The sequence below is a fragment of the Streptomyces sp. NPDC054834 genome, assembly GCF_053611185.1.
In genome coordinates this window covers 10,368-56,012 of sequence record NZ_JBSGZV010000057.1, presented here as the reverse complement: position 1 = coordinate 56,012, position 45,645 = coordinate 10,368, and the positions used below count along the sequence as shown (strand labels likewise).

Sequence of the window (45,645 nt, the reverse complement as noted above, 5' to 3'; positions counted from 1 at the left end):
CCCGCCAAGCTGCACGCGGACAAGGGCTACGACTACGACCACCTGCGCCGATGGCTACGCAAGCGCGGCATCCGGCACCGCATCGCCCGCAAGGGAATCGAGTCATCCACACGGCTTGGCCGGCACCGCTGGACCATCGAGCGCACGATGTCCTGGCTGGCCGGCTGCCGCCGCCTGCACCGCCGCTACGAACGAAAGGCCGAACACTTCCTGGCCTTCACAGCCATCGCCTGCAGCCTCATCTGCTACCGCAGACTCACCAAATGAGACCACGTCTTAGGAGCTAAATCGCCTCGTCGTCACGGCGGCGACGTGCCCGGCCAGCTCCGGGGGGATGGCCGCCCACCTATTCCGCAGCGTCGCGCCGGCGGCCGAGAGCTCCCAGGCCCGCTCGGTGACCAGCGCGCCGATCGCGGAACTAAGGCCCATCGGCTCGCGCCCGTCACGCCGCACCGTCTTGACGGCCTGCGGCTTCTGCTTCGCCTTCTGGCCGCTGCCGTTCTTGCGTGCCGCCTCCATCGCGGCCCGCAGCGCGACCCGGGCCAGGTCGACCCCGGACACCTCGCTGCCGCTCATGCCTGCCCCCAGGTGGTGTAGCCGAGGTCCAGATGCCCGAGGCCGGCCAGGCGCTGCACCTGGGCGACGAACGCCCGGGTGAACAAGCGCTGAGCCGACCTCTCGCCGTATCGGTCGATGTGGTCGAACACCAGCTGGTGGTCGGCGGCGGCGCGGTTGCGCCAGTCCAGGACCTGCTCCCGGGTGAGCTCCTCGAGGACCAGCTCCTGGTAGTCGTCGACGTCGGCGCGCTCCGGTTCCGGGGCGGGGACGACGGCGGCCGGGCGCGGCGCGGGCAGCGGGGCCACCGGCGCGGCCGCGACGTCGTCGGCCGGCTGCGCGGCCGTGGCTTCGGCGGCGCGGGCCTTGGCGGCGGCCTGCCGGGCGCGGACCTGCTCCCACTTGTGCTCGCGGGCCCATGCCTGGGCGGTCACCTGCTCGTGCAGCTGCCGGTCGGCGGCCGCGCGGCGCTCCGCCTCGGAGGCGCCGGGCATCGCGGCGTCCACGGCGGCCGCGACCGCGCTGCGCTGGGCACGGCGGTCGGCCTGCTTCTCCTCGCAGCGCGAGCAGTCCCGGCCGGAGTCGAGCAGCATCCGGTCGTCGCACAAGGCGTCGCCGCACTGCTGGCGCTGCGGCAGTCCCCGGGCCAGCAGCCAGCCCACCGGGTCGGTGATCGGCCCGTACAGCCGCATCTGTTCGGCCAGGCGGCGGGCGAGCCGGTCGGCGAGGACCTGCGGCCCGTCGGTGCGACCGGCGAAGCCGATCACCCGCTTCAGCTCGCTGCGGGCGGCGGCCTCCACCAGCTTCCGGGCGGCCGCACGGTCCAGGCGCACCCACACCAGGTCGACCGGGGCCAGGACGATCCGCAGATCCTCCGGCGGCAGGGGCACCCTCCCCCGCTGCTGCCTGCCCTGACCCGCACCGTCCACCACCCGCACCGGAGCATCGGCCACCGGCCCGCGGCCGGGCTTCTCGCTGCTGATCGACGGGGACTTCTTCGGCTGTTCCCCGCGCAGCGGGCCGCCGTCCTCGCTCACGCACGCGCGGTCCGGCAGACCACGGTTCCCACCACGGCCTTCGCCGGAAAAACCACCAGAGAGCGAGAGCGGAGAGAGGGGAGTAACCACAGAAGAGTGAGAGGCGTGAAGGTATGCAGCAACGGCGAGGTCTGCCGAACCGGCCTCCTGCCCCTGCTCAGCGCCCTCCACCCCAGTAACCACAGGGGTCACAGCCTCTCCGGCCGTCTCATGATCTCCGGATGCACTATCGGCGAGGTCTGAAAACACCGAGGCGGCGGCCTCGCGGGCCTCCCGGACGAGCACGCCGTGGGCCTGGGCGACCGGCAGCAACCGCACCCGGCTGCGGGCGTTCAGCCCGGACGCCGTCTCGCGGCGGTCCACCGTCAGCACGCCCCGCTCCTGCAGCCGCGCCAGGACCTTCGCCCCGGCCGCCGGCGAGCAGCCCAGCAGCCGCGCAGCCGTCGCCGCCGGACGTCCCCGGGAGGTGTCCACGCTGCCGCAGCACAGCTGCAGCCAGCCACGCGAGTTCGAGGACAGCACCATCAGCAGCAGCCCGAGCCGGTCGGTCGCCGTCCCGCGCCCCGTACGGTCCGCGAGCATCCCGGCCGGAGTCGTCCGGCCGTCCTTGTGCACCCAGCCCGGCGCGAACAGCACCTCGATCAGCTTCAGCAGCACGATCAGCTCCACCCGCGACAGCGCCAGGGCGTGCCGCCGGTTCCCGCCGTGCTGCGCCCGGTACATCGGGATCACCCAGCACTCCAGGCCCGTCACCCGCCCGGCCGCGCTGGTCGTCTCGTTCGAGCCCAGCACGCCGCGCTCACGCAGCTCCGGCAGAACCTGGTGGGCGATCCGGGACGGCTTGAGGCCCACCCACCGGCCAAGCTCCCTGGCGGTGATCGTGGTGCGGTAGTTCGTTGCGACCTTCGCCTTCGCCATCAGCACCACCGCCGCAAGGCGCGCGGGGTCGCCCGCCCCCTTCAGGGCCGGGTCCGACACCAGGGCGCGTACCGCGGCGAGCAGCCGGGTGCGCATCGTCTCCGTCAGCTGGAGCGGGTTGCCCAGCTCCAGCGCGACGGCCGGGCCGGCCTGCGCCGGGACCGACCGCAGCCAACGGGGCGAGGCCCCGCCGACGGAGCTGTCCACGCACTCAGAACGGGGGCGTGCGAACACGGCCGGCGCCGCCACGGCGCTCATCGGCCCACCGCCCCGACAGCAGCGGCGGACACCGCAAGAGCCGGACATCCCAACATCGCCTGTGTCGCCATCGGGCCGGTGTACACGCCAAAGCGGACACCCCCCTCAGCAGGCAGAACTCGCGTTTCTTGATCCACCCGCCGACCCTGCACGAGACGGCCTGTGGACAGAGGACGCTCAGCCCCAATCACCCCCGGCGCTCCCGCACGGCGGGCAACAATCTTGGAACCCGTCCCGCCACACGGGACGCCGCCCTCACGGGCGCTGCCGTCGACGGAGTTGTCGACGACCTCCGAGAGCGGGTGCATGAGCGGGGTGGCCGACGCCGCTACCGCGCTCATCGAGCCCACCCCGAACTCGCTGCTCTTGTAGCTTCCTACCGGAAATCCAATCTCCGGTACAAACCGTGTATACCGGCATGAACAGGACGTCGATCCCGTCACACGGGAAGCCTGCAGAGTCCGAATCGGGGTGAAACGGACATGGTCAGGCTGACAAGGGGACACCAGGTCGTGCACTATGAAGACGACCGCCTCTCCATGTGGTGTATCGCCCGGCGTATCGCTGGACGTATCTCTCGGGAATGGGCGGGACGCCCCCTCCGCGAGGAGCGGGCGACCGGACGAAGAGCTAGAGGCACCTCCTGTTCTGGATGTGCTGATGGGGACTCGGACGGCTGGTCCCAGCGGCCTGCGAAACCGTTGGAACCGGGCTGCAAGGCCCCCTGCGAAAGGGGCTCTGCAGTGGTGTTGCTGGCCCTGATGAGGGGCCGATGGGAAACAGCGGCTTGATAAGCCGCAGCTCAGAACCGGGTGCGAACCGAGAACTGAGCAGCCGCGCTGGGTGCGAAGTCCAGGCGGTTGAAGGGCCGCGCGGCCACAGTGGATTGCGAGTCCACCGTCGTGGCGCGCGGCCGGTGGCGGCTACGTCACCCCGACCCCCTCGATTCCGAAGGTGGAGTCGGCGTGCCTGAAAACAGGTACGAGATCAGTCCTCACTTGGCGCCTCCTGGGCGGCGTCCGGGTACTTCTCGGTCAGCCGACGGAGGAAGTGTGCGTACTTCAGTCGATTGCTGCGGTGGGGCTTGGTAAGTCCTGCCTCCCATCGCGCGACGGCGACGCGCTGGACGCCGATGGCGTGGGCGACTTCCGCCTGGGTGAGGCCGGCGGCGACGCGCAGCTGCTGCCGAACGCGAGGCGAAGGGAGGGTGCCGGCATCCACCAGAGCATCGACGCGACGCAGCGGATCCGACATCGGAGCCTCCATCCTAGGAAACAGTTCCTGAAAAGATACACGAAGTGATCTCTGTGAGTGCACCCCATTCGATGCCCGGTAGTGTCCGTGCCTGTGTCCCGCCCCGCGTTCTTCGATCTCGACGGCACACTGGTCGACCGGCAGTCGGCATACAACGATGCCGTGACCGACTTGTGCCGCAGGCACCGCTTCACACAGGACATCGAGCACTGGCTGCTCACCGAGCTCGCTGACCGAGCCAACGCCGCTGACTTCACGCGGATGCACGACAACTTCGGCCTGGCGGTGCCCGGCGCTCAGCTGTGGCGGGAGTACGTGGACCTCATGGCGGCTGCCGTCACCTGTCGGCCCGAGGTTCTCGAGGGCCTGGCGCGCCTGCGCGCGGCCGCGTGGACGATAGGGATCGTCACCAACGGCGCCAGCGACATCCAACGGGCCAAGCTCTCTGCGACCGGCCTCGCCGACCTGGTCGATGGTGTCGCCGTATCGGGTGACCTGGAGATCCGCAAGCCAGACCGGCGCCTCTTCGAACTCGCGGCTTCGCGCTGTGAAGTGAGGCTCGCCGACGGCGGCTGGATGGTCGGCGACAACCCGACCGGGGACATCGGCGGCGGCCACCAGGTTGGTTTGCGCACCGTCTGGCTGCGCGGCCGGCCCTGGCCCGACGGCCTTCGCGCCGCGCACCATGTCGTCGACGACGTCACCGACGCCATCACCATCCTGCTCAACGAGACGGAGTAGCACCGTGGACCAGCCGACTGTTGGCATCCTCCACCCCGGCAGCATGGGCGCCTCCGTCGCCGCCTGCGCGGCGACTAACGCGGCCGAGGTCCTGTGGTGTGAAGCCGGGCGCAGCGAGGCATCTGCGGCGCGCGCCGCCCAGTTCGGCCTGACAGCAGTGGCCAGCCTGCCGGAGCTGCTGGAGCGCAGCGACGTCGTCATCAGCCTCTGCCCGCCGGCCGCTGCCGAGGACCTGGCCCGCGACGTCGCCGCGCACGAGTTCGCCGGGGTGTACGTGGAGGCAAACGCCATCAACCCCACACGCGTGCAGCGGATCGCCACGCTGCTCGAACCGGACGCGACCGTCGTGGACGGTGGTGTCGTCGGCTCCCCGCCGGTCGGAGGCAAGTCACCGACCTTGTACCTGTCCGGAGGGGGCGACGCGACCGCGCGCATCGAGGCACTCTTCGCGGGCACCGCCGTCCAGACGGCAGTGCTGGGTACCGAAGTGGGGAAGGCATCCGCGCTGAAGCTGTCGTACGCCTCGTTCCAGAAGACCAGCCGGGTGCTGGTGGCGCTAGCGGTCGGCATGGCGCGCGAGCACGGCGTCGACCAGGAGCTCCTCGAGGTGGCCTCGAAGCGCACCGACTCATACCTCGCGGAACCGGCGTACGTCGCCAAGACCGCCGCGCGCGCCTGGCGATGGGGCCCGGAGCTGGAGGAAGCCGCCGAGACCCTCGCGGCCGCCGGCCTTCCGCCAGAGATGTTGCGCGCGGCCGCGTCCACGCTGGCACGGTGGGACGATGCCAAGGACAGCAAGCTCACGCTCACTGACGCCTTGGACCGCCTCGCCCAGCCGTAGCCCGCGCTCATGCCGTCGCCGTTCCCGCCGCTCGCTGCGCCAGCAGCTGGTCGATGAGCCGCGCCGTGTCCTGCGGCGACGCCGCCGTGGTGTCCACGGTCAGGTCCCAAACTGCGCTCGGGTGGGCGTCCAAGTCCTCGAGGGTCGCATCCCACGCCGCCAGCCGCGCCACGGTGTCGCTGTCGCCTCGGCCTACCGACCGCTCCGCAGTCGTCTCGCGAGGGCACCACAGCAGCACCACAGCCCAGCTCGCCGGGTAGCCGTCGACCAGGGCACGGACACCGTCGACCTGCCCGAGATGGACCACCGGCACTCCAGCCGTGAATGCCGCGTCGAGGCCGGGCCGGTCGATGACGTACGTGTTGTCGTACCTGGTGTTGGCGTAGACGACGTCGCCCGCGGTCTCCAACGCGTGCAGCTGCTCGGCAGTGCCCATCCGGTAGCCGGAACTCTTGCCCGAACCGACCTTGAGCCGCGCGAACTGCGTGTACTGCGAGTTCAGTTCGGTCAGCGCTTGGGTGACGGTGTCCTTGCCTGCTGCTGGCGGGCCGTACAGCACCACTCCGTGCTTGCCGTTCACGAGTACATCGCCCCCATGGCCTGCCGGGCCTGGTCCGCGAGTGAGACCGCGGCCCCGAGACGGTTGTCGACGACCAGGTGCGGTACCGCTGGCCGCAGGTCCAGGTCGATCGTCGCCATGTACTCATCCCACCGTTGCAGCTTCCAGGCATCCCGGGCCGCGCCACGGAAGCCGATGTATTCGCGCATCGACTCCTCGTCACAGCGGACCCAGACCGGATAGACGTCGACGCCCATGGACGCCGCGCGGTTGGTCAGGCGCTGCATCCACGCCTGGTCCGTCATCTCCGCGATGAACGGCGCTGTGAGCACCGTGCTGATCCCGCACTTGATGTTGGCCATCGCGGACTGCATCAGGCAGTCGTACTCCACCGGCCGGACCTGGGTGCGATACAGGTCGGTGTGCCGGTCATTCGAGTCACCACCCAACGCGACCAGCAGCTTCTCCACCAGCGGGCGGGTCAGAGGATCCTTGTCGAGCAGCGGCCAGCCCGTGAGCTGAACGAAGAACCTCGCCAGCTCGGTCTTCCCGCTGCCCGCGTACCCGCCGACCAGGATCAGGACCGGCCGGTGCGGGTCACCACCGGTGTGCCGACGCTTCCACGCGTCAATGATCCGCTGCTGCAGCCCGAAGTGATCGGCATCGTCACTGCCAGGCGCAATTCGGTGAACTGCACGCTCGACTGCGAGGACATGCGCGCCATTGAGTCGATCATCCATCGGCGTGAGCTTGAAGGAGGTCTCCTCCCCCGGCAGAGCAGCGCGGAACCCAAGGTCCGGCTCCGTCGCCCTGTACAAGAGACAGTAGGCGCGACGGTAATGCGGGCCTGGGTAGACCTCCCCCTGCTCGTGCTGCCACAGGGTCTGGGGATTCGCGGCCGGGATGCCCTTGAGCTTGGCCTGTTCAGCAACCTCACGGAGGCGCTCGCCGGCCTTCTCCAAAGTCAGCCCGTGAGCCTCACGCTGCTCACGCAGCCGGTCCGGCCGCCACCCTGTCCGGTGCTTCCCCACCCTGTTCCCCTCCGTCGTCGTCATGGCCGCGAGCCTAGAGCGCAGCCCCGAAATCCCATGTGTACGCGGATGTTGAAAACTCGTGAACGCCGGTGCGCACGAGCTTCGACAAGGCGCTGTGATGTTGCGTTTCGGCTCTGGCGAGTGTGATGGCCCCCACACGACGAGCAGTCATGAGGGGGTTTGAGGTGACGGAGTTGGGACGCTTAGGCATCGAAGGCGTACTCCAGCACGTATGCCGCGCTGTCCATGGTCATCTCGTTCACTTCGACAGCTCGAAGCTCAGCGTCGAAGGCCGTGCGGCACAGCTTGATGACCGGGCGCTCCAGGGGCATGGCCAGTTCTTCGGCCTCTGCAGCTACAGGGAGTCGGCACCGAAGTTCCTCGCGGAAGTGTGCGGGCGCGTGACCGATCTCAGCGAGCCGGGCGTACGTGCCGCCGTCCCCGGTGTCGACGCGCATGATCGCCGTGCCTTCAACCAGCCCGAGGGGCAGGTAGGAGGTTGCGATCATGACTGGCCTGTCGTCCAGCACGAAGCGCCGGGATCGAGCGCAGACAAGTTCGTTCTCGTCCACGCTCAGCATCCGGGCGATGTGTACGGGAGCCGCCACGGTGTCGACGCGGACGTCGATGGTGACTGGACGCTCTTCGTCGGCGGACCAGATGGATTTGCCCGCGCCCCACTGCTCACGTGCCAGTCGCTGAATGCCGTGGCGCCGGATCGGGCGGAACTCGATGACTCGGGCGCCAGCGCCCTTCTTCGTTTCCACCAGGCCTTCGATCCTCAAGATCTTGAGCGCCTGGCGGGCGGTAAGCACGGCAACGCCGTACCGGGCGGCGAGCGCGCTCTCACCCGGCAGCCGATCACCGGGGCCGTACTCGCCAGACTCGATCGCCGCCTTCAGGTCGTCGGCAATCCGCTGGTACTTCGGCCTCTGCGGGCTCGTCTCACTTGCCATGCCTCTCCCTACCTCGTTAGCGATCCTAGGGCCGCTGACTATCGAGCCGCCGGAGGGGCGCCGCCTTGACCCGCAGACAAGTTAGGCGGCGAGGTACCTCGTTAACGAGTTTTCTTGACAACGCTAACGAGGATACGTCTACTCTATAACGTACCTCGTTAACGAGGTCGCGAATGCCACTGCAAAACAGCAGGAGTCACTGCTCTTCGGAGCGGCGGCAGTGGGGTGAGCCGAGCTCCCCCGGCCTAGGCGCCTGTACCGAATAGCTCCACCTGATCCACCTCGAACGGCGCTGCTGCGCTGTCTGTCCGCCAAGACCCACCTGCCGAAAGGCCGGCCTGGCGCGGCAGAGAAGGCAGCACCCGCACCCGATCCCACATCAGGAGGATTCGATGCCCCGCAAGCGTCCCGGCCGCGTCCGGAGCAAGAACACGAACCGCCGTGAGGCGCTCAAGCTCAGCAGCATGGCCCCGGAGGACTTCAACGTTCGACCCGGCGAGACGAAGTCGATCGCCTGCCCCGACTGCCGCACCTGGCGCCGGATCATGGGCGACAAGGTCCTCAAGATCCGCGAGCACTGCATCAGCGACAAGGTCGCGGAGGGCGAGAAGCACACTGCCTGCCCCGGCAGCGACCAGCTCGTGGTCGTGGACATCGACGTCCGGCGCTGGCAGGCCAAGCAGGACCGCCTGCTGCGGGACGCGATCCCGCAGGACAACCGGCGCGCCGCCCGGCAGTTCTACAAGCCGCTCCCGGCCCCGGCCGCTCCGGTCTCCCGGATCAAGGCGGAGGTCACGCTGGAGACGACCCGCCAGTCCTACCTGGCCCACCGCAAGGGCTGCACGCGCTGCGTCGGCGGCCAGCACTGCACGGACGGCGGCATTCTCGCCCGCCGCTACGTCCTTGCCCTCCAGTTGGAACCCACCCGCCGCGAGGCCCGCGAGCAGATGGAACGCCAGGAGCACAGCACTGCAAGGGAGTTGGCGAAGCAGTGGCCGGCCGGGCGCCGACAGCAGTGGGCCAAGCACGGCGGCGAGGCGATCGAGAAGGCGAACAACCAGTGCGCGGAGCGACTCCCGGGATCGCTCTCCGAGTTCCGCGGCCCCCAGGTCCCGCTGGCGCCGAAGGACGTGAAGGCGCACGAACGGCGTCAGGCCGAACTGGGCAAGCGGTACGCGCGGAAGAACCCGGCCACGTCAGCAGCCTGACCTGCACACCGAGACGAACGACCACGGCCCCGGCCGTCCCGCATCAAAGGGGGCGGCCGGGGCCGTGGCTGCTCGTACAAGCAGTCAACTCCCCAACTGGGGAGTGATCGCGACAGCCCTTGGGATTGCGGCCCGACGGGCTGTCCAGGACCTGACTGGAGGACCTGATGCAGCACAGCATGACACGCACCGCGGCGCAGCCGCAGGCAGGGATCATCGACGACATCGAGCGCGAGGACGACTCCAAGGGCTACGAGCCTGAGGACGCCGCCCGCGTCGACGTTGCCCTGGTCCTCCTGCCCACCGCCGCACCGGCGCTGGCCGGTTGGGAGGTGGCGGCGTGATCACCAGCCTGACCGACGCGGAGCGCGCTGAGCTCTCACGCAAGAACGCAGAGCAGAACAAGCGGTCGGAGAACAACCGCCGCTGACCAGTCCCCCGGCATTGCCCGTCGTCCTCGCCCGCTCACCCGGGCGGGGCAGGCGGAGAGCGCCGGGAGTTCCCGCACGCTTCGGCCGTCTGGCCGCCACATCACGCAACAGCCCCGGGGTGGCCGCCCCGGGGCTGTCTTCTCGCTCTGGACCTTCTGGGAGGCCCTGATGAATCGCGACTCCATCGTACGCACCAGCTACGCCCCCTCCGCCGACCTGCCGGTCAACACCAACTGGCGTGAGGACGGCGCCTGCAAGGCGGAAGACCCCGAGCTGTTCTTCCCCATCGGCAACACTGGCCCGGCGCTCTTGCAGATCGATGAGGCGAAGGCGGTCTGCCGCAGGTGCCCGGTGCTCGAGCGCTGCGCCTCTTGGGCGTTGGAGACCGGCGAGGCCCACGGCGTCTGGGGCGGCATGAGCGAGGCCGACCGCCGCCGCATCAAGCGCCGAGCCGCCCGCCGCCGCGCTGCCTGATCCGTTCTGACGGCTGCCTGATCCGCTCGCACCGACCGCTGCACCACGGCGGCGGGACGGGCGGTGACGGGGAGCCGGACAGCCCGGACCGACAGTCGAGGGAGGCCCCCATGGCCACGACGATGACCCCGCTCCAGCCCGGCACGGAAGCCACTGCCAAGGCCGCCGCGTTCGCGATCTTCGGCAGTGACATTCCGCCGATCGACCCGGAGGACTACAGCGGCAGTTGGCGCACCACCCTCCAGGTCATCGCGGAGGAGTGGGTGGGCGAGGGCCGCTTCGAGCGGCACGCCGCCCGCACCGCGGCCGCGCTCAACGAGCTGTTCGCCACGCAGAGGCTGTACGGCGTCGGCTCGCCCGAGGCGCGCGCCGACGGCGCCCGCATCCAGCCGCTGATCGACCGGTGCCGCCACTTCGGCATCACCACCGCCGACCTCCGCCGGCACGGCGCGCAGTTCCCCGAGAGCTGACTTCGCGCCCGCCCGGCGGGAGCCGCTCCCAGTTTCGAGTCCGCCCCACAGCACTTCGCGAGACCGGCCGCCCACCTCCCGGGCCGCCGGCCTTTTCGTGCGTCTGGAGCGGGTAGAGCCGGTGTCCGGTTCGCAAGCAACCATCCGCACCACGAGCCGCTTCGGGAACGCCTCACCGCGTTTCGGGAGCAGCCCCCGCCATTTCGCGCACGCCCTGAATGAACCCCTCCGGAGGCCCCAATGAGCATCACCGACTGGCCGCGCACCGCGGCTGAACCCGACCCCGACTCGGCTTCACCGGCCGCCGTTTCGGGAACGTCCGCGCCGGTTTCGCAGACGCCCGGCTCCGTTTCGGACGCGGCCGAGTCCGTTTCGGAGACGGAAAGCGGAACCGGAACGAAGTCCTCCCCGGGGAAGCTGACTGGCACCCAGAAGTGGGCGGCCGCCGCGATCGTGGTCGCCGCGCTCGTGCTCGCGGGCATCGGCCTGTACCTGTCCTTCGAGCACGTCGCGGTCTTCGCCTTCGAGCAGCTCCGCTTCGAGTCGCTGGGTAAGGGCCAACTTTTCGCGGTCGGTGTCGATGTCGGCATCATGGTCATGATCGCCGTCGACCTGCTGATGGCCTGGCTCAAGCGCCCCATCAGCTGGATTCGCTACCCGGTGTGGCTGCTGACCGGCGCGACGGTCGTCCTCAACGCGGCCTCCGGCGCCCCGGAAGGGGCCTGGAAGCTGCTGGACTACGTCGCCGCCGGCGCCCACGGCGTCGTCCCGATCCTCTTCATCACGGTGGTGGAGCTCGGGCGTACCGCGATCGACCGCATTGTCCGGCCTGACCAGGCCGAACGCGACTCGATCCCGTGGATGCGCTGGGTGCTCGCCCCCGTGGCGACGGCCCGGATCTTCCGCCGGATGCGGCTGTGGGGGGTCACCTCCTACCCGGAGATGATCCGCCGTGATCAGGAGCTCATTGCCTACGAGCAGTGGCTCAAGCGCAAGTACGAAGGCGACATCTCCCAGGCATCTGAGGATGAGCTGCTGCCGATGAAGATGGCCCCGTACGGCTACACCGTTGCCCAGGCCCTGGCCATGCCCGATGAGCAGGAACAGGCAGCTCAGGAGCGTAAGGAGGAAGCCGAGCGGCGGCGCCTGGACACGGAGACCCGCAGCGAGGTCGCCAAGTCCAAGGCCGAATCGGAGCGTCTGCGCGCCAAGGGCGTGGTCGAGACGGTGCGAGCCGAGGTCGATGGCCAGACCGGCCAGGCCCGCGCTCACGCCCGTGCCCAGGTCAGCGCCGCAGAGCGGGCCGCTGAGCTCGAGGAGGCGGCGCTGGAGACGGCCGTCATCGCCGAAGCCCGCGCCCGTGAGGCGGAGGCGCAGCGCAAGGAAGCCCGGGAGCGCGAGGCGAAGGCCGAAGCGGACCTGCGCGCAGCCGAGCTGGAGCGCCAGGCAGCCGAGAAGCGGAAGGAAGCTGCGGAGGCCGACCGGGTCGCCGCGGCGGAGGCTCAGGCCATCGAGACGGCGGAGATCGCGGAGGCCCGGCAGCGTGCTGCCGAAGCCGATCGGGTCGCCGCCGAAACGGAGAGGGCCGCTGCCGAAACCCGCCGCCGCGCCGCCGAAGCCGACCGGCTCACGGCGGAGGAGAACGAGCGCAAGGCGACCGCCGACGCGAACACGCAGGCGGCCCGTAAGCGTGAGGCCGAAACCGAGTACGCCGCTGCCGAAGCCCGGCTCGCCGCTGCCGAAGTCGAGCGGCGCGCGGTCGAAATCGAGGATGCCGCGAAGCTGTCGCCGCGCGAGCGGGCGGTCCGCAAGGTCGCGCGCATGGCGCTCGCGGCCGGCGCGGTGTTCGTCGGCCTGGACGCCGACGGGATGCACCGCGAGCTGTGCCGGGTCGTCTCGATCGCTGATGTCCAGCGTGAGTTCGACGTGTCGTCGACCGACACGGCCTCCAAGTACCGCCAGGAGGCCGTCGCACTGCTCGTCGGCGGATACCGCCCGGAGCAGTGACCTGCACGAACCGCAGTTTCGACGGTTCCACCGGCCCCCGAGACGAAGTCAGCGCCTCGGGAGCGCGGTGAAGGCGCCGAAACGCCACGACAAAGCCTCCCAGATCGCCCCCGCCCTGAGAAGGAGAACCCCCACTCATGGATATCAACGCACTGTTCACGGATGAGGGCCTGCGGGCCTTCACCGTCGCGCGCGTGTCGTGCGCGCGCGAGGGTGCCCCAGGCGGTGACCGTCTGTCAACTCCGAGAGGGAGACGTCATGGCCGACGACGACGGCCCGAACAACCTGATCCACTTCCCCCGCGTGGGTTACACCGCCCCTGCTGAACCCCCTGCGGAGACCCCTGCCCCAGCCCCCGCTGACGTGCCGTTCGCCGCCCCCGCAGACACCTCCCCGGCCACACCCGAAGCGTTTGCACCCGCGACGCGAACCGACCCGATGGGCGTCATCGCGACCCTGCCCGAGCCCGGTCTCGGGGCCCCGTTCACCGCCGACTCGGGGCCCGCCGCGGCGCCCGCAACGGCGGGCGCGATGGTCCCGGCGACCTTCCGCTCGGAGGCCGCGCAGCCCGCCGCGCCGCGCCTGGGATCGCTGTCCCTGGCGGCGATCCTCGCGGTGTCCCTGGCGGCCATGCGGGGCATCCACTCCGCCGTCGCGGCGGGCCGGGCGAACCGGGAACAGCGCGAGGCAGTCGCGAAGACCGCGAGCACCGCCAAGGACGGCTTTCCCGGGGGCGGTTCGAAGAAGCAGGTGCAGCCTAGCCACGAGTACGGCCGCAAGACCCTTCAGCGCGGCCCCAGCGGCCTGTCAGGCCGCTCCGGCGGCTCAGGTCCGGGCAGGTCCGGGCGAGGCGGCAGCGGGTCGTACAGCGGCTCGGCAGGCCGCGGGCGCGGCGGGTCGACGACCAGGTCGCCCAGCGGCTCCGGGGGCTTTGGCAGCGGCTCGCGGGGCGGGCGCGGCGGCGGTTCGGGCTCCGGGCCCGGCCGCTCCAACTCCGGCTCCGGTGGCAAGGGCGGCTCGGGCGTCACACCGCTCAAGCGCACCTCGCAGGGCGGCGGCGTGAACCTCAAGAAGAACCGCGGCCCCGGATCGTCCGGCGGCTCGGGCGGTTCGGGAGGCTCCGGCGGCGGCAAGGGCCCGAGCAACAGCGGCAGCGGAGGCGGCCGGAAGAACCGCGGCTCCGGCAGCGGCGGCGGGTCCGGCTCCTCCGGCGGCGGCTCCACCACGAACCGCAAGCGCGGCCCCGGCAGCACCGGGGCCGGCGGTTCGTCCGGCGGTCCGGGCAAGAAGCGCGGACCGGGCTTCGGGGCGGGGGCCGGCAAGACGACGGGCCCCGGCACCAAGAGCCCGGGCAAGGGCACAGGTCCGGGCGGGAAGGCCACGCCCGGCACGACCAGTACCAAGGGCCCCGGTACCGGCAAGGGCACGACGACCGGTCCCAAGAGCGGCACGAAGAAGTCGCCGCGCGGCACAACCGGCCCGTCCGGGATCCTGCGCAAGAAGCCCGGCACCACCACCTCCGGCACCGGCCCGAAGACGAAGCCGAAGGGCAAGGGCAGCAGCGGCGCAGGTACCACGGCGCCCGGCAGCAAGCGCGGAGGCAAGAATGGCAATACCCGCTCCGGCAAGGGCGGGACGGGCCCGGTCGGCTCGGCGCCCAAGGCGCCGGGTGGGAAGTCCCGCAAGGGCAAGAAGATCCCGCTCACGCCGGGCATCGCGCACGGCACGTTCGCGGCGACGGACAAGTACGGCTGCCGCTGCCGCAAGTGCCGGCGCTTCCAGAAGGAGTACAACCGCAAGGTCATTGGGGCGATGAAGTCCGCCGCCCGGGGCCGGACCACCTTCGGCGAGGCCGTGCACGAGACCGCTGAGAAGCGTCTCAAGCGCCGCCGCAAGAAGATGGGGCCGCCCGTCATCAGCAAGGCCAAGGTCAGGAAGCCGAAGAAGAAGACCGGCCCGAAGACCAAGACCACCAAGCCCGCGAGCACCAAGCCCTCCGGGCCCGCCGCGAAGGCACCGGCCGGCCCGGCCGCGAAGGCACCGACCCGCCGCACGCCCTGGTCCACGGCCAAGGCACGGGCCCGTAAGCGTGCCCGGCTGCGGACCACCACGGTGCCTGGCCCCCGCCCCGCGCCGACGCCCGGCCCGGCCGCACCACCGGGGCCCGCCGCTCCGGCCGCCCCGACGCCCACCCCGGTCACTGCACCGGCCCCGGCCGCCGCAGTCGCGGGGGCAACCACCGTCCCGGGCCCGCCCGGTGGCGGCACGGTGCCCGGCACCGGTACCGGCACGCCGCGCCTGTCGCCGTTCGAGGCGATGGGCATGGCGACGGCGGTGTCCGCTCCGGCTGGTCCCATCACTGTCGAGCGGGCCGACTCCCCTGGATCCGCTCCGGCGACATCCGGCGCGGGCCTACCCGCCGGCACGAGCACGAAGGAGAACAGCGTGAGTGACGCCTGGCTGACGAAGTGGGGCAGCGGCAGCGTCGCGGACATGGACGCGCAGCACCAGACCGAGGTCACCCTCGACGACACGCTCGACGTCCTCGAGGAGCTCACCGAGCAGTCGTTCAAGGCGCACGAGACCTGCCGCAAGCTTTCCGTGAAGGCGCGGGAGATCCGGCACGAGCTGGACGAACTCGCCGCCGACCTGCGCTCCACGCACAACGTCATCGGCCGCCTGACCGGCGCCGCGATGGCGAAGCTGGCGGAGTCCATGGAGCTGCTGGCCCGCAAGGCAGACGAGATGGCCACCAAGTCCCTGGTGGCGGCGGAGCTCTCCGAGACGGCGGAGAACGCGATGTTCGACGCCTACCGGCCCCTCCAGCAGGCCACCGAGGACTCGGGCCTGGCCGTGCCCGCCGCCCGCATTCACAACGAGAACTGAGAGGAGATCACGTGAGCGACAACCTCCCCGCCATCCCGGGCATGAACAACGGCGTCGCCGGCAGCGCGGGCAGCGGCAACGGCTTCCTCGCCCTGTCAGGCCGGACCGCCAAGCTCGCGGCCGCCGCCCTCTTCCTCAAGGAGGGCATGCACCTGCTCCGCTCCCACATGCAGGCCAACGCCAACGCGGCCATGCGCCTGTCGGAGATGTGCGGCCAGGCCGAAGTCGAGCCCCAGTTCACCTCGATGATCGAGGACACCTCGACCGCCCTCACCGCAGTGGCGGAGGCGTCCGGGGAGATGGTGAACGCCGCCGACGCCGTCGACACCGACGCCCGCGGCTTCAACAACGCGCACGACCGGGAGTACCGCCCCGGCTACGAAGCCTCCAACGGCTCCGGCGTGCGCCAGGCCAAGCCCGGCTACTACCGGCGCTCCGGCCGCCGCAGCTGACCCACCCCGCCCCGCAGCAGGGACCGCGCCCACCCGGGCGCGGCCCCTGCTGCCCCTGCCCTCGAACGGAGGCTGTGTTGAGCACCATCGACCAGGCGGCGCTGCCCGCCGACACCACCAAGCGCGTCCCGGGCCACGTCATCTACCGGCGCGTCCTGGCCGAACGCACCTCCTACGCCCTCGCGGCGGCCGGGATGGCCGTCGGCCCGCAGCTGGACGACAGCGCCTGGTCCTACCTCGCCTCCGGCGGGATCGGACTGGGCACCCTCGCCTGGCTGTACGCGAAGACCAAGGACCCCGACCAGGGCCTGGGCATGCTGACCCGGGCGCAGCGGGCGATCCCGTTCCTGACGGCCGCCGGCACCTACGTGGCCAACCTGATCACCCCCGGCTTCAACTGGTGGGAGGTCGTCGCCCCGGCCGCGTGGGCGTCCCTGATGGGCTGGATGGCGCCACTCACCCGCAGCGCCGGCCTGGTCCTGGAGCTCACCGAGCACCAGGCGCAGCACGGCGCCGGGCCCGGGGAGCCGCTGACCTACACCGAGTTCCTCGCCGCGAAGTGGCAGCAGGCCACCGGCGACGGCACCCGCCTGGTGTCCATCACCCCGTTCCGCGCCGACCGGCCCGACTTCGAAGCCGTGGTCGTCGCCCAGGCCGGGAAGGCGGTGCCCACCTTCACCGACGTGCAGCTGGCCGCCGCGTTCGACTTCCCGGTCGGCACCGTGAAGATCCGCCCGATCCAGGGCTCCGGGCCCGGCCGGATGCGGCTGGTCGCCCGGCCCACCAGCGAGGACACCGAGGCCACCGCCGAAGGGCTGCGCGGCCTGTGGGAGACCGCGGTTGCCGCCCCGGGCAAAGCCGCCCCCGGCGTCGACCTGATCGACTGGCGCAGCGAACCGCACCGCATCGTGCTGCTGGTCGCCTCCCCTCCGGGCAAGGAGATCCACCTGCCGCACACGGCGATCTGCTCCGCGTTCGGCATCGACGACCCGTCCCGACTGGTCATCGAGACCGACGGCATCCGGCAGGGCGTCGTCTCCGTCTACAAGACGAACCCGCTGATGAAGGTCCGCAAGGCCACCGTCGAAGACCTGACGATGGACGCCAAGGGCCGCGTCACCATCGGCGTCTGCCACGACGGCAAGCCCGCCCGGATGCGGCTGTGGGATCCCGGGCAGGGCGCGCTGCGCGGCATTACCGCCGGTGTCACCGGCGCGGGCAAGTCCGTCCTGCAGAACCTGATCCTCGCCGCGGAGAAGCGCTCCGGCGTCGTCTCCTGGGTCGGCGACGTCCAGGGCGGCATGTCGCTGCCCGAGGCGGAAGGCCGGGTCGACTGGTTCGCCAAGGGCCCGGTGGAGACGCTCCTGATGCTCACGGCCGCGCACGCGGTCATGAAGTACCGCGAGCGGCTCTCCAACGAGATGGGGCGCGGCGACTTCGCCCTGAACCGCCCCTGGCCGCTCATCAACATCACGCTGGATGAGATCAACCGGCTGCTGTCCCACCCGGACGAAGCGATGCGCAAGGCCACCGCCTACCTCATCGCCGACATCCAGAAGACCGGCCGCAAGGTCGGCATCGGCATCCGGCTCGCCGTGCAGTCCCTGCACCTCAAGGACCTGGGCGACGACGACGCGATCCGCCAGCAGGGCAAGGTCGGCGCGCTGTTCCTCATGCGCACCGCCTCCTCCTCCACCAAGGAGATGGGCCTGGACGGCATCGCCCCGGCCGGTTTCCAGATGGAGAACATCCCCGCCCGGATCTACGAGAACGGGCAGATCGAGGCGCTGTTCTCCGGCAAGGGCGACGAGGACGGCGAGTCCACCGCGGGCATGGCGTACATGTTCCTCGACGGGCGCGCCAAGTTCATGCGCACGTTCTTCGCGGAGAAGGTCGACGGCGTCTACCCCGACCTCATCGCCCTGTACGGCGAGGACCCGCCCACCGGGCTGACCGAGGGCGAGGCCAAGGCCGCGCAGGCCGGGGCCGCGATCTACGGCGTGCGGCACACCAACCCGTACGCCGACTGCGACACCCTCGCCCAAGCGTTCTCCGACGCCCCCGGCAGCAAGCCGACGGCCGGCGACCCCCCGGTCCCGGCCCCGGACACCGACAGCGACAGCGACGGCGAGGCACCCGCCCCGTTCGAAGCGCCGTTCGGCATCCCCTTCGGCGACAGCGGCCCCGACATCGGAGAGGAGCCCGGCCTCCAGGACCAGATCCTCGAGCTGCTCGCCGACGGGCCGATGAGCCTCAAGCAGCTGCGCGAGGCGCTGCCCAGCTTCCAGCCCTCCAGCGTCAGCAACGCCTGCACCCAGCTCAAGGCGAAGGGCCTCGCCAAGTCGCTCAAGCGCGGCCACTGGCAGCTCGCCGACAGCTGACCCGCACCACCCACCCGCTCACCACTCACACCGAAGGAACCGATCCCGTGGCCCTGTCGATCTCCCTGGTCCTCCTGCTCGGAATCATCGTCGGCATCCTCGTGCGCACCGGCTACCAGCGGATCATGCCCGGCATCGCCGTCCTGCTGTTCGGCTTCTTCCTCGCCAGCACCGGCATCGCCCCCACCATCAACAGCGCCGTCTCCTCCATCACCGGATGGATCAGCAGCTTCTGACCCCCAACCCCAACCCCACCGAAACGAGAACGGAGAACACGACGATGAACCGACCCCTGGTGCTCCTGGTCGACGACGCCGCCGACGTCCTGGCGGCCAACCCCGAAGCCCGCGCCCTGGTCGACGACCTGCTGCGCACCGGCCGCCGCAACGGCCTGGTGGTCCGCTCCGAGACCCGCCGACCGCTGCAGTACCCGACGCCGGACGCGCTCGAGAACGCCGCCGACCAGCAGTAGCCCCGCCCCCGCACCCTCGCCCCCTGCGCCCTCCCCGCCACCACGGCGGGGAGGGCGCCCCCGCATCTGCCCGGATGGAGACCACCGTGGACTTCGAGAACATCACCCGCCCGCTCACCGACGACGAAGCCAAGGCCGAAGCCGAGCGGATCATCGCGGCGGCATACCGGCCCGAGACACCGGTGCGGCACATCCCGACGTCATTCCGCGACAACACCCCGCTGCCCGCCTACGGCGACACCCCGCCCGTCCATCAGGACGACAAGCGGATCATCCCGGCCTGGGCGGCCGGGATCGCCGTGGCCTCCATCGGCGTTGGCGCCGGCATCACCGGCATCGGCTGCGGAGCCTGGCTCGTGCTCCAGGGCCTGGCCTCCGTCACGCTCTACGGCGTCCTCATGGTGACCCTGCCGTTCGCAGGCGTCGCCATGGTCGCCACCGCCATCAGCGGCGCGATCAACAAGGCCCGCAGCGCCGCCACGAAGAACGTGTACGAGGGGCCCGTCGTGCAGAACACGCAGATCAACAACACCAGCAACCAGCGCGGGATGTTCTCCCGCACCCGCAACGACGTCCGCTGACCCGGGCGCCCTGCCTCGTATCCGACACCTCGCCCACGGGCCGGGGCTTCGGGTGCGAGACAGGCCGTCCGGCCTCGCGATCAGTCGTAGTCGATCCAGATCCGGCCGTCGCCGTCGACCTCGGCACCCCGGATCTGCCCGTCGACGATCGCGCCGTTGATCGTCACCTCGACGTCGTAGTCCACGTCGATCCACAGCACACCGTCGTCGTCGGTGAACGCGGGCCAGATCTGCCCGTCCGTGTCCACGACCTCTTCGAAGACGACTTCCTCCGGCTCATCGCGGGTGAACCACCCCATCGCAGCCGCCTCCCCTCTCCGGTCCTGTCGCACACAGCTTGGCCCACTCGCACGCTCCGTGAACACCGCATCGACAACAAGGAGTTGCCCCGTGCAGTCCAACGACAACACCTCCGGCCACAACCACCAGGAGCTCACCTACCTCCCCGTGCCCTTCCCGAAGGCACCGCCCAAGCCGCCACGGTTCGCTGCGCTGCGCGACTGGTGGAACCGCGCCTGGGACATCGACGGCGTCCTGTACGAGATGTGGGACGACGTCCTCAGCGCCCCCGACGACGGCCTGCGCCACATGGCCCCCTGGATCCGGGCCGTACTGATGGTGGCCGGTGTGTCCTTCACCGTGCTGATGGCCCAGGCCGCCGGCGAAGTCGTCCTCCAGGCGCTGCACCAGACCCTCACCGCCGTGCCCAAGGTGCAGGTCGGCGCCGACACCTCCAGCGGCGTGGCCGCCGTCGTCGACCAGCCGGTACGCACGTACATCGCGCAGCACTCCGCCGGCCTCGAGGTCGAAGGCTCCACCGTCTACACGCTGTGGCTGCTCACCGGCATCGTCGGCCTGGTCCTCGGCTACCTCTCCCGCAACAACGGCGTGCGCGCGATGTGGAGCGCGTGGGGTGCGGCCACCGTGTTCATGGTCTGGACGGCCACTCCGGCAACCAGCCGCCCCATCGCGGCCGGGCTGGCCGTCCTCGCCTGGACGTTCCTTTCCGCGTTCGCGATGCGCGGCCTCACCCTGCGCCGCGTCGCCGCCGGCCGCCCGGCGAAGGTCACCGTCAAGCCCGAGATCCACGTCCCCGTCCAGCCCCCGGCCCCGGCCGCCGAACAGCACCCGCACAGCAGCTGCCCCTTCCGGGACTGACCTCCGGTCGCTCCGCCTGGTCCTCGCCCACCCGCTCCTGGGTGGGCGAGGACTGGACAGGCCGACCGGCCGCCAAGCACCGCGCCCCGCCGACACAGCACGACATCGGCGGGGCGCGGTGCTTGCTGTCCACCGACATCAGGAGGAACCGCTCGTGCTCATCCCCCGCCCGCGTCGCCGGATCGGCCGGCCCCGCCCTCAGCGCCCCGGCCCCCGCTACCCGCAGCGCCCGGCCCGGATCCCCGGCATCTGGAGCAGGTGATGCCCCGCCCCCGGAAGAAGCGCCGCCGCGAGATCACGAAGGCGCCGCGCAGCGACGCGAGGCTGCCGGAGTTCGATCGGCGCGCTTGTCCCGAGGGCCTGGTCACCCGGCGGCAGTTACGGGAGAAGGGGCTGAGCCCCGGCGGACACGGCCCGGTCGCGGTACTGCGCTGCAAGGCGTGCGCATACCGGCCCGACCAGGCGTGCATCCATCCCACCCGGGCCTGGCTCTACAGCGTGGAACTCGCACGGCCCAAACGGGTGCCGACGCTCGCGCAGGAATGGGCGCTGGACCGGGCCATGGCCGCGAGGTCCACGTGCCCGAGTGCAAGAGGCGCTACTACTTCTGCCTCCCGCTGCGAACCCAGGGCTGCTGCGACCCCTGCGCCCGGGGCTATGAGCCCAGCCCCGACACCTACTTCGCTTCCACGGCCCCGGTGACCCACCGGCTGGCCGCCTGATCAACGACCCTCCGAAGGAGAAGTCACCGATGTTCAGCAGCCTGTTCGCCCGTCGCCCCGCCGCACCGGACCCGGCCCTGTGGACGCCGCCGGGTACCACCGTCGTCCAGCGCTACCGCAACACCCTCGGACCGCTGGAGGGAGCAATCGTCCTCGTCTACACCTCCGCCAGCGACCGCAGCTCCTCCCACGGCGCCGCGTGCCTGGGCTGCACCTACCGCGCGGGCCGCAACAGCAGCCGCATCCGGCTGGCAGAGACAGAGGCCGCCGACCTCGCCAACGCGCACGCCGCCCACTGCCGCACGATCGACCGAGGCGTCCCGGCAATCCCCGACGACGCCGACGCCGCGCAGATCGTGCGCAGCCGCCTGCAGCGCATGCGCCCGCACGGCACCTCGCCCCACCCGGTGCACCTCGCCGACTTCCTCGAGGACCGCGTCGACCTCCAGCGCGACGACGACTTCGTCAAGCAGGCGATGTTCGAGATCGTGCGGACCGAGAGTGACTTCCTCAAGGCCGCGCCCGCGTACAACGGCACCGGCACCCGGTTCATGATCCAGCCGCACCCGCCCCGCAAGTGACGCGGACCCGCAAGGCCGTGCTCCTGGCGGCCGTCGTCCCGGCCTCGGTCGCCACGGCGGCCGCCGTCCTCAAGGCCGGCCGCTGGCAGCTGTCCGCCGACCGGCACCGCATCGAGCTGACGCCCCGCCCTCACCGCTTCTGCCCCGACTGCCGGGGTGCGGGCGGCTGGTGGGTTGACGGCGCGCACCCGGAGATGGAGGCGTGCGGCTGCTGGTCGAACCGGCGCGAGCTACGCATCCGGCTCCTGCCCGTCCGCGACCCCTGGCCGGACGAACCGCCGTTCTGACACCCGACGTACCCAAGCCGTCCCGGGCGGCCCGCACACGCGGGCCAACCCTTCACGTTCCGCAAGGAGAACCCCACTCATGACGACCGCCACGGTCCCCGCCTCCACCGTCGACAAGAACCTGGACACCGCCTGCGCCTCCATCGTCAACGAGATCGGACGCACGGACGGTAAGTCGTCCTTACTGCTCGCCTTCAACGGCGCCGTCCTCGCCGGCCTCGCGTCCGTCACCGACAAGGACCTGCCACCCGCGACGAAGGTCTTCGGCACGCTCGCCGTCCTCGCCCTGGGCGCGGCCGCCGTGCTGCTGCTCCTGGTCGTCAGGCCCCGCCTGCGCGGTGATGACAAGGCGTCCTTCCCGTACTGGGCACGCCTGGACGAACACGAGATCCGCGCCTGCATGAACGGCGACACCCGCGCCGCCCGCATCCGAGTCCTGTCCACCCTCGCCGTACGGAAGTTCACCCACCTGCGGCGCGCGGTCGACCTGTCGCTCGCCGCCCTAGTCCTGCTCGCGCTGGCCGCCGCCGGCCTCGCGCTGTGACGGCGGCCGCGGTGACCCGCACGCGCATCGAACGCGTCCGCGCCGCGGCCGGGATCGCCTCCCTGGCCCTCCAGCAGATCGAGGACGACCTCCGCGCCAGCGACGTCGACACCGAGGAGCTCGCCGCGATCCTGCGCGAACTCATCGAAGACACCGACCCGCCCGGCGGCTTCCTCGCCGCCGTGGCGCAGCTGGTCACCGCCGCCGCGCGCCGTGCCGAGCAGATCGAGCAGGACCGCGACGGAGACGCCTCCTGCCCGCTACACGAAGCCGCCGCCCTGATCACCGACGACGCCGGGCAGCGCCTGATCTGGGCTGCCCGCGTCCTTCACCCACAAGGAGCTGGCTGAGATGGCCAACACCAAGGCGACGAACCCGCCCCGGGGCCAGTGCACGCAGTGCTGGTACCACGCGTACGCCAGCCGTGAGGCGCACGCCGGACTCGGTCCGCGCGAGGACTGCCCGCAGTGCGTGGACCACATGAACAACGGCCACCCCGCTCACATGATCGTCCGCTGACGGCGCCGCGCGAAGCCGTCCTGTTCACCCACCACGCCGGTCAGCGCTTCATCCGAGCTGCCCGGCCCCATCTCACTCCCAAGGAGAATCCGCATGACCGAGCTGATCTACCCGGAGATGCCTGAGCACAGCCTGGTGGTCCTCATCGGCCCGTCCGGCGCCGGGAAGTCGACGATCGCGCGCACCTGGCCCGCCTCGCAGGTCCTGTCCCTGGACGCGCTACGCGAGACGGTCAGCGACGACGCGGGCGACCAGGACGCCACCGGCGACGCGGTCGCCGCCCTGCACCTGCTCCTGGAGGCGAGGATGCGCCGGCACCTGTTCACGGTCGTCGACGCAACCAACGTCACCAAGGCGGCCAGGGAGCCGCTGGTCGCCGCGGCCAAGCGGCACGGCATGCTGCCCATCGCGGTCATGGTCGCCACCCCCGGCAGCGTCTGCATCGAGCGGCAGGGCCCGCGGCCGGCCAACCGCACGGTGCCCGAGGCCACGGTCATCAAGCAGCGCCAGGACATGGTCAACTCGCACCGGACCCTCAAGGCGGAAGGCTTCCCCGAGATCGTCTTCTCCGACAGCCTCTACCGGCTGCTGCCGTTCCTGGAGCGCCTGAGCGAGGCCCGGCAAGCCGACCTCGGACTGGACGGCAGTGGCGGCCTCGGTGACCTGAACCTCGTCTCACGGGTGTTCGGCGAGGAGATCCTGCCGCTGTGGCAGTGGAAGCCCGGCTCGAACGTTGCCGGCGGCGACCGCGTCGCGGAGATCCGCCTCGGCCAGCAGTACCTCACCCTCGCCCTGCGCACCGACGTCGACGGCGAGGGCGACGTCGGATTCGACGTGATGGTGCCGTGCCCGCACGACGACGAATGCACCGGCCGCGCCTGGGCGCCCGCCTACAGCGTCACCTGCCTGTTCCGTGCGCTCAACGGCGACCTGGACGACGACGAGGACATCGTCTGCACCGTCCATGGCCCGAATAACGACGACCAGGACGACGCCCTCGAGGCGCAGGACCTCGAAGCGATCCACGGCTGACGGACCTCCGTGCCGCCCCGGCCCCGGCTCACCGCCGGGTCCGGGGCGGTCGCGGTGGTTCCTCAGTCACCGCGATCACGAGAGGAGTGCACGTTATGACCCAGCCCCCGTACTACGAGGTCGACGTCCCCATACGGAGCACCGAGACGCCCGGCCTGGAAGCGTCTTCATCGGCTGGGCTGACAGCCGCGCCGCCGCCGTGAAGGCCGCGCATGAGGTCTACGACGAGGCCCGCGCCGCAGCGGAGGCCGGACGCGAGATCCCCCACGGAGGCCCGGACGGCTGGTCGGCCTGCGGGTACCGGCCCGGCTGGGAGCTCGACTGGCCCGCCGCGAAGGCCGACCCCTGGAGGAGCCCGTACAGCTCGCTCAACTCCAAGCCCTTCGAGATGTAGCTCCGCCCCGGGACAGCCGCACGTGCTTGGCGGCTTCGACGGCTGTCCCGGGCCCACCCAACCCGTACGAACGAGAGGGAGATCCTCAGTATGGACTCTGTCCTGCGCGTCCAGGGCCGGATCGGCCCGCGCACCCTCCTGATCACCGCCGCCGCCCTGCCGCTGACCGGCTGGACCGTGCACGCCCTCGCGCTACACCGCAAGCTCGCCGCGACCCGGACGGACCCGCTGACCGGCCTGCTGCGCCGCGACGCCTACACCGCCCGCGCCCGCCGGCTCCTGGCCCGCCACGGCGACGACACGACCGCGGTCATGGTCGACGCCGACAGGTTCAAGGAGATCAACGACGGCCTCGGGCACGCGGCGGGCGACACCGTCCTCGCGTCGATCGCGGCCCGACTCACGGCCTGGGCAGGCCCGCGCGCAGCAGTCGGCCGCCTCGGGGGCGATGAGTTCGCCGTGGTCCTGGACCTGCCCTCCGAACGCCGCGAGCAGCGCCTAGAGCAGCTGGTCCGGATGCTGCACACGCCGGTCACCCTGGACGACGGCCGCACCGTCGACGTCGCCGCCTCGGTCGGCGCCGCGACCCCGGACGTGATCGGCACGCGCGACCTGCCGCGCCTGCAGAGGGCGGCAGACGCAGCCCTGTACGACGGGAAGCACTCCGGCCGCGCTGTCCTGGCGACCACTGCGCATGCCGCCACGCCGTCCGTCAACGGTCGCCGCGCGGGCAGGCCGGGCACGGCCATGTGGGGGAGAGCCGCATGAGCACCGTGACTCTGCCCGAGGGCGACTGGATCCGCGGCATCAGCATCAGGCAGCCGTACGCGACCTGCATCCTCGCCGGTGCCAAGACGGTGGAGAACCGGCCCGCACCGTGGCGGACCGGCTGGGTGCTGCTGCACACGAGCAAGACCATCGACCAGCCCGCCCTGCGCAATCCGCTGATCGGCCGCACCATCCGCGGCCGCGAGCTGGTGAGGGGCGCGGTGGTCGGCATCGCCCGGATCACCGACTGCCACCAGGACCCCGACGGTGCGCCGCTCTGCTCGGAGTGGGCGCACCCGGGCGCCTGGCACCTGGTCCTCGACGACGTCCAGGAGCTGCCCCTGCCGGTCCCCGCACGCGGGCAGGTCGTGCCCTGGAAGCCGACCGAGGAGCTGCTGGCCCGCGTGTTCCAGCAGCTGCCCACCTTCCGGCCGTGACCCGCCCGGGACGCACGAAGAAGGATCCGCCGTTCGAGCCGGGCCTGATTCCGGCTCCCGGCGAACTTCTCGTCTGGCGCGACGGCCGGCACTTCGACCGCTGGCAGGACCTCCCCTGCACGCTGTGCGGCCAGCCCACGCCCATGCGCTCCCACTCCGGCGAGCCCGTGCACAAGGCATGCGCGGAGTCCTGGCTCACCGCCAACCCCGTGGAGGCCCGCCTCGGGCGGTTCGCCTCCGACCTCACGCCGAAGCCCAAATCCAAGGACAAGGGCCAAGGCGACCACTCCTGACCTCCACCTGGAGGACCTCATGAGCAGCACCGACCGCAACGTCGACCACGCCCTCGCCTACCCCGAGCCGCCCGCCTCCCCGCTCTGGCACCGCCACGGCGCGAAGGCTCGGCCGCTCACGCCCGCCCAGCAGCGGCGTAACCGCGAGCTGCTGGACATTGCCCAGCGCACCACCCGACCCCGCTCCACTCGCCCCACCGAGACACTGGCGGAGGCCAGCTGATGGACACCAAGCACTGCGCCGTCGACGGCTGGGTCGACGCGATACCCGCTCCCGGCCCGCGTATCGGGACCGCCACCTTCGACCTGATCGTCCGCCCCGCCGACATCGACGCCGTCGACGAGGACGCCCCTGACACGGTCGTCACCTGCACCAGCGGAGACCCCCGGATCACCCCCGAGTTGCTGAACGGCATACAGCCCGGCGACCTGGTGCGCGTCACCGGCACCCTGGTCCAACCCCAGACGCCCGGCGAGAACGCCCGGCTCACCGTCGACGCCCTGGAGGTCCTGGACACCGGACTCATCCCGGTCCTGCGCGACATCGTGATGGACCGGTACGGCGACTACTGCGTCATCTTCGACGCCGACCAGGACAAGGTCCCCGTCTTCACCGCGCAAGGACAGTGGGTCGGCCGCGCGGACAACCCCGACGCCATCGCCACCCTCATCGACATCCACGAGCGCGTGAACGGCGGTGACGCCTGATGGCCAACGCCCCCGAACAGACCCGCACCGTACTGGAGCGGTTTCCCGTCGGAGGCCCCCGCGGCTCCTGGCCGGCCGAAGAGTTCGCCGCCAACCAGCGCGCCCAGGGCACCAACGCTCAGGTCGTCATGGACCTGCGCACCGACCAGTTCCTCGTGGTCACCGACACCACCACCCAGTAGCCCCTGGAGCGCCGCGCCTCGCCCCTCCCAGCCGGGCGCGGCGCTCCGCCGTTTCCTCACCACCGAGCAGAAGGGCACCCCTTCGTGCATCCGATCCGCCTGATCTCCTTCGGCTACCTGCACCTGCCCACCGGCCCGGACGGCTCCCCCGTCCCGCCTGCCGCCGACCGCATCGAGGACGTCCGCGGCCGGCTCCGCGACCCGGCCGCCGCCCGCGACATCCTCGACCTGGACGGCCTCAACCCCCGCGTCCAAGACGTCGTCCTGAAGACCCCCGGCGCACACGAACTCATCGTCAACCTCGCCGACTACGCCGACCTGCCCGCCGGTCCGAGCCGCATCGGGATCGGCTGTGCAGGAGGCCGGCACCGTGCAAGCGGCCTCACTGAAATCCTTGCCCGCACACTCCGCGACCGGGGCCGCGAGGTCGAAGTCGAGCACCTCCACGTCCACTTGCCGCGCGTGCTCAAGACCCCCGCCAACCACACCGCCCAGCCCAGCTCCACGCAGGAGGCCACCCGATGAAGCGTCCTTTCCGCCGCTGCGCTCACGCGCCCGGCGCCCTCAGCCCCGAGGACCAGGCCACCGTCGACCAGTTCCGCGTGCTGCTCGCCGCACTGCGCGACATGGAGCCCTGGACCCCCGGCTTCTACCGGGATATCGCCGTACGCGTCGGACCGTTCGTGGAAAGGGCTCACCCCCGCCCGGGAGACGACCACGGCCCCGACCTGATCGCCGTCTCCCTGGTCCACCCCGACACCCCGCACGCCGCGGCCTACCTCATGGCCACCAGCTCGGCTACACCGGCAGGGGCTGGCTGCGCTGCGAGACGGACAAGATCCTCGGAGTGTGGCACCCGGCCCTTACGCCGCTCACCCACGCCGCGGCGGGCCTCGACATCCCCGACGACGTCGGCATGAAGCCCGCGCACTACGCCGTCCACGTCGAAGCCCGCCGGAAGGACAACTCCGGCCGCATCGTGCTCCGCATGGGCTCGTACACCCAGACCCGGCTCGCCTCCCGTGATGCGGAACACCTCAACACCCTGCTGGAGGGCAGGGCGGCCACCGTCATGCCCGGATACACGGTCACCGCGAAGGACACGGTGTTCCACGTCAGCGACCACGCCTCTTACAGTGACCCGCACAAGGCCGACGCCTGCGAGCTCCTGACAACCCTCCTCGAGGACGTGAAAGCCCCAGGGTGACCACGGCCAGCAATGCGTCACCCGGCCACCCCGGTGACCGCCGCCAGCCTCCCCAAACCCGACGAAGACGCGCCCGCCACCTGGGCGGCCTGACACCCGCATCCTGAAGCCCTGCCCTCCCGGCCTCTCACCGGGGGGCAGGGCTTTTTGCGTTTCAGGGAGTGCACAGAGGAGTGAGCTGCCCTGGTGTCCGTTCTCAACGAACCCAGTCGGCGCCGACTCGCTGACCAGGCCGGACTAACTTCGTTGAGGTGACTGCTCATCGAGCCGTCGCCGCCACCCCATCCGGTCTACCTGCAACGACTGGATTCGTTGAGACGGATCGCTACTCGGCTCGGTTCGTTGAGACGGGACACCTGGATGCTCACTCCCGTGCGCAAGGGGCGCTGAGAGAGCTCAGGTGCTTACCCGGTAAGCACCTGACATGCAGGAGCTGACGTCAAAAGGAGTGAATGTCCCGCCCTCCTGACGTTCATCCAGCTTCCGGCGGCAGTATGCTGCCGCGCATGACGTCTCCGACATCGGGAGGGGAGCGGGAGAAGCTCGCGTCGAAGCTGCCCGCCTCCCTCCGACAAGCCCTCAAGGTCCGGGCGGCGCAGCTCAGTACCGACGTGCAAGATGCTGTCACTGACGGCATCCTGGCGTGGCGCGCCCATTCCGAGCCGCTCCCCGCAATCGACACGGCGGGAGCCGAGTCGTTCGGGACATGGCTACCCGAAGGTCTCTACGACGACTTCAAGCGGGACTGCGCCACCCGCGGTGTCTCCTACATCCAAGGGCTTGCCCAGTCCGTGGCGCTATGGCTCGAGCAGAATCCCGCCGGCGAAGAGGCCGCTCCCACACGGCGCGTCATCGTCTGCAACCAGAAAGGCGGCGTAGGGAAGACCGCCGTCACCGCCGGCCTCGCCCAGGCCCTCGCGGAAGACCCCCACGCGCTGCCGGGCAAGACAGACGACACCGCCTCTCTCGCTCAAGCCGCTGCACGGTCCGGCCTCCGTGTCCTCATGGTCGACTACGACCCTCAAGGGCATCTCTCCCACCAGTTGGGTCTCAAGGCCATCCCCGCCGGCAGCGAGAGCCTCATCACGCACATGCTGAACAGGGAGCAGGCGCGCACCCCGCTCATCGACCTCACTGTCGTCATAGAGGAAGCACGCTTCGGAGACCGGCTGCGGATCCTCCCCGCGGCGTTCGACGCCTTCCTGCTCGACTCCGGCCTCACCATGTTCCGCGGGCCCCGGCACGCTGCCCTTGAGCGAGCACTGTCCCCACTGGAAGAGCACTTCGACGTCATCGTCATCGACTCGCCGCCCAGCCTGGGGTTGGCCATGGATGCAGCCATCTACTACGGCCGTCGCCGCGACGGAGAAAAGCCCGGCGTCTCTGGGCTGGTGATCCCCGTCGAAGCAGAGGACACCTCCGCGCAGGCGTACGGCATGCTCATCAACCAGGTGCACTCCCTAGCCACCGACTACGACATCGACGTGAACCAGCTCGGCCTCGTAGTCAACAAGTACGACTCGCGACGCGGCTACATCGCCACCTCCTCCCTCGAGAAGTGGAGGAGTCTGGGGACACCGCCCGTCCTTGCGGTCATCGGCGACTTGAAAGAGCAGCGCGAAGCCGTTCGGCTCCAGAGAGCACTCCTCGCCTACTCCCCCGAATCCGACCAGGCCCACCACATGCGTGAGATCGCTCGGAGGCTGACATGAGCAAAGCCGATGCCCTCGGCGGCTCCGCCACGTTCGACGCCGTTGCCCAGCCCATGAGTAGCCGCGCCGCAAGCTTCGCCGCGTTTGCCGGACAGACCACGGCGGCCCCGGCCGCAGCCGCCACCCACAGCTCACTCCGGGTTGCTGTCGACCGGCTGGCACCGAACCCCTACAACCCCCGCGCCACCCTCGCGGCCATAGAGGAGATGGCGGACAGCCTTACCAGCAAGGGCATCATCCAACCCCTTACCATCGTCACACGCGAAGCATTCCTGGCAGCGCACCCCGACCACGCACAGGACCTCGCATCAGCCGAGTACGTCGTCGTCGACGGCAACCGCCGCCTCGCTGGTGCGAAGCTCGCCGGTCTTGACGAGCTTCCCGTCCACGTTGACGACGCGCTCGCCCACGACGCCGACACGTTGCTGGAGACGGCACTCATCGCAGCTGTCCAGCACGAAGACCTGGAACCGCTCGACGAGGCCAAAGCACTTGAACGACTCGTCCAGGTCCACGGCTCGCAGCGTGCTGTAGCCCGAGCTTTGGGCAAGTCCAGCGGCTGGGTAACCCAGCGCCTCGCGCTGCTGAAGCTCACTCCGGAGCTCAAGCAGGCCCTGGAAGACAAGGAACTGCCGGTCAAGATCGCCCGCACCGTCGGGCAGTTGCCCGAACAGCAGCAGCAGAGTGCCGCAGATGAAGCACTCGCGCAGCGGGCCCAGCAGAAAAGCGAGGCCAGCCGGAAGCCGAAGGGTGCTTACCCGGTAAGCACCCCACCGGCGGCCGCCGCAAAGCGCCAAGGCGCACCCGCAACCGCCACCAGTACACAACGGGCGGAAGAGGATCTGGAGGTACTTGCCGCAGACCTAAAGCGACGCCTCACGCCGCAGCAGATCGAAGAACTCGTTGAGCTGCTCATCGGCTGACGGGCGCTTAGCCGGTAAGCACCGAGTTCATCGGAGGGGTTGTAGCCGGAACACCCGGCTACAACCCCTCCTGCGTTGGCCGACACCTCTCTTCACCCTGCTGTGCGCCGCACGCGGCAATCTGCCTGCCGATGAAGTGCCATGTAGGTTCTTGCTGGTCCTCCGCGACGGGCCTGCCCATCAGACCTGCGAGCAGATCGAGGGCTTCTTGGTTGATGTATCGATCGGGGTCAGGGGACTGGAGGTGTCGACGCAGAGGTTCCGCGTCCAGTCCTTGCTCTTGGAGGTATGCGGCGAGCGTGCCGACCAGCAAGAAGTTGTAGGCCAGGGCGTCCGTGAGGGCGTAGAGCACCAGACGGTGCCAGTTCGCCGGCGATTCGATGTGCTGGCGCGCGGCGTTTACAGCATCGTCCAGATGGCGTCGTTCCCAGTGAACGAAGTCTTGGACGAGAACGATCAGCTCCGCTGGCACAACATCCGCGTGTGCCTCTCCGCCCGGAATCCTGGTTGCGTTTCTGGCCTGTGGAGCGGGCGGGACGGCGTTGCGGATGTCCTGTAGCGCTGCGCGACGGTTCGTCCCCGTTAGGTCCTGCTGCCGACGAGCGGCGTTCTTACGTGCGTGGGATGCCATGACTGGTCCTCGTGCGCGAGCCCATGACTCCACGCGGACTGTGGCTAGCCACATCTCCTCTGCTGCGATGACGCGGCGCGTCTAGGGCCTACCCATCTCCCGGTCATGGGCCGGAAGCTCTCAGCCGGGCACCGTCGCGGCAGCTTCATGCGGCGCCAGTCATCTCAACGAGCCGATGTCGCGGCGGGTCACGTAAACCCCAGACGCGAGGACGGGCATGCCCCCGAAAGGGTGAACGTCTCCGGGGAGCAGCCCGCAGCCCCGCTACAGTGCGAGGCGGCATGACACGAACGCCTACCGCCGCTGTTGCAGCGCCCACGCCGCTCGCGACCCAGTCCGGCCAAGGCTCCCCCGGCATCCGTCGGCAAGGGCCCGTGCAGACTTCCCGCCGCCAGACTCGTTCGGCTGACCTGGGAGGAGCGTGGGTCCCCTGGAGAAGCCCATGACGAAGAACGGCTCCAACGCCCGCAAGGCCCGCATCCGCGCCCAGGCGGACAAGGCAGGCATGACCTACCGCCAGGCCTCCCGGGCTCTGAACGACGAACGCGCTGCGTGGAAGGAGACGGCACGCGCTCTCTTCCACAGCCCGGAAGAACTCCGCGACACCCAAGAGATCTACTTGCTCGACCTGTCAGAGAAGGGGGCATGTCTCCCGGAGCTGGTAAAGGTCTGCCTGTATGCCCTCACTCTCCGTCTGGGCACCGGCACGCTGATCGACCCTCGCGGCGTGACCTGCACGGTGACTGAGTTGGCAGCGGCCACCGGCCTGTCGGACGTGGCGGTCGAAAACGCCCTCTACGTCGGTGAAGCACACGGCTGGATCAGAGAGACCAGTGACAAGGAGTACCGCCTGACTGTGCCCGGCGAGGACATCGGCATGTACGAATACTGGCTCCAGAAGCTGAAAGAGCCGGTGTGTGACGCAGCGGTGTATCAACGGATGAGGGATCAGCTCATTGCCGCGACGCGCTGAAGCGCATCTGACAGGCTGGGCTGGTCTCCCAACTTCGGGCAACCAGCCCAGCCTGTGTGCCGCAGCGCAGCATTCGCACGGCGCGGTCAGCCAGCTGCGCAGCAGCTGCGGCTGGCGGTCGGCTGTCGAAAATCTGAGCAGCACAGACGACTCGTCTCTACCGTCATGGAGCATGAGGAAAGATCCGTGGGCCGAACTCGCCCGTTCCTTGGAGGGACTCCGCGCCGCGTTCAACGACAGCTACGAGGCGAGCCACGGTTTCCTGCCTGGCTCCCCAGCGAGCGAAGAGTGTCAGCGAGACACCTTGGCCGGCTCCTGGGGAACCCACCCAGTACGTGACGCCAACATCACCCCGCTGTCATCCGTGTTCGTCATGCTTGATCACCTGGACAGCCTTGGGACCCTGTTCAGGTCGCCAGGAGGAATCACGGCCTCGCACACCATCGCCCGAGCGACCCTCGACATCGCGATCGCCCCGTGGTTCCTTCTCGAGCCGGAGATCGGCGAACGGGAACGTGTGCGCCGCTACATGAACCTCCGACTGCAGAGCCTCAAGGAACAGACGCAGCTTGAGAACGGCGTAGAAACCACAGCTATCCGTGACCACGCCAAGAACCGCATCCGCCTCATCCTCGAAGCCGCCCGCGCACACCGCTTCGAGGTGCGCGGGGAACGCGACAGATACAGCCCGCCCTTTCTGGGCGAGCGGATGCCCCGTACGACCTCCCTGGCGGCACAGATCATCGCGCCAGAAGTTCCGCTGCTCGGGCCGCTCTTCTGGCGCCTCGGCTCGGCTGTAACGCACGGCCAGCAGCACGGCATCACCATGTTCTTCGAGAGCACCGACCAACTTGTCGACCCCGCGCACGGCGATGCTGCGGCACGGATGCAGGCAAGCTCCAGAGACACAGCCCTGCGGTGCGGGGGAGCCCCGCTGGCTGCGATCGCCGTCCTCCAGCGACTGTTCGCCCAGTACGGCTGGGACACGGACAGACTCAGCACGGCGGTGTCGGATGTCATCAGGACGTGGCAGTCCACTGCGGGTGTCCAGGCACCTCGCGCACCTGACACCTTTCTTCAGCTGTAGGCCTTGTACGTTGGCGCACGATTCCCCGCCGGGGGAAGCACGGAGCCCTCCGTGCGGGCGGAGGCTTACCGTCTCGGGCCGCTGCTGCAGCCCGCCTGGCGGGCCCTGCGGTAAAGATCTGGTGATGGCCTCCCGCCCGGCGGGAAGCACCGAGGATCGCGCTTTTCCGCAGGTCAACGCGGGGGTTCCATGGGCCGGTGATCAGCATGTCGGAGGTTCGCCCGGGGAACGGGTGGCGCTATCTCTTCCGCGGCGTGATGGTCGGCGACGGCCACCGCCCTGCGGGCAAGCCGCTGCGCGCCGCCCAGGACGAAGCCGGTGTCCCGCCCGGGATCTGGAAGGGCCGGGGCCTGGCCGCGGTCGGTCTCAAGGCCGGGGATGTGGTGACCGAGCGGCAGGCGGAACTGCTCCTGGGGGAAGGCCGGCACCCGGACGCCGACCGGATCGAGCGCGAGCTCCTGGCAGAGGGCAAGAGCCCGGCGCAGGCCCGGCGGGCGACCGTGCTGGGCAGGCCCATCGAGCACAACCAGTCACCCAAGACCGACAAGGCCAAGGAGCGCACCCCCTGGCTGGGCTTCGACCTGGTGTTCCGGCCCCCGCCGACGGCCCACATCGCGTTCGCGCTTGGCGATGACAAGACCCGCCTGGTGCTGGAGCTGTGCCAGGACATCGCCCGGGACAAGACGCTGGCGTGGCTGGGGGATGAGGTCGCGGAGATACGCTGGAAAGGCGGCGGCAAGCGCCGCGCCCGGGTCAAGGACGGGCTGATCGTTGCGGTGTTCCGGCACTACGAGTCGAGAGCTGCCGAGTCGAAGCCACTCCTCCACGATCATGCGGTGGTGTCGGTCCGCGTCCGGCGGCCGGACGACAAGGGGACGTGGGGCAACCTGTCGGCGGACTCGCTGATGGCCCACATCGTCGCCGCCGACACCCTCTACACCCTCTACTTCATGGAGGAGGCGTCCGCCCGGCTCGGCTGGGCGTGGGAGCCCCGCGAGGTGACACCCGGCCGCAGGCCCGTCATGGAGATCGCGGGCATCGACCAGCGGCTCATCGGCTGGCAGTCGACCCGACGCCAGCAGATCGAGGACGCGCTGCCCGTCCTCACGGCCAAGTACGAAGAACGGCAGGGGCACCCGCCGGGGGAGCGGGCCGCGTACGCGCTGGCTTGCCAGGCCGCCGACCAGACCCGCCCGCCCAAGCGCAAGGAGATGCTGTCGCTGACCGAGCTGCGCGAGCGATGGCGAGACTCAGCGATCCGGGCCTACGGCGTCGACGTCGTTGACCGGCTGGCGGAGCGGGCCCGGGCGGCGGCCGCGGCGGTGTGGGCACGGGTGCGGCCGGTGGTCGACATAGCGCTGGCGGCCGTCGACGTCGTCGCCGTGGTGTACGTGATGCGAGGCGCGTTCAAGCGCCACCACCTGCTCGCCGAAGCCCGCCGCCACCTCTTCTACGTCCTGCGCGGCCGGCCCCACCAACCCGGCCTGGACGAACAGATCGTGCAGACGGTCGTCGACGACTACACCCGCCCGGCCAGCCGACGCATGATGACCGCCGACCTGCGCGCCCTGTACCCGCGCGACACCGAGGACCAGGCCGTGCTGCGCCCGCTGATCCGCAAACGGGCCGCTTCGCCGTACGAGCGTGCCCGCCTCGCCGCCGACGCGCTGAGGGTCCGGGTCCAGGCCGTGCGTCGCGCGGACCGCTTGGGCTCCCGCACCCGGCCGCGCACCGTCGCCGTGCCCGCCGCCTCGAGGTCGCGCCCGCGGCCGTTCCACACCGGCCGGAAGGCCGGCCGCGTTCCGGAGCAGACAACCGACGTCGCCACGGTGGAGCAGACCCGCCGGATGCTCGCCGAGGCCACCCTCGCCAGGGTCCAGGAAGGCGCCCGGGAGCGCGCCCTCACCCTCGGCTCCCAACCTCAGCCCGCCCCGGCGGTGGCCCCGCCGCCGCACACCCAGCAGCCCGGCACCCAGCACACACCGGGCCAGACCACAGGAGGAGTCACGTGAGCACCCCGGAAGAACAACCCAGCCCTGCGGAAGCCCTCGCCCGCGCCCGCGCCGCCGCCAAGAAGATGGCTGCCGCGCTCGATGAGGACCAGGAGCCCGAGCCCGATGAGCCCCTGGGGTGGCAGCCGGTCTGGAAGCGGCCCCGGAAGCCGAAGTCGAAGGCGGCGAAGAAAGCGGAGCTGCGCAAGCAACGGCGGCGGCTCCAGGACGCCGGACGCCGCCGGTTGGCCGCCGGGCAGTCACGCCGGCCCCGGTCCCGGCAGAACCGAATCGGCAACGCGGCCACCCGCCGCGACGCCCGCGCCTTGTCCCGGGTGCGGCACTCCAACGCCTGGCTGTGGTGACGATGCCGGGCATCGTCCACCGAGTGGAACCCATCTGCATCCAGTGGCGATGCACGGCACTGACTGGAGCCCACTCGATGGGTTCCACTGAGTGGACTCCATAGACCGGCCATGCCTCGGCCACCCTGATCGGCGTCAGCCGCACCGTCCGGGACACCTCCGCGAGGTCGCCGACCTGCTCACGTAGGCGACGTGAGCGGCCCGCCCCACTGTCACCGCCGTTGCGCGCAGCTCCCCCTTGTCAGTGACACCAGCGACAATTCCTTCCGACAGCGCTGTGGGGCAGGGGGGATGCGCGAGCATGCAGACAGATGACTTCTTCCGCGGCAGGCCCGATGAGCACGTGGACTGGCCTGGCCACAGGCCAGGTGAATGGGTGTGCCAGCTGTGGGAGCTGGATGTCGAGCTGATGGAATCCCTGCGGTTCGGTCCCCTGCCAGCCCACCCGGATCTGGACGTAGCCGTGGCCTTGACCCGGCTGCTGCACGAGGACTTCGTCGCCAGGGGCACACGCCACGACGAACGCATGAACGACGAGGAAGTCGTCCTCGCCGTCAAAGCGCACCGGGCGGTCCTCGAGCGCCTGGGCCTGGAGCCGCCGCAGCTGCCGTTTCGCCATCACAGCGGCTTCTACGACTACTGGCGCAAAAACGACATGTCCGGGGGCGGCGGGTGGCAGGCGCGCCGCGAGTGCGTCGAAGAATTGCTGGGGCCGACCAGGCAAGCCCTGGAGGACCTGCAGGAGGCCGAGTATGAGCAGCGGTTCAAGAAGGGCCCCCGTGGCACCTTCAAGAACCTCATCTTCGCGCCCATCGGCCCGAAGCCGCAGATCGTGCTGCGGGACGCGGTGAGCAACGAGGTGGAGATCGTCCGGAACGCCGAGAACTGCCTCGTGTATAAGGACCCGCTGCCGGTACATGGCCTGACTTGGCGGCAGATGATCACCTGGTGGCAGGCGAACCACGTGCCGGACGCCGAGGAGCCGGAAGCCGCCGATACCCTGTACCGGCGGCTGTACCGCTCACTGGACTCCCTGCCGGAGCAGACGGTCCTGCGCACGTACTGCACCCGCTACGCCGAACCCGACGGGTTCGACCTGCCCGCCCTCATTCCGCAGGTCTACCTGCACTACGACCCTTACACCCGCAAGAGCAGCGGACACAGCGGGGCCCTGCACCGTGAGCGCATGGACTTCCTGCTGCTGGCCCCCGACCGCTCCCGCATCGTCATCGAGGTCGACGGCGCTCACCACTACGGCATCAAGAACCCCATCGGCGCGGACGGCCGCACCACGTACACCGCCTCGCCCAGGCTGTACTCGGAGATGGTCGCCGAGGACCGCCGTCTGCGGCTGGCCGGCTATGAGATCTACCGCTTCGGCGGCTGGGAACTCACCCGGCCCGACAGCCCGCAGCTCATCTCCGACTTCTTTACCGAGCTCCTCACCCGCCACAAGAAGCCGACACCGTAGCGGCGGCACAGCGCTTCAGTAGCCGGCCGTGTCCATGGCCTCCATGTACTCGATCTGCCAGTTCTCGTACTCACCGAGATGAGCCGAGTAGCCGCCCCACAGCAGGTGCGCGAGCTTGTGCAGCTCGTTCACCTGCTCGTAGAAGTTGACGTTCTGCTGGACGGGACGGGCGGGAGCCCGGCCGGCGCCGTGGCCGACCACGGCGTACCGGTAGGCCTCCCCTGTCGCATCCTCGCTGTCCAGCCAGTTGAGCTGACTCCAGGACTCCGGGTCGATGCGCTGTTCCACCTTGGGCAGGTCCAGCAGGGCCAGGTACCGGTTGAGGCAGTCCGCCAGTCTCCTGATGTTGTGCGTGCGCAGCCGCTTGTCCAACTGGTCGGGGCTGAGGTCTTCTTCTCCTGTGTAGCCGTCGCGCAGCGCGCACTGGGCGGCCTTGCGGATCAGCCACTTCAGCGACAGTTCGATGCTGTGCCGGTAGTTGTAGAGGATCGGGAGGGGCAGTCGGTCGTCCGGGCCGTGGGCGATCCAGTGTCGGGCGGCTGTCTCGGCCACTCTCAGGTAGCCACCAGCGAGGGCGAGATCGTCCTCGCTGGCACCGCCCCAGACGGCAATCTCGGCATGCGCCCAGCGGGGTCGGGGCAGGCTCAACCGGTCTTCTGCTTCCTCCATCCGGTCAGGATGGCAACCGCCCGCCTCATCCACTACCGCTTTTGGCAACTGCCCGCCGCCGCAGCCTCGCTGGGCGGCCGAGGTCGGCATCGACAAGCACCTCGTCCTGAAGCTGCCGGACTCCTGGTAGGAGGACCTCGCCGGGACGCTGGAGAAGGTGTCGGCCGTCGACACGAGATTCTGGACTGGGAGGGCTGGGGGCGAGCTCCGGAAGGGCTCGACGCCGCCACGCTCTACGCCTACTCGCTGCTCCAGGAGGACGTCGCCGCCCGCGTTTGCGACGCTTTCCCCGTGCTGGGCAGCCCGGCCAGCCTCGCCGCCGAAGCGACCGTGTGCGCCCAGCTGCTGCAGACGGTGGCCCGTGGCGACAACCTCATCCTCGAAGACCAGCTCCAGGATTGGTCCGAGGAGCTCCGCCGCCGCTGACGAGTCAGCCCGCCCAGCCGATGTCACGGACCTCGATCGCGCCGGCGTGTGGCAGGTACTGGATCCAGCACTGTCGTCCGAACGCCTCCCGGATCTCCTCCACGGAACCCGGGTCACGGACATCGGGCCAGACCCGCGGATCCATCCGTGCGACCTCCACGAGCGCCATCACTTCCCGCCGGGCCTGGTCGTCCGGCAGCTGCGCCATGACCTCCACCGCGAGCTCCTCCACCACTACGCCGTACCGCATCCCGCACTCCCCCGTGTGATCGACTCGGGCAGCAGCGTACGGAGATACCCCCGAGCCCGTTCGGGCCTGTGGATAACCCGGATTCGCGGCGTGGTCGCCCCGACCACTGGAACCAGACCATGGCCCCGACCGTGGTCCGGCCGTGCAGCGTCCAGCCCAGACCACGGCTGGTGTGAGCGCTGACGGGCCGCTGGTGGAAGCCCCACCCGTCGCCACACGGCTGCCAGGGGCCAGGGCCGTAGGTGGCGTCGACCTCGTAAAGTCGTCCCATGCCGCCGCACGCCAAGAAGCACCACTTCATCCCGCAGTTCTTGCTCCAACACTTCGCTGGCCAGCGCGGCAAGTTGGTCATCCACCAGGTGATGAGCGAGCGGCGTTTCAACTCGTCGGTTCGCGACGTAGGCCATCGCAACCTCGGTCACTCGATTTACCGGCCCGGGCAGGAGCCCGATCACGTCTCGATGGAAGCCGCCATGGGCAACATTGAGGGGGAGGCCGCCACTGCCGTTAGGGAGTTGGTTCAGAGTCGGGAGCGTGCCGTCCCCACGCATGCCCGGCACGCCCTCGCCTGGCTGCTGGCCCTGCAGTGGCAACGAAGCCGATTCCTGATGCACCGGGTGACCAAGGAGATCGGTGCCGAGGACAGCGGGCTGTCCGACGAAGAGATCCAGACCGCCATGATGGGGCTGATCTCCATGCGTGTGATCCGTCCCTGGCTCCTGCGGAACGACGACGACGCGTACTACAAGGACCAATGGAATCATCTCGTTTCCACGTTGCTGTCTAGCGATATGCACTGGTCCTGCTACCGCCCTCGCGGCGGTGGATTGCTGGTCAGCGACAACCCAGTCTGCTTCTCGGGTGTCGTGGGAACGGCGCCACCCGAGATTCCCGCCGCCGTCTTCGATCACGGCGTCGGGACGGGTTTCCATAACTTTCGACGCCTGACCGTGCCGCTCGGCAGTCGTCTAGGCGTGATCATCTCCCGCGACCCACAGGACGCCTCGCGGCTTCGTGTCGCAGACTTCAACCGCTTCACCGTCTTCAACAGCCGGGAGTTCGTGGCGCACGCACCGGAATGGCCAGGTACTCACCCGAGCCTCGCGCAGGATCTGACCGAGCTGATGATGAGGCAGCGCATGGTCGCCCCCGCCTTCTTGCAGGACTACGCCCCTGGCGGCCGTACCTAGAACCCTCCTCGCAAAGCTCGATGGGGAAAGATCGCAGGACGACACCGTGATCAGCCCGCCCGGCCGCGGCTTCGCCTCATAAGGTGCCGTGTTGCGCTAGGTGTTGCGGTAGAGGTTGCGTCAAGTGTTGCGCTGAGTGTTGCGGTAGGTGTTGCGCCAGTCTCCACAGCGTCCCGAAGTCCGCCCAGGTCACCACCCGCGTACGGCGTGGTCGGGGCCGCTGACATCCCCGTTGCGACCTCCTTCGACCATGCCCTGGCTGGAGTTGAGGATGAGGGAGGGCGGGATGGGCGGCGCGGACGCAGCCGGGGATCGGAGCCGCGCTCTTCGTGTTGCGCGTCGGCGGGGCCTCCGCGCCCGGCCGCCGTCAGTGCGGCGGTGACGTCAGGCGGGGGACGTCGGCGGGGGAGAGGCCGGGGCGGGCGCGGTGCCAGCGTGCGGGGTGTCGCCACCGGCCGGAGGCGTCGCGGGCGACGTCGACGCCGACTTCCACCACCAGCTCGGGTTCCACCAGCGTGACGTTCAGCTTTTCCTGGCTGCCCCCCTGGCGGAGAACGACCAGCCTGTCCACGGATGACCGCGCCGCCCCGCAGCGAGCAGGTCGGTGACCGCCGCACCTGCCGCCTGGGCGAGGGTGGTGGTGCGGCCGAGGTACTGAAAGCGGCCTTCGGTGTCGTACCTGCCGAGCAGCAGCGTGCGGGGCGCAGCCAGGGAACCGGTGATAGCGCCGACGATCGCCTCGCTCGTCTCGCGGACCTTGTACTTCTGCCAGCCCCTCACCGACGGCTTGTAGGGATCGGTGAGCTTCTTGAAGACCACGCCTTCCATCCCGACCGACGCCCATGACAGCCACTCGCGCACGGTGGCCGGGTCGGTGGTGGACGGACACAGTGCCCACGGCGCGAAGAGCCGACGGGCCACGAACATCGACTCCAGCGCGGCCCGCCGCCGCTGATACGGCCACCCGGTCGTGTCCGTCCCGGACAACCTGAGCAGATCGAACGCCACGAAGTGCGCCGGCCACTCCTCGGCTGCCCGGACCGCCCCGGAACCGCGCCGGGCCAGCCGGTTCTGCAACCGCTCGAACGCGAGGCGACCCGCGGCGTCCCATACGACCAACTCGCCGTCCATCGCCGTCGCATCCGGCAGCTGCACGGCCCCCGTCACAACCTCCGGAAACGCCGACCCCATTTCCGTGCCGCGCCTGGAACGCAGCACCACCCGGCCCTCGTCGACCAAGACGGCTGCCCGGAACCCGTCCCACTTGGGCTCGCCCACCCAGCCCGGCCGCAGATCCGGCGTGGGTACGGGAGTGCTCAGCATCGGTTCCGGCAGCGTCCACGTCACGCCGGATCCCTTCCACCCTGCGCTGCCTCCAACGACCGGCCCTCGGTCAGCTGGGCGGCGGTGTCCTCGATACACAGCAGCGCCCACTCGACACCGGCCCACCAACCGGGATCCGCACCGTCCTACCGACCTTCGGCGTGGTAGGGCAGCTCACGAGGCACTTCCTTCTATCGACGCCAGGTGATGACCTTCTCGCGCACCAGCAGCGGCTTGTCGTCCGGTCCTTTGACGTGCTCGTTGATCCAGATGGGGCGGTGGGCTTGTAGGCGTGGGTGCCATTGACGTCGCCAATGTCCCCGGACGACCCAGCGGTGAGACCACTCCACCTCTTGGGCCTCGTCGTTGTTCCCGCACTTTGCTGTCTTGCGTCGCAGGGTGACGATCGCCACGGGAGCAGCGGGTAGCTGTCCTGCCCGTTGGAGTCGCCTCCGTTGAGGGCGGTCCGCTTCCAACTCGCCAACGGCCGCCAGCGGCTGCTGCATCAGTGTCCACATGGCGCGTGCGTATCGGCACAGGACAGCAGACTCAGGGCGCATAGCGCCGATTTCTACCGACTGAGCCATCTCGAGAGGGCGACCTGCGGGCATGAACATCCCGTTCCCCACCGGCGCAACAGGCGATCCAAAGAACTGGCGCTCCTCCTCGCCAACGACAGGTCCGATCCATTGGATAAGGATTCCGTCATCGTGCTGTTCCTCGGCCCACTTGGTAGCTGGAAGGACTCGGTGGACGGGACGCCACCGCAAGCCGCTGAACGGGTGGTCATCCACGCACGCCTGATCGGCGCACCGAATCGTGAAGGGCTCAGCGAGCACGAGGAATCCATGACTCGAGGGCGGCTCCTCAAGGAGAACGTCTTCGTCAGGCAGTGTTTCCTGCGCCGCTTCCGCGATGCGGACCATGTCTGGTGCCACCCAGTAGTTCTGCGCGATACGCAGACTGTCCAGCTCGTCTTGCGGCGAGTTGCTGAACCCCTGCTTCGCGTAAGCCTCGGCTTCCATCTCCGCCAGCTCCGCAGCCGGCTTGCTGGCGAACCAACCTGCGAAGGCCAGCTTGATGTCCAAAGTCTCCTCGGGACGCATCGCCCTCCCTCCACACCGCAGTGGCAGGACATTCTTCAAGATAGGGTGTCGCGCGCGCAGTCGTTTGGACGATCACGGCCGATGCCGTGGGTCCGGCCGCAGCCGCAGGATGACCTGCCGCACTGAATCGACGACTGCGAAGGACCGATCTGACCGCCGCGCGGTGTGTGACCCCCGGCATTGGCCGGAACAACTTCACGACGCGAGCTCTGCTCCTGGGCGGGTAGGGGAGCGGCCCGGATGGCCGCAGTCCTCGGACTGCGGCCATCCGGGATTCACCGGCGGATCTGGATCGTGATGGCGGGAGCCGAAACTGCAAGCAGAGCCAGTCCGACCGGCGCGGAGACCGTCAGGGCGATGACCGTGCCGCCCACGGCGCAGGCCGCCGTGAAACCGAAGGTCACCCACCCCAGGAACCGGCTGGACTTCTCACCGACTACCTCCGGGAGCTCAGCTCGCAGGCTGGGCTCGATCCGCTCTTCTGTTGTACGTTCCATTGATAGAGGTACCGCCTCTTTCGCGATTGGGAGGCCCGGAGCACCAAGTGCTTGCCGGCGTCGATGCTCCGGAGCCCCCGATTGGACGCGGCCGGAGAAGCCCTCCAGGCCACCTGTGGGGCCCTGTTCAGCGCCCCACACATCAAATGATGTAGCCCGTCTGAGGGGTCGTCCGGTACTCTCAACTACGCATTGATTCGCATGAACGCCACCTAGAGAAATCGAAGATGACTGAGTAATCGATGGATCACGGCGGCATGAGAATCAATCGGTAGTTTTCAAAAGGTAGGCCGAGATGCGCCCCAAGGACGGCAAGGTCGACACACGCCTTGCACACCTCCAGACCCTTCGCACCCGCATGCTCGGGGGCGTCAACCAGGTCATGCACCAGATCTGGGAGCAAGGACAAAAGCCCGCCTCCGTCCGAGTCCGCCAGGCCTTCTACCGGCTTGACGAGATGAGAATCCTGGAGGACGAGCGGAAGCCGCTCCCGAAGGAGGAGCAGCCGTTCGCGGCCCGCATGGTCACCCCCAAGGGACTCCAGCTCCGGCTCATGCTGACGATGCTGTACGCCGCGCAGTGCGCTGTGGGGCCGGGGAAGCAGTGGGACACTCCCTATCCCGTGGAGTCGACGGCGAAGCACCCGCTGTCATGGATGAGCTTGTCGGCATCGATCAGCCAATACGCCGGTCCTGGTATCCAGTTGGCGTCCGAGGACGTCAACCGGCGACGCCAGATCACGCAGGCCCTGAAGACGCTGGAGTCGATGGCGCTCGTCCGGGCCAACACCGGACCGGGCCGCTTCAGCACCGGTTTGCAGCTCCTCTGCGAGAACGGGACCAGCACCGTCAGCTCGGCCATCCCGTACACCGCCCCCGACGACACCGAGCCCTACGTGGAGCTCCCGGTCGAGTTCTTCACCCGCGGCTGGGTGCACGTGCTCACCAACAGCGAGATCGCCGCCCTGCTCATGTGGCTCGACCGCCTCAAGTACACCGGCGTTGAGGTCGGCGCCGAGGAGGGCGACCCGCTCACCATCACCTACGTCACCGGCGACGTGAGGCAGGGCCTTTACGGGTTGGGACGGAAGGCCTACGAGACGCATCAGGCCCTCGACGCCTACCAGCTCCTCGACGTCATCAGGCCCGAGAAGCGCTACGACTCCGGCAAGTGGGAGGGATATTCGCAGGGTGAGTCGGACCTGCTGTGCCACCGAGTCTCCCTCGCCCCCGCCGGCTTCGACCGCGATGCGGGAGAGGTCGTGGAGGAGGTGCTGAAGCGCCGAGACACCGGCGGATTTTGGGCACGCCCCATGTTCAGCACGCCGAAGCGCTTCGACCGCTTCCGCATGGTCTCTGGTGCCGAGTAGAGCTGGCGCCAGACTGTATTCGGCACTCTGGCCCAGACCACAGCTCCCCTTCCGATACGCCGCTGGTTCTGGGCTGGGCGAGGAGCGGAAACCAGGAAGTGGTCGGCATACGCCCGCTGACGGACAGGCGGCAGCTCCCGCCGGCGCATCCGCTCCCGCTCGACTTCAGCCGCGATGACCGCCCGCTGGGTCTCACTTCGCCGCCTAACAGAACTCGGGGCACCACTGTCAGTGGCGGGATTCATACTGGCGGATCAAGCCATACACGCGGTCGCACCTGTCCCGTCTGGCACAGGTTGCAGGTTGCGCGGAACAGACAAGGGCAACGTGGCCCTTGAAGGGGAGTGCCATGCTGGTGACGTCAGTGGAGATCGAGGCGTTCCGCAACATCATGAACAAGCAGACCATGGTGGTCGACCCTCAGGTCACGTGCCTGATCGGCAAGAACGAGTCGGGCAAGACAACGATCCTCAAGGCTCTGCATCGGCTGAACCCGGCCAACAACCCGGACGACTTCCATGTCACCACCGACTATCCGCGGCGGCACCTGTCCAGGGACCGGCGCTCCAAGAACCTCGACACGGTCGCTCCCTTGACGGCCATATTCGCGCTGGAAGACGCGGACTTCGACGCTCTTGAGGAAGTGGTCGGCGTACGCCCGCCGACGGGTACCTACGTCAAGGCGTCACGCCTGTATGGCGTTGTCAGCTGGCCACAACGTCGCGTGATTCCCGTACAGCACGCTCGCGGTGGTGCTGGGCGGGGATCGCCTCGTACAGGTTCAGGGCGCGGCGGCGGACCAGGCCAGTGCGGTAGTGCGTCATGCCGTGCATGACAGCGGTGCGCGGAAGTCCCGAAAGGCACGAGCTATGTTCCGTTGCCCCACAGTGAAGATCACCACGTTCGGCCTATAGCAGTTGGGCGACACCCATAAGTGTCACCTAACGTCACTCTCTAGTGACTCACCGCTTCTCTGTTGGAGGTGGGCTGTGCGCCGAACATCGTCGCGCAAGGTGAGACCAATCCGAATACGCCCGGGCCTTCGGGTAGCGATGGCGACAGCCAGCAGCCTGGCCGCTGGCTCCATGGCCCTGGCCGCGAGCTTCCCAGCCCTTGCGATCACACCAGGGCCGACGCCGCCATCCTCGTCCCCGTCGACTACGACGGCTCCGCCTGCGCCGCCGTCGGTGTCGGTGCCTCCGGAGCCGCATGTTGCTCCGCCGTCGACTACGACGGCTCCGCCTGCGCCGCCGTCGGTGTCGGTGCCTCCGGAGCCGCATGTTGCTCCGCCGTCGACTACGACGGCTCCGCCTGC

Annotated in this window: 57 protein-coding genes and 2 pseudogenes; 44 read left to right on the top strand and 15 right to left on the bottom strand. The window is 69.6% G+C overall.

What is annotated here, in order from left to right:
* Positions 1-267, top strand: a 267-nt coding sequence (locus tag ACWGJM_RS42915; RefSeq protein ID WP_453417196.1) for a transposase, incomplete at its 5' end; no start/stop codon positions are given.
* Between the two features lie 9 nt (positions 268-276).
* Here the strand turns inward: ACWGJM_RS42915 and ACWGJM_RS42910 are convergent.
* The 3 genes from ACWGJM_RS42910 to ACWGJM_RS42900 form a co-directional block, all read right to left on the bottom strand.
* Positions 277-576, bottom strand: coding sequence for a hypothetical protein (locus ACWGJM_RS42910; RefSeq protein ID WP_453417195.1), 300 nt, complete (start codon positions 574-576; stop codon positions 277-279).
* A complete protein-coding gene (locus tag ACWGJM_RS42905; protein ID WP_453417194.1) occupies positions 573-2,717 on the bottom strand; it encodes a hypothetical protein in 2,145 nt (714 codons plus the stop codon). The genes ACWGJM_RS42910 and ACWGJM_RS42905 overlap by 4 nt, the downstream gene beginning before the upstream one ends.
* Positions 2,718-3,755: 1,038 nt before the next feature.
* Positions 3,756-4,022: a helix-turn-helix transcriptional regulator gene (locus tag ACWGJM_RS42900; RefSeq protein ID WP_391329444.1), complete on the bottom strand. Its 267-nt coding sequence runs from the start codon at positions 4,020-4,022 to the stop codon at positions 3,756-3,758.
* Between the two features lie 93 nt (positions 4,023-4,115).
* Between ACWGJM_RS42900 and ACWGJM_RS42895 the strand changes: the two genes are divergently transcribed.
* Positions 4,116-4,763, top strand: coding sequence for an HAD family hydrolase (locus tag ACWGJM_RS42895; RefSeq protein ID WP_453417193.1), 648 nt, complete (start codon positions 4,116-4,118; stop codon positions 4,761-4,763).
* A 4-nt stretch (positions 4,764-4,767) separates the two neighbouring features.
* Positions 4,768-5,604 carry a DUF1932 domain-containing protein gene (locus ACWGJM_RS42890; protein WP_453417192.1) on the top strand — a complete coding sequence of 279 codons (837 nt, stop codon included), beginning with the start codon at positions 4,768-4,770 and terminating at the stop codon, positions 5,602-5,604.
* Positions 5,605-5,611: 7 nt separating this feature from the next.
* Here the strand turns inward: ACWGJM_RS42890 and ACWGJM_RS42885 are convergent, their stop codons facing one another.
* The 3 genes from ACWGJM_RS42885 to ACWGJM_RS42875 form a co-directional block, all read right to left on the bottom strand.
* Positions 5,612-6,184: a phosphotransferase-like protein gene (locus ACWGJM_RS42885; RefSeq protein ID WP_453417191.1), complete on the bottom strand. Its 573-nt coding sequence runs from the start codon at positions 6,182-6,184 to the stop codon at positions 5,612-5,614.
* A complete protein-coding gene (locus tag ACWGJM_RS42880; protein WP_453417190.1) occupies positions 6,181-7,218 on the bottom strand; it encodes an AAA family ATPase in 1,038 nt (345 codons plus the stop codon). Before ACWGJM_RS42880 ends, ACWGJM_RS42885 begins: the two co-directional genes overlap by 4 nt.
* A 182-nt stretch (positions 7,219-7,400) precedes the next feature.
* On the bottom strand, positions 7,401-8,153 hold the full coding sequence (locus tag ACWGJM_RS42875) for a GntR family transcriptional regulator (RefSeq protein WP_453417189.1): 753 nt from the start codon (positions 8,151-8,153) through the stop codon (positions 7,401-7,403).
* Between the two features lie 392 nt (positions 8,154-8,545).
* On the opposite strand from ACWGJM_RS42875, the gene ACWGJM_RS42870 reads away from it, so the two are divergent.
* The 11 genes from ACWGJM_RS42870 to ACWGJM_RS42820 all read left to right on the top strand — a co-directional run bounded on the left by ACWGJM_RS42870 (position 8,546) and on the right by ACWGJM_RS42820 (position 19,515).
* Positions 8,546-9,361 (top strand): hypothetical protein, encoded by an 816-nt coding sequence (locus ACWGJM_RS42870; protein ID WP_453417188.1) that lies wholly within the window; start codon positions 8,546-8,548, stop codon positions 9,359-9,361.
* A 179-nt stretch (positions 9,362-9,540) separates the two neighbouring features.
* A complete protein-coding gene (locus ACWGJM_RS42865) occupies positions 9,541-9,705 on the top strand; it encodes a hypothetical protein (protein ID WP_453417187.1) in 165 nt (54 codons plus the stop codon).
* A gap of 255 nt (positions 9,706-9,960) precedes the next feature.
* Positions 9,961-10,266, top strand: a complete 306-nt coding sequence (locus ACWGJM_RS42860) for a WhiB family transcriptional regulator (protein ID WP_453417186.1) — start codon at positions 9,961-9,963, stop codon at positions 10,264-10,266.
* Between the two features lie 110 nt (positions 10,267-10,376).
* A complete protein-coding gene (locus tag ACWGJM_RS42855) occupies positions 10,377-10,736 on the top strand; it encodes a hypothetical protein (protein ID WP_453417185.1) in 360 nt (119 codons plus the stop codon).
* A gap of 240 nt (positions 10,737-10,976) precedes the next feature.
* Positions 10,977-12,743, top strand: a complete 1,767-nt coding sequence (locus tag ACWGJM_RS42850; protein ID WP_453417184.1) for a DUF2637 domain-containing protein — start codon at positions 10,977-10,979, stop codon at positions 12,741-12,743.
* Positions 12,744-13,001: 258 nt separating this feature from the next.
* Positions 13,002-15,629, top strand: a complete 2,628-nt coding sequence (locus ACWGJM_RS42845; protein WP_453417183.1) for a hypothetical protein — start codon at positions 13,002-13,004, stop codon at positions 15,627-15,629.
* Between the two features lie 11 nt (positions 15,630-15,640).
* Complete coding sequence (locus ACWGJM_RS42840) at positions 15,641-16,081, top strand: conjugal transfer protein TraB (RefSeq protein WP_453417182.1); 441 nt, start codon at positions 15,641-15,643, stop codon at positions 16,079-16,081.
* Between the two features lie 77 nt (positions 16,082-16,158).
* The gene (locus ACWGJM_RS42835; protein WP_453417181.1) at positions 16,159-18,462 is read left to right on the top strand and encodes a hypothetical protein; all 2,304 of its coding nucleotides are present in this window, start codon (positions 16,159-16,161) and stop codon (positions 18,460-18,462) included.
* A 47-nt stretch (positions 18,463-18,509) separates the two neighbouring features.
* Positions 18,510-18,698: a hypothetical protein gene (locus tag ACWGJM_RS42830; protein WP_453417180.1), complete on the top strand. Its 189-nt coding sequence runs from the start codon at positions 18,510-18,512 to the stop codon at positions 18,696-18,698.
* A 44-nt stretch (positions 18,699-18,742) separates the two neighbouring features.
* A complete protein-coding gene (locus tag ACWGJM_RS42825) occupies positions 18,743-18,934 on the top strand; it encodes a hypothetical protein (protein WP_453417179.1) in 192 nt (63 codons plus the stop codon).
* Between the two features lie 74 nt (positions 18,935-19,008).
* Positions 19,009-19,515: a hypothetical protein gene (locus tag ACWGJM_RS42820; protein ID WP_453417178.1), complete on the top strand. Its 507-nt coding sequence runs from the start codon at positions 19,009-19,011 to the stop codon at positions 19,513-19,515.
* A gap of 80 nt (positions 19,516-19,595) precedes the next feature.
* Here ACWGJM_RS42820 and ACWGJM_RS42815 read toward each other — a convergent pair whose 3' ends face one another.
* Positions 19,596-19,814: a hypothetical protein gene (locus ACWGJM_RS42815; protein WP_453417177.1), complete on the bottom strand. Its 219-nt coding sequence runs from the start codon at positions 19,812-19,814 to the stop codon at positions 19,596-19,598.
* Positions 19,815-19,905: 91 nt separating this feature from the next.
* Between ACWGJM_RS42815 and ACWGJM_RS42810 the strand changes: the two genes are divergently transcribed.
* The 21 genes and pseudogenes from ACWGJM_RS42810 (at position 19,906) to ACWGJM_RS42710 (ending at position 30,982) form a co-directional block, all read left to right on the top strand.
* Positions 19,906-20,673 (top strand): hypothetical protein, encoded by a 768-nt coding sequence (locus ACWGJM_RS42810; RefSeq protein ID WP_453417176.1) that lies wholly within the window; start codon positions 19,906-19,908, stop codon positions 20,671-20,673.
* 261 nt (positions 20,674-20,934) lie between these two features.
* Positions 20,935-21,210: pseudogene (locus ACWGJM_RS42805) on the top strand (RRQRL motif-containing zinc-binding protein); the annotation flags it as partial.
* Between the two features lie 5 nt (positions 21,211-21,215).
* On the top strand, positions 21,216-21,395 hold the full coding sequence (locus ACWGJM_RS42800; protein WP_453417198.1) for a hypothetical protein: 180 nt from the start codon (positions 21,216-21,218) through the stop codon (positions 21,393-21,395).
* Between the two features lie 29 nt (positions 21,396-21,424).
* On the top strand, positions 21,425-21,976 hold the full coding sequence (locus ACWGJM_RS42795; RefSeq protein WP_453417175.1) for a hypothetical protein: 552 nt from the start codon (positions 21,425-21,427) through the stop codon (positions 21,974-21,976).
* Positions 21,973-22,263 carry a hypothetical protein gene (locus tag ACWGJM_RS42790; protein ID WP_453417174.1) on the top strand — a complete coding sequence of 97 codons (291 nt, stop codon included), beginning with the start codon at positions 21,973-21,975 and terminating at the stop codon, positions 22,261-22,263. Before ACWGJM_RS42795 ends, ACWGJM_RS42790 begins: the two co-directional genes overlap by 4 nt.
* Positions 22,264-22,342: 79 nt before the next feature.
* The gene (locus ACWGJM_RS42785; protein WP_453417173.1) at positions 22,343-22,807 is read left to right on the top strand and encodes a Pycsar system effector family protein; all 465 of its coding nucleotides are present in this window, start codon (positions 22,343-22,345) and stop codon (positions 22,805-22,807) included.
* A gap of 11 nt (positions 22,808-22,818) precedes the next feature.
* Positions 22,819-23,157 carry a hypothetical protein gene (locus tag ACWGJM_RS42780; RefSeq protein ID WP_453417172.1) on the top strand — a complete coding sequence of 113 codons (339 nt, stop codon included), beginning with the start codon at positions 22,819-22,821 and terminating at the stop codon, positions 23,155-23,157.
* A 1-nt stretch (position 23,158) separates the two neighbouring features.
* Positions 23,159-23,326, top strand: a complete 168-nt coding sequence (locus ACWGJM_RS42775) for a pRL2-8 (RefSeq protein ID WP_453417171.1) — start codon at positions 23,159-23,161, stop codon at positions 23,324-23,326.
* 93 nt (positions 23,327-23,419) lie between these two features.
* Entirely contained in the window at positions 23,420-24,358 is a 939-nt protein-coding gene (locus ACWGJM_RS42770; protein WP_453417170.1) for an AAA family ATPase, read from the top strand.
* 199 nt (positions 24,359-24,557) lie between these two features.
* A complete protein-coding gene (locus ACWGJM_RS42765; RefSeq protein WP_453417169.1) occupies positions 24,558-24,752 on the top strand; it encodes a hypothetical protein in 195 nt (64 codons plus the stop codon).
* Between the two features lie 90 nt (positions 24,753-24,842).
* Positions 24,843-25,520: a GGDEF domain-containing protein gene (locus ACWGJM_RS42760; protein WP_453417168.1), complete on the top strand. Its 678-nt coding sequence runs from the start codon at positions 24,843-24,845 to the stop codon at positions 25,518-25,520.
* Positions 25,517-25,957, top strand: coding sequence for a hypothetical protein (locus ACWGJM_RS42755; protein WP_453417167.1), 441 nt, complete (start codon positions 25,517-25,519; stop codon positions 25,955-25,957). Before ACWGJM_RS42760 ends, ACWGJM_RS42755 begins: the two co-directional genes overlap by 4 nt.
* Positions 25,954-26,250 carry a hypothetical protein gene (locus tag ACWGJM_RS42750; protein ID WP_453417166.1) on the top strand — a complete coding sequence of 99 codons (297 nt, stop codon included), beginning with the start codon at positions 25,954-25,956 and terminating at the stop codon, positions 26,248-26,250. The genes ACWGJM_RS42755 and ACWGJM_RS42750 overlap by 4 nt, the downstream gene beginning before the upstream one ends.
* Before the next feature lie 19 nt (positions 26,251-26,269).
* Positions 26,270-26,473 (top strand): hypothetical protein, encoded by a 204-nt coding sequence (locus ACWGJM_RS42745; protein WP_453417165.1) that lies wholly within the window; start codon positions 26,270-26,272, stop codon positions 26,471-26,473.
* Complete coding sequence (locus tag ACWGJM_RS42740; protein ID WP_453417164.1) at positions 26,473-26,958, top strand: hypothetical protein; 486 nt, start codon at positions 26,473-26,475, stop codon at positions 26,956-26,958. The genes ACWGJM_RS42745 and ACWGJM_RS42740 overlap by 1 nt, the downstream gene beginning before the upstream one ends.
* Entirely contained in the window at positions 26,958-27,140 is a 183-nt protein-coding gene (locus ACWGJM_RS42735) for a hypothetical protein (RefSeq protein ID WP_453417163.1), read from the top strand. Before ACWGJM_RS42740 ends, ACWGJM_RS42735 begins: the two co-directional genes overlap by 1 nt.
* Before the next feature lie 84 nt (positions 27,141-27,224).
* Positions 27,225-27,665, top strand: coding sequence for a RapZ C-terminal domain-containing protein (locus ACWGJM_RS42730; protein WP_453417162.1), 441 nt, complete (start codon positions 27,225-27,227; stop codon positions 27,663-27,665).
* Positions 27,662-28,060, top strand: coding sequence for a hypothetical protein (locus ACWGJM_RS42725; RefSeq protein WP_453417161.1), 399 nt, complete (start codon positions 27,662-27,664; stop codon positions 28,058-28,060). Before ACWGJM_RS42730 ends, ACWGJM_RS42725 begins: the two co-directional genes overlap by 4 nt.
* The gene (locus ACWGJM_RS42720; protein WP_453417160.1) at positions 28,057-28,347 is read left to right on the top strand and encodes a hypothetical protein; all 291 of its coding nucleotides are present in this window, start codon (positions 28,057-28,059) and stop codon (positions 28,345-28,347) included. The genes ACWGJM_RS42725 and ACWGJM_RS42720 overlap by 4 nt, the downstream gene beginning before the upstream one ends.
* A gap of 506 nt (positions 28,348-28,853) precedes the next feature.
* Positions 28,854-30,059, top strand: a complete 1,206-nt coding sequence (locus ACWGJM_RS42715) for a ParA family protein (protein WP_453417159.1) — start codon at positions 28,854-28,856, stop codon at positions 30,057-30,059.
* Positions 30,056-30,982, top strand: a complete 927-nt coding sequence (locus ACWGJM_RS42710) for a ParB/RepB/Spo0J family partition protein (RefSeq protein ID WP_453417158.1) — start codon at positions 30,056-30,058, stop codon at positions 30,980-30,982. Before ACWGJM_RS42715 ends, ACWGJM_RS42710 begins: the two co-directional genes overlap by 4 nt.
* Before the next feature lie 58 nt (positions 30,983-31,040).
* On the opposite strand, the gene ACWGJM_RS42705 is transcribed toward ACWGJM_RS42710, so the two are convergent.
* Entirely contained in the window at positions 31,041-31,613 is a 573-nt protein-coding gene (locus tag ACWGJM_RS42705) for a hypothetical protein (RefSeq protein WP_453417157.1), read from the bottom strand.
* Positions 31,614-32,055: 442 nt separating this feature from the next.
* Here ACWGJM_RS42705 and ACWGJM_RS42700 point away from each other — a divergent pair, with 442 nt between their 5' ends.
* The 5 genes from ACWGJM_RS42700 to ACWGJM_RS42680 all read left to right on the top strand — a co-directional run bounded on the left by ACWGJM_RS42700 (position 32,056) and on the right by ACWGJM_RS42680 (position 37,500).
* Entirely contained in the window at positions 32,056-32,586 is a 531-nt protein-coding gene (locus ACWGJM_RS42700) for a hypothetical protein (RefSeq protein ID WP_453417156.1), read from the top strand.
* Positions 32,587-32,758: 172 nt separating this feature from the next.
* Entirely contained in the window at positions 32,759-33,673 is a 915-nt protein-coding gene (locus ACWGJM_RS42695; RefSeq protein WP_453417155.1) for a hypothetical protein, read from the top strand.
* A gap of 257 nt (positions 33,674-33,930) precedes the next feature.
* Positions 33,931-35,685 (top strand): MobF family relaxase, encoded by a 1,755-nt coding sequence (mobF, locus tag ACWGJM_RS42690; RefSeq protein WP_453417197.1) that lies wholly within the window; start codon positions 33,931-33,933, stop codon positions 35,683-35,685.
* Positions 35,682-36,029 carry a hypothetical protein gene (locus ACWGJM_RS42685; protein ID WP_453417154.1) on the top strand — a complete coding sequence of 116 codons (348 nt, stop codon included), beginning with the start codon at positions 35,682-35,684 and terminating at the stop codon, positions 36,027-36,029. Before mobF ends, ACWGJM_RS42685 begins: the two co-directional genes overlap by 4 nt.
* A gap of 301 nt (positions 36,030-36,330) precedes the next feature.
* Positions 36,331-37,500, top strand: coding sequence for a hypothetical protein (locus ACWGJM_RS42680; RefSeq protein ID WP_453417153.1), 1,170 nt, complete (start codon positions 36,331-36,333; stop codon positions 37,498-37,500).
* A 15-nt stretch (positions 37,501-37,515) separates the two neighbouring features.
* Here the strand turns inward: ACWGJM_RS42680 and ACWGJM_RS42675 are convergent, their stop codons facing one another.
* Complete coding sequence (locus tag ACWGJM_RS42675; protein ID WP_453417152.1) at positions 37,516-38,169, bottom strand: hypothetical protein; 654 nt, start codon at positions 38,167-38,169, stop codon at positions 37,516-37,518.
* A gap of 291 nt (positions 38,170-38,460) precedes the next feature.
* On the opposite strand from ACWGJM_RS42675, the gene ACWGJM_RS42670 reads away from it, so the two are divergent.
* The gene (locus ACWGJM_RS42670; RefSeq protein ID WP_453417151.1) at positions 38,461-38,595 is read left to right on the top strand and encodes a hypothetical protein; all 135 of its coding nucleotides are present in this window, start codon (positions 38,461-38,463) and stop codon (positions 38,593-38,595) included.
* Between the two features lie 4 nt (positions 38,596-38,599).
* Here ACWGJM_RS42670 and ACWGJM_RS42665 read toward each other — a convergent pair whose 3' ends face one another.
* Complete coding sequence (locus ACWGJM_RS42665) at positions 38,600-38,845, bottom strand: hypothetical protein (protein ID WP_453417150.1); 246 nt, start codon at positions 38,843-38,845, stop codon at positions 38,600-38,602.
* A gap of 269 nt (positions 38,846-39,114) precedes the next feature.
* On the opposite strand from ACWGJM_RS42665, the gene ACWGJM_RS42660 reads away from it, so the two are divergent.
* Positions 39,115-40,035, top strand: a complete 921-nt coding sequence (locus tag ACWGJM_RS42660; RefSeq protein ID WP_453417149.1) for a DUF4238 domain-containing protein — start codon at positions 39,115-39,117, stop codon at positions 40,033-40,035.
* 367 nt (positions 40,036-40,402) lie between these two features.
* Here the strand turns inward: ACWGJM_RS42660 and ACWGJM_RS42655 are convergent, their stop codons facing one another.
* From ACWGJM_RS42655 to ACWGJM_RS42640, 4 genes are all read right to left on the bottom strand, one after another.
* Positions 40,403-40,546 (bottom strand): ATP-dependent DNA ligase, encoded by a 144-nt coding sequence (locus ACWGJM_RS42655; protein ID WP_453417148.1) that lies wholly within the window; start codon positions 40,544-40,546, stop codon positions 40,403-40,405.
* A gap of 11 nt (positions 40,547-40,557) precedes the next feature.
* Positions 40,558-41,382, bottom strand: a complete 825-nt coding sequence (locus tag ACWGJM_RS42650; protein WP_453417147.1) for an ATP-dependent DNA ligase — start codon at positions 41,380-41,382, stop codon at positions 40,558-40,560.
* Between the two features lie 167 nt (positions 41,383-41,549).
* Positions 41,550-42,464 carry a hypothetical protein gene (locus ACWGJM_RS42645; RefSeq protein WP_453417146.1) on the bottom strand — a complete coding sequence of 305 codons (915 nt, stop codon included), beginning with the start codon at positions 42,462-42,464 and terminating at the stop codon, positions 41,550-41,552.
* Positions 42,465-42,739: 275 nt separating this feature from the next.
* Positions 42,740-42,961, bottom strand: a complete 222-nt coding sequence (locus ACWGJM_RS42640; protein WP_453417145.1) for a hypothetical protein — start codon at positions 42,959-42,961, stop codon at positions 42,740-42,742.
* A 295-nt stretch (positions 42,962-43,256) separates the two neighbouring features.
* On the opposite strand from ACWGJM_RS42640, the gene ACWGJM_RS42635 reads away from it, so the two are divergent.
* Positions 43,257-44,330, top strand: a complete 1,074-nt coding sequence (locus ACWGJM_RS42635; RefSeq protein ID WP_453417144.1) for a hypothetical protein — start codon at positions 43,257-43,259, stop codon at positions 44,328-44,330.
* Between the two features lie 349 nt (positions 44,331-44,679).
* Entirely contained in the window at positions 44,680-45,165 is a 486-nt protein-coding gene (locus ACWGJM_RS42630; protein ID WP_453417143.1) for an AAA family ATPase, read from the top strand.
* A gap of 102 nt (positions 45,166-45,267) precedes the next feature.
* Here ACWGJM_RS42630 and ACWGJM_RS42625 read toward each other — a convergent pair.
* Positions 45,268-45,645: pseudogene (locus tag ACWGJM_RS42625) on the bottom strand (hypothetical protein); the annotation flags it as partial.

Coding starts and splice junctions, on each gene's coding strand:
- ACWGJM_RS42800 (WP_453417198.1), top strand. CDS start 21,216: ATGGGCGCTGGACCGGGCCATGGCCGCGAGGTCCACGTGCCCGAGTGC.
- ACWGJM_RS42870 (WP_453417188.1), top strand. CDS start 8,546: ATGCCCCGCAAGCGTCCCGGCCGCGTCCGGAGCAAGAACACGAACCGC.
- ACWGJM_RS42630 (WP_453417143.1), top strand. CDS start 44,680: ATGCTGGTGACGTCAGTGGAGATCGAGGCGTTCCGCAACATCATGAAC.
- ACWGJM_RS42635 (WP_453417144.1), top strand. CDS start 43,257: ATGCGCCCCAAGGACGGCAAGGTCGACACACGCCTTGCACACCTCCAG.
- ACWGJM_RS42680 (WP_453417153.1), top strand. CDS start 36,331: ATGCAGACAGATGACTTCTTCCGCGGCAGGCCCGATGAGCACGTGGAC.
- ACWGJM_RS42775 (WP_453417171.1), top strand. CDS start 23,159: ATGGCCAACACCAAGGCGACGAACCCGCCCCGGGGCCAGTGCACGCAG.
- ACWGJM_RS42785 (WP_453417173.1), top strand. CDS start 22,343: ATGACGACCGCCACGGTCCCCGCCTCCACCGTCGACAAGAACCTGGAC.
- ACWGJM_RS42795 (WP_453417175.1), top strand. CDS start 21,425: ATGTTCAGCAGCCTGTTCGCCCGTCGCCCCGCCGCACCGGACCCGGCC.
- ACWGJM_RS42705 (WP_453417157.1), bottom strand. CDS start 31,613: ATGGCATCCCACGCACGTAAGAACGCCGCTCGTCGGCAGCAGGACCTA.
- ACWGJM_RS42850 (WP_453417184.1), top strand. CDS start 10,977: ATGAGCATCACCGACTGGCCGCGCACCGCGGCTGAACCCGACCCCGAC.
- ACWGJM_RS42640 (WP_453417145.1), bottom strand. CDS start 42,961: ATGGAACGTACAACAGAAGAGCGGATCGAGCCCAGCCTGCGAGCTGAG.
- ACWGJM_RS42740 (WP_453417164.1), top strand. CDS start 26,473: ATGGACACCAAGCACTGCGCCGTCGACGGCTGGGTCGACGCGATACCC.
- ACWGJM_RS42760 (WP_453417168.1), top strand. CDS start 24,843: ATGGACTCTGTCCTGCGCGTCCAGGGCCGGATCGGCCCGCGCACCCTC.
- ACWGJM_RS42860 (WP_453417186.1), top strand. CDS start 9,961: ATGAATCGCGACTCCATCGTACGCACCAGCTACGCCCCCTCCGCCGAC.
- ACWGJM_RS42700 (WP_453417156.1), top strand. CDS start 32,056: ATGACGAAGAACGGCTCCAACGCCCGCAAGGCCCGCATCCGCGCCCAG.
- ACWGJM_RS42865 (WP_453417187.1), top strand. CDS start 9,541: ATGACACGCACCGCGGCGCAGCCGCAGGCAGGGATCATCGACGACATC.
- mobF (WP_453417197.1), top strand. CDS start 33,931: ATGGTCGGCGACGGCCACCGCCCTGCGGGCAAGCCGCTGCGCGCCGCC.
- ACWGJM_RS42645 (WP_453417146.1), bottom strand. CDS start 42,464: ATGCGTCCCGAGGAGACTTTGGACATCAAGCTGGCCTTCGCAGGTTGG.
- ACWGJM_RS42725 (WP_453417161.1), top strand. CDS start 27,662: ATGAAGCGTCCTTTCCGCCGCTGCGCTCACGCGCCCGGCGCCCTCAGC.
- ACWGJM_RS42855 (WP_453417185.1), top strand. CDS start 10,377: ATGGCCACGACGATGACCCCGCTCCAGCCCGGCACGGAAGCCACTGCC.
- ACWGJM_RS42755 (WP_453417167.1), top strand. CDS start 25,517: ATGAGCACCGTGACTCTGCCCGAGGGCGACTGGATCCGCGGCATCAGC.
- ACWGJM_RS42820 (WP_453417178.1), top strand. CDS start 19,009: ATGGAGACCACCGTGGACTTCGAGAACATCACCCGCCCGCTCACCGAC.
- ACWGJM_RS42875 (WP_453417189.1), bottom strand. CDS start 8,153: ATGGCAAGTGAGACGAGCCCGCAGAGGCCGAAGTACCAGCGGATTGCC.
- ACWGJM_RS42900 (WP_391329444.1), bottom strand. CDS start 4,022: ATGTCGGATCCGCTGCGTCGCGTCGATGCTCTGGTGGATGCCGGCACC.
- ACWGJM_RS42665 (WP_453417150.1), bottom strand. CDS start 38,845: ATGCGGTACGGCGTAGTGGTGGAGGAGCTCGCGGTGGAGGTCATGGCG.
- ACWGJM_RS42675 (WP_453417152.1), bottom strand. CDS start 38,169: ATGGAGGAAGCAGAAGACCGGTTGAGCCTGCCCCGACCCCGCTGGGCG.
- ACWGJM_RS42770 (WP_453417170.1), top strand. CDS start 23,420: ATGACCGAGCTGATCTACCCGGAGATGCCTGAGCACAGCCTGGTGGTC.
- ACWGJM_RS42825 (WP_453417179.1), top strand. CDS start 18,743: ATGAACCGACCCCTGGTGCTCCTGGTCGACGACGCCGCCGACGTCCTG.
- ACWGJM_RS42720 (WP_453417160.1), top strand. CDS start 28,057: ATGAAGCCCGCGCACTACGCCGTCCACGTCGAAGCCCGCCGGAAGGAC.
- ACWGJM_RS42735 (WP_453417163.1), top strand. CDS start 26,958: ATGGCCAACGCCCCCGAACAGACCCGCACCGTACTGGAGCGGTTTCCC.
- ACWGJM_RS42660 (WP_453417149.1), top strand. CDS start 39,115: ATGCCGCCGCACGCCAAGAAGCACCACTTCATCCCGCAGTTCTTGCTC.
- ACWGJM_RS42880 (WP_453417190.1), bottom strand. CDS start 7,218: ATGACGACGACGGAGGGGAACAGGGTGGGGAAGCACCGGACAGGGTGG.
- ACWGJM_RS42845 (WP_453417183.1), top strand. CDS start 13,002: ATGGCCGACGACGACGGCCCGAACAACCTGATCCACTTCCCCCGCGTG.
- ACWGJM_RS42910 (WP_453417195.1), bottom strand. CDS start 576: ATGAGCGGCAGCGAGGTGTCCGGGGTCGACCTGGCCCGGGTCGCGCTG.
- ACWGJM_RS42710 (WP_453417158.1), top strand. CDS start 30,056: ATGAGCAAAGCCGATGCCCTCGGCGGCTCCGCCACGTTCGACGCCGTT.
- ACWGJM_RS42715 (WP_453417159.1), top strand. CDS start 28,854: ATGACGTCTCCGACATCGGGAGGGGAGCGGGAGAAGCTCGCGTCGAAG.
- ACWGJM_RS42745 (WP_453417165.1), top strand. CDS start 26,270: ATGAGCAGCACCGACCGCAACGTCGACCACGCCCTCGCCTACCCCGAG.
- ACWGJM_RS42695 (WP_453417155.1), top strand. CDS start 32,759: ATGAGGAAAGATCCGTGGGCCGAACTCGCCCGTTCCTTGGAGGGACTC.
- ACWGJM_RS42815 (WP_453417177.1), bottom strand. CDS start 19,814: ATGGGGTGGTTCACCCGCGATGAGCCGGAGGAAGTCGTCTTCGAAGAG.